We start from the raw sequence: 57,671 nt of genomic DNA, 5'->3' as shown, positions 1-57,671 counted from the left end.
AACGCAGAATGAAAGCACTGTTTTAGGAGGGGTTTTGATGACTTACACGTTAGCAACTAGAATGAAAGCATTCCAATCTTCTATATTTAGTGAATTAGGAGCCTATAAAAAAGAAAAAATTGCAGCAGGTCATAACATGATTGATTTGAGCATCGGAAATCCTGATATGCCGCCCGCTGATTTTGTAAGAGAAACAATGGTACATACAGCGAGTGAGAAAGAGAGCTACGGGTATACATTATCAGGTATTCAAGAATTTCACGAAGCTGTAACTGAATATTACAACAACACTCATAACGTTTTATTAAATGCGGATAAAGAAGTTTTATTATTAATGGGTTCACAAGACGGGCTCGTTCATTTACCTATGGTTTATGCAAATCCAGGTGATATTATATTAGTTCCTGATCCAGGATATACAGCTTATGAAACAGGTATTCAAATGGCTGGTGCAACATCTTACTACATGCCTTTAAAGAAAGAGAATGATTTCTTACCAGACTTAGAAGTCATCCCTGAAGAAATTGCCGATCAAGCGAAGATGATGATTTTAAACTTCCCAGGGAATCCCGTTCCAGCAATGGCTCATGAAGATTTCTTTAAAGAAGTAATCGCATTCGCGAAAAAGCATAATATTATCGTTGTCCATGATTTTGCTTATGCTGAATTTTATTTCGATGGTAATAAGCCAATTAGCTTCCTCTCTGTACATGGTGCTAAAGAAGTTGGTGTAGAAATCAATTCTTTGTCAAAAAGTTATAGTTTAGCAGGTAGCCGTATTGGATATATGATTGGAAACGAAGAAATTGTTCGTGCACTTACTCAATTTAAATCTAATACCGACTACGGTGTATTTTTACCAATTCAAAAAGCGGCATCTGCAGCACTAAGAAATGGCGCTGTATTTTGTGAGAAAAACCGCGATATTTATCAAGAACGGAGAGATACTTTAGTTGATGGATTCCGAACATTTGGCTGGAATGTCGATAAGCCAGCTGGTAGTATGTTTGTCTGGGCTGAAATTCCACAAGGATGGACTTCTCTAGACTTCGCTTATGCATTAATGGATCGTGCGAATGTCGTTGTTACACCTGGTCATGCATTTGGACCTCACGGAGAAGGATTCGTACGTATTGCACTCGTTCAAGATAAAGAAGTGTTGCAACAAGTTGTTGAAAACATTAGAAATAGCGGCATTTTCACTCTTGAAAAAGTAAATGAATTAGTTAAAAATTAGTTCCCACTCCCCTGCTTAAATTTAGCAGGGGTATTATTAATTGGAGGTACTTTCATATGCATATTAAAGACACTCTCCCCCATCGTTATCCATTTTTAATGACTGATAAAGTAACAAATGTAAAACAAGGTGAATCCGTTACAGGATATAAACTCATTACAAATAACGAATGGTTTATAAATGATAGTCAAAAACATATGCCTCATATGTTAATTGTAGAAGCACTTGCTCAGCTTAGTGCATTTGTACATACAAGTGATTCTGAAGGACTAGGATTCCTCTCCTCTTTAGATGGAGTTGAATTCCAAGGAAAAGCATATCCCGGTGATAAACTTGATTTACATTATGAACTAACGCGCAATCGCCGAGGTTTTGTTCTTGGTAAAGGTATTGCAACTGTAAACGACCAGCCTATTGTAACTATAGAAAAACTATTAATATATCAAGCAGATTAAATTGTTCCTTATATCAGTGGGGAATATCTATTCTCAACCAATTAAAAATAAATAGGAAAACATATTACGTAGTTAGGAGCAGGAAAATGGAACGTACTATCGGTATCGATGCTGGAGGCACATTAACGAAAATAGCTTATTTTAACGAAAAAAGGCTATTAACTTTTGAAAAATTTTATTCGCATGAACAACATAAAATAATAGATTGGATTAAAAGCAACAATGGCATAAAACAAATATGTATTACGGGTGGTAAATCGAAACTATTACAGCAACTGCTTACAGGTTCATATAAAATAATAGAGCTAAACGAATTTGAAGCTACTCTTGCAGGTGTCCAATACATATTAAAAGAAGAAAAACATGCTATACGCAATTTTATTTTAACCAATATCGGTACAGGTACTTCTATCCATTACGTTTATAATGAACAATATATTCGCGCTGGTGGAACCGGAGTTGGCGGTGGGACTATTATGGGACTTTCAAAATTGTTAACAAATATAGATCATTTTGAAGATTTAATCCCTCTAACAAAAGTAGGATCTAGAAAAGAACTAGATATTACGGTTGGAGATATTTATGGTGGTATTCTTTCCCCTATCGATAATAACTTAACTGCTAGTAACTTCGGAAAAGCAACCATTACAGAATCAAATAATAGTAGCTCCGATATACTAGCTACTGTACAAGGACTTGTCGGTGAAGTCGTTACTGCATTAAGCCTTCAATTCGCTGAAACAAAAAACATTGAACATATTATTTATATTGGTTCGACTTTATGTAATAACGTACAACTTCAACATATTATTAGTAGCTACACCGAATATCAAAATAAAACACCAATCTTTTTACAAGATGGTGGTAATAGCGGTGCAATTGGTGCATTACTTCATGCTACGAAATAAAAAGCTGACTTTTGTCAGCTTTTTAGAAATGGCACTTCAAATTCAATAATTGATTCCCCGTTCTCTCCAATTCGCTCCACGCTTATTCTATCAATCACACAATTTAACTTCCCATGAAAACTAGCAATCTCCTTCACTACTTCAGCAGCTAATTCGGCACTCTCTTTTCTTCCGACTGTTACATGCGGGATGTACGGAATGTCTTCTTTCAAAAATTGTAATAAAGGTCCTGTATATAGAATATTATGTAGTTCCTCTATTTGTTCTTTCCCCTTTTCAACTAGTAAAAACAAATATTCTCTTTCACTTGTAATTTGATTCTTAAATTCAATTTCTATATTCTGTATCGGTTTTGATACATTTATAATATGTAATTTCAGCTCATCATTTGAAATCGAACTTTCAAATGGGAATACAATTGTAATATGCGGTGGAATTAATCCAAATAAAGGATCATGTTTTTGCCTAATGTCCTCGATTTCGCTAATGAACATGTTGTTTAGAAAAAGTAAAATTGTACGCATTTTTATCCCCTCAACTTTTCCTCATTATAATATGTATCATATTCTATGACAGCCTGCCCTTCAACAACTTGTTTTGCTTACCTGTAAAAATAAAAAAACTTCTCAAATGAGAAGTTTTCATATAGCATGATTATTATTTTCCCGCCAAACTTTCCTAAACTTTATATAACAGGCAATTCTCCAAGGAAAAATATACGATACTGCAACAACGTAAAATAATAAACCAATCGTTTGTTGATCTAAATCAACGATAAATTGTCTTGAACCATATCTTAAAAAGACAAGTGCAATAAAAGTAATTAAAAAAGCTGCACTTTTTTTCGTATAAATATTCCCATCATCTCTTCGTTCATAATTTGTTAATACTATAAGCGGTACAGCAAAAAGTACACCAATGAATACCGCTATAATTACTTGTAATATAGCTGGATGTACGGGACCTAAAAACCATACAATACCTGGTGTTAAAAATAGTAATGGCCATAAAATACGTTTTCCCGATCCCTTTATTGGCTTATGCATGGAGCGATAACGACGCCAAAATATCAGTAGTGCAATGCATAAAAAGACGGTTATTAGTGAGGACGTGTCTCCCATATATTTTCCTTCTCCCTAAAAGAATAATCTATCACTATTTTAAACTGTTCGTTCAAATGATACTTTACGAATAAATATACTACTAGTTATGATATAAAGAATTGTTAATCCAATTGAAATAACAATAAAATAAGGGATATCTATTAAAGATACATCATTTGTAAATAACAATCCTTTTATCCCTACTTCTCCATACAGCACACTATTTGTTGAAAGGAAAAGCGACCCACCAATCATGAGACCAATCCATTGAAATCTTTGCTTAAAAATTACTACTACTTGAAAGAAACATGCTATCGTAACATAAAATAAAAATTGTAAAATAAACTGTTGTATTAATTGCTCTCCAAAGTTAACATTTACTAAGTTATATTTTATATCTTGTAAAAACAGTATTTGAAGGAATGAAAACAATGCGGATTGCAACACAATATAGCAAATCGCTCCGATAAAATATTGTATTCTCGTTATACCAAATAAAACTGCTAAACGAAATAAATCATCTTGAACAATGAAAACACTCCCTACTATAAAAATCATAATTGCAATTGAAGGATTATTGATAATTTCGGGTAAATAACCAACTTTCGCTTCATTTAAATGAGCAGCATATAAAGCTCCTTTTATTAATAAAGCTACAATCCAAAATATTAAAATTGCTTTATAATGAAAATTTATATGTAACCTCAATTGTTTCATTAACATCGTCATTCCACTTCACCACCAGTCATGTGAATAAATAGTTTTTGTAATGTAATTCTATCAATTACTAAACCTTCTTTTTCAAGAGAGTAACAATCTTCATTAGAAAGCTCTTCCCATATAACAGCAATACCTTTATTCCCATAAATTTCTTTATTTATAATTTTTTTATTAATCAAGAACTCCTCCACTTTACCTTTTTGCCCTGAAATAATATGACCTTGTTGCAATAAATCTTCCACTGTTGATTGAACAACAAGTGCACCTTCTTTTATGATAATTACTTCTTCAATAACATGGGTTACTTCTTCTACCAGATGTGTTGATAATATAATTGTTCTGGGATACTCCCCGTAATCTTCTAGTAGTAAACTATAAAATAACTCACGATGTGCTGCGTCTAATCCTGTAGTTGGTTCATCAAAAATAGTAATTGTCGCTCTGCTTGCTAACCCTTTAATAATTCCTACAACTGTTTGCATGCCATGAGATAGTTTATGGTATTTCTCTGTTATATTAAGCTGAAATTTACCCGCCAGTTCTTCAGCAAACTTCTGATCCCAATTTTTATAAAACATGTTACATATCTTAAAAATTTCTTTTACGCTATAACTTAAATGAGACTCTTCTTTTACTCTAACGAAACAAATATTTTGCATCGCTTTACTATTTTCAAAAACATCTTCACCAAATATTGATACACTTCCACTACTTGAAGTAATTTGTCCTGCTAGTAAATTTAATAAAGTCGTTTTCCCTGCTCCGTTCCTTCCAAGCAAACCATATATTTTATGCTCTTCCAATGAAATCGTTACTTCATTTACAGCTATTTTCTTTTTATATTTTTTCGTTATATCTTTCGTTTCAAGTGCAATCATCCCTCTTTCCCCTCCTTCGTAATCTTTTGAATCATATCCATCAATTCATTTTTTGATATTTCTAGTACTTTCGCTTCTTCCCACACTTTAGGTAAATATTCAGTCATAAAAGTATTTTGTCTTTTTTTTAGTACGACTTCTTTCGCTCCCTTTGCAACAAACATTCCGATTCCTCTCTTTTTATATAAAATCCCCTCATCCACTAATACATTCACCCCTTTAGCTGCAGTAGCCGGATTTATTTGTAACATCTTCGCAAATTGATTTGTCGATGGAACTTGTTCTTCTTCAAGCAATATGTCTTTTAAAATATCAGATTCAATCGTTTCTGCAATTTGTATGTATATTAATTTATTTTGTTCTAGAGTCGGCTTCACATTTTCACCACCTTAGGTTCATAGGTTCATTACTTATGTAATTAACCATATCACATAGAATTATTTTTTTCCATAAATTTCTTTTACAAAAAAAGAGAGTCATTCAATTAAGAATGTCTCTCTTTCTAAAAATTCGAAGTTTCAACTCTTGTTCTCAAATTCTTTTCATTTATACCATTTTGACAAAAATTAAACTGTTGTCCCTCAATACATTTTGTACGATCTACTACTTGCCCTAAATGATAGCTTGTATGCTCAACCAAATGTAATAGACTTTGAAGATCAATATACCTTTTTTCTTCCCAGACCTGTATATATGCTTTGCCCCACTCATCAAATATTTCTTCAACAGTTTTTAACAAAGCTTCAGAGCTTATTTGTTTCACTGGAAAATATTCTTCAATTCCATTTTCAAAAACTATATTTGGATCCTTATAACGCCTTGTATTTCTCTGTAAATGTTCACAAATATGTAGTACGATTCCACCAATTGAATTAACAGAGGTCTCTTTTTTCCACAAATCTTCTTCACTAACGAGCCTAATTGCCTGTACTAATTTAGGTAAATAATGATCCTGCATTCTATGATAAGAAATTTTGTATACTAACTCCATCTTCTCCCCTCCATTATTTCAACTGGCTCACTGGATATTTAGCAAATAAAGATTTCCGAAAATCTTTATCTTCCACAAGCATTTTAATTTTTTCTTCATTGCCGTTAAAGAACTTTATAACTTTATTTTTATCCCATATATCTTTTTCTTTTGGAAAATCATCGAATTCCCTATGCAAAATTGATAACATTTCTTCCCTCGTTATCTTAAAGTTTTTATTCTCTACCTGAAACTCATAACTTTTTGCATTTGGCACTAAAATCACTAAATATATAGCATTAAAGAAAAAATTCTTCTTCATCGTATCCTTCTCATCAAACCAATACGTCTCAATCATTTCTTCTGTAAGAGCCCCACTTTCTTTTGTGCCATAGTTCACTTTTATATTTTCATTTTCTAAACTTATACTTTGAACTGTTCCACCACCGGGTAAATGATTAACAATTGCAACCACATCTGAATTATTACCAACGTATGTCCCAGTATATTTCTTAAAATCATCTGACCTAACATCATATATATCTTTTATTCTTTCTCCGTTAGAACAAGCCGCAATGAATAAAAAAATTGTTAGCATAACGATCATGTTATGATGCATATATTTCATTTAGCATCCCCCATTTTTATCGATATTTCGTTAATTACAATATTTACTTTCAAATCCCTTTTTAAATATACGCATTTTAATCAAAATTAAAAATTTTCATTTTTTATGTTTACAATTATCCATTAATTGTATATACTTACTAACGTAAGAAAAAAATTCTAAAAGGAGGTCGAAGGAAATGATGAAATTACAATTACATGCATTAACTTTAGCGTTAACTGCACCTGTGTTTTCTGGACAATTAAATATGAATTCGACCACCCTAATGGAGAATTGAAAATCGTACTTTATTTCATTTAATTCATAAATTCGCCACAGGAGGTCGTATACTTTCCTGTGGCTTTTTCACGCCCAGCCATAGGAGAACTGTATCTTCCTGTGGTTTTTTTGCGCGATTTTTTAGTCTCTTACATTATTTTTCTAAGAAAGGAGCAACATTCAATGACTATTAGCGTATTGTTTTTAAGTATTACGATTCAAAGAAATACAATTTCTAAAGATGAAATTCTTCATAATGAGCAAATTGAAAAAGCTATGAATGATGTTAAGGAGCGCCAAGCACTTTACTGTGATCACCTGTAATTCCTTTTCGAAAGGAGGAATTCATTTATGACTTTTCATATTTTCTTTTTTACGACTGTGCTTCAAAAAAATACTTTATCTGAAACTGAAATCAATCGTAAACAACAGTTAAAACAACTGACTGATAAAATAACTGACATTAAAAGTTCATACTACACTCAAATGTATTAAAAATATATTTTAAAGGGGTCATATATTCATGAAATTTAAAGCATTCTTTTTAACAATCACCATTCAAAAACGTAAGCTTTCACAGAAAGAGATTTTACGTGAGCAACACATCCAAAGCATTATGGACGAAGTAAAAGAGCGCCAATCTTCTTATTACACTCGTCTTTTCTAAATCACTTATAAAGGGGTCATAAATCTAATGAAATTTAAAGCATTCTTTTTAACTATCACTATTCAAAAACGTAAACTTTCACAGAAAGAGATTTTACGTGAGCAACACATTCAAAACATTATGGACGAAGTAAAAGAGCGCCAATCTTCTTATTACACTCGTCTTTTCTAAATCACTTATAAAGGGGTCATTATCCAATGAAATTTAAAGTATTCTTTTTAACCATTACCATTCAAAAAAATACATTTTCCAAGTCTGAAATGTTTCATGAGCGACAAATTAATCAGGCTATGGATCATGTAAAAGAAAGACAAAGTCATTACTGTAGTCATCTGTAATTTCTTATTACACTCGTTTTTTCTAAATCACTTATAAAGGGGCAATTATCTAATGAAATTTAAAGTATTCTTTTTAACCATTACCATTCAAAAAAATACGTTTTCTGAGTCTGAAATGTTTCATGAACGACAAATTAATCAGGCTATAGATCATGTAAAAGAAAGACAAAGTCATTACTGTAGTCATCTGTAATTCCAATTCGAAAGGAGGAATTCACATATGAAGTTTCACCTTTTCTTTTTAACGATTACAATTCAAAAAGAAACAATATCTCAAAATGAATTAAAACAAGAAAGACAATATAAACAAGTTATTGATGAAATTCGAGATCGTAGAAGCAAATACTACACTCACCTTTAATCGTTTAACTATATAGAATTGAAAGGAGTCGATTATGATGTTGATAGCACGCTGTAAGGAAATGATTTGGATAGTTCAGAGGGATTCCACATAGTTTTATAGAGCTTATATCACACAAGTTTATCACTGAATTTGATGTATAAAAAATATATAATAAAATCAAATCAACCCGCTTTTAATTATTTATTTATAAACAAAAGATACACCACTTAAAAAGCGGTGTATCTTTCTCAGGTTTCACTATTTCCGATTACTTCTCTTTGTCTTAAACAATCTCACTAAGTTCGAAACAACAGTTTTTGTTACTGCATAAACTGGTACTGCTAAAATCATTCCGATGATTCCAGCAAAGTTACCTACCCCTAAAATTAGGATAATAATTGTTAATGGGTGAATGTTTAATTTCGAGCTCATAATACGCGGTGAAATAATATTACTTTCAAACTGTTGTACAATTGTTACGATAATAATTACGTATAAGGCTTGCATCGGAGATACGAACAGTCCTACAATAACAGCTGGTGCTGCCCCAATAAATGGCCCTAAGTTAGGAATGATGTTTGTAAATGCTGCAATAATTCCTAAAACGAAAGCGTACGGTAAATCGATAATTAAATAACCGATAAAAGTAAACGCACCTACAAATATACAAACGAGTGCTTGCCCTTGAATATATGCAGATAATGTTTCGTTCGTTTCCTTAATGATACGAAGCCCCTCTTCACGGTAAGACTCAGGTAATAAACTTACCGCTTTTCCCGGAAAGGCATGTCCATCTTTAAACATGTAAAATAAAATGAACGGTACAGTAAATACAACTAATGCAACGTTCGTGATAATACCAAATAAAGCCGTTGCACTCGACGTAATTGTATTTGGTATATCTTTTAAGTATTCAATCGCATTTTTTTCAATTGTTTCAATGGAAACATAGTTTTGTGTAGATAACCATTCAAACAACCTATGATGTGATAATTCTTGTATGTATACTTTCCCCTCTTTTATGTAGCTTGGCATATTTTTTACTAAGTCCATTAGCTGTTGTGAAATCGTAGGAACAACTACTCCAACGCCAACCGCAGTTAATGTTATGATAAAAAGATATAACAGTAATATCGCTAAATTTCTAGGTACTTTTTTATTCTCCAAAAAGATTAATACAGGATTAAATATGAAGTATAAAAAAAGCGCGATTAAGATTGGGAAAAACAATGTTGATATGAAGATACCAATCGGTTGAAATAAAAATGATATTTTTGTGCAAATAAATATGATTCCTACAACCATTAGCACTTCTAATGTCCAAAAGTGCACTTTTGATTTCAAAAAAACGGCCTCCTTTAAACTAGCACTTCTATTCATTGTACCAAAATAAGCATGAATTTCACATAATATTTTCCTTTACAATATTCCAAAATACCGATAAATACACTACAATGAGATTACATACAAATTTGCAGGTAAAGGTGATAAAAATGACACAATGCATCATTTGCAGAAAAGATACGAAAGAACTTAGTGAACAATATGTCATTCCAGAAATATTATGTGGATATTATTTCACAAACTCAATTTGTGATACTTGTCATGAACAAATGACAACAAATATTGATCGTCCTTTAATTAGGCATAAATTGAGTCAATTTAAGATTGAACAAATGAAAAGACAAATTGATTCCCCACTCTATACGAATGAGCACGGTGAGGAACTTGCGGCTGCTGAGACTGATGTTGTCGAAGTAAGCGACGAGATTCTTTATTCTAATGCATTAATTATGAAACTATGTAAAAAGCACGATATTTCCTTACATAATGAAATTTGGAAAGAGGAACGTGTAACGAAAGTAGCGAGTTCTATTCAACGTGAATTACTATTAGATAACCGTAAATATAAAATGAGTGTATTAAAAATGGCTTATACATTCGCTGTACAAGCAGTTGATGGCTACTTTGAAGATCAAGATGCAATTGATATTTCTACCATTCTCTCAAATGCAGATTTCGTGGAACTAAAAGAAAAAAGCATTGTACGTGATTTAAGCAAAAGTTCTTTATGGAATACGCTAAATACAAGTAGTGAAAATCATTACTTTATTTTACTTAGCGATAAAGACGGCCTGTTTTGCTTCATTCGTTTGTTTGACATCTTTGATGTTGTCGTTCATTTATCAGAAAAAAGATTTGACCTTCCATCGCCGATTGTCGGTGTAAATAATGTGAATACGCAGAAATTTTATGTCCAAAGTTTAAAACAGTATATGGATGGGCTGTTTAAAGAAAAAGCACCTACTATATAACAGGAACCAGAACATACGGTCTCCTTTCTTGATGAAAAGACACTGTGTTATAATGAGTATGAAAAGAACAATACAATCACATAAACCAATTATAAATTGTATATAAATAAAAAAGACTAGTGTGCGGCTACACACTAGTCCACGTAACTTAGCAGATTGGATTGTTCATTTATCCTATTTGTTTCTTACAAACAAAACAACCCACATTCTATAAGCATAGGTGGGTTGTTATTTTTTGAGCTTGTCTATTAAAACGACGACGAACGTTAACAATGCAACGAGAAACAGTCCACCTTGCAGTAGCAACGCTATTTCACTCACGTATTATCACCCCCCTCCTACTCGGAGAAGTGATAATTGAACAACCAACCGCACCTTAAGTTACCCTTTAATTTTACCATATTTTCTAATAATTTACGATGAAAACCCGCAAGCGAATAACTTGCGGGTTTTTTATCCCGTATTAACAGGCAGTGAACAAAATAAAGCAATAAATATGTGAAACTTTATTTCTCACTATTTTTTTAATGCATATGCATCAGCAACCATTTCACCAACAATTTTATTTTCTTCTTTCTTCTCGTCTTTCAATAATGGGAATAACAATTCTGCGACCTCATACGCTTCTTCTAAATGCGGATATCCTGATAAAACAAACGTATCAATTCCTAACGATTCATATTCTTTTATCCTTTCTGCTACTGTATGTGGATTGCCTACAAGTGCAGTACCTGCCCCACCTCTTACAAGTCCGATTCCAGCCCATAAATTAGGGCTTATCTCTAACGACTCTCTCGTACCTTTATTTAAATGTGTCATCCTCTTTTGACCAACCGAATCATATCTTGCAAATGTCTTTTGAGCAAGCTCAATTGTTTCATTATCCACATATTGAATTAAACGTTCTGCCTCTTCCCACGCTTCTTCTTCTGTTTCTCTTACAATTACGTGTAATCTAATGCCAAATCGTACTATACGCCCCTTCTCTTCTGCAAGTTTTCTTACTTCTTCTATTTTCTCTTTCACTTGCTCTGGTGGCTCTCCCCACGTTAAATATACATCACTATGTTCAGCTGCTACTTCTTTTCCAGCAGCTGATGATCCTCCGAAATATATAGGAGGATATGGTGTTTGAACTGGCGGGAATACAACTTTACTATCTGTAACTTGAATATGTTTTCCTTCTAAAGAGATCGTTTCACCTTGCAATGTCGATTTCCAAACCTTTAAAAATTCATCCGCTGCTTCATATCTTTCATCATGCTCAAGATATAATCCATCTCCTTGTAGTTCAACTGGATCTCCTCCAGCTACTACATTAATAAGTAGTCTCCCATCTGAAATTCTATCAAATGTAGATGCCATCCTCGCTGCAACTGTAGGTGACATTAGTCCTGGTCTCAATGCTACTAAAAATTTTAGTTTTTCCGTTTCAGCAGCAAGAGCTGAAGCTAACACCCAAGGGTCTTCACATCCTTGACCAGTTGGAAGTAAAACACCCGTATATCCTAAATAATCAGCTGCCGCAGCAACTTGCTTATAATAACCATATTCAGCTGCTCTTCCTCGTTTTGTCGTTCCTAAATATCGACCATCTCCATAAGCCGGAATAAACCATAATAATTCCATACCTTTACACACCCCTTATTTATTTTGAAACGTATACTAACAAATTCTATATAAATTACCCCTAATAATTTATATGTTAATTCCCAGTCTCACCTTTAAAATTATCTCGCCATCTTAAAAACTTCACTTCTAGTAAACGTACTAGAGAGTCAGAAAACTTCCCAACAAATGCAAAGATAATTATGCCGACAAATACGATATCTGTATTTGAAAATTGCCTTGCATCCATAATCATATAACCAATACCTTCTGTAGATCCCATAAGTTCTGCTACTACTAAACTCACCCATGCAACACCTAACGATAACCTTGCTCCTAGTAAAAGGTTAGGCAATGCAGATGGTAAAATTAGTTTCGTAATTAGTTTTCTTTTGCTGAACTCTAACACTCTCGCAACATCAAATAACTTTGAATCCACACCTCTAATACCTAAAAATGCGTTTACGTATAAAGGAAAAAATGCACCATCTGCAATTAATAACACTTTCGATGTTTCACCAAAACCGAACCATAATACGAAAAGCGGCGCAACAGCTAAATGAGGTACAGTTCTTAACATTTGCACAGATGGGTCTAAATATTGCTCACTTCTCGTTGAAAATCCAACAATTGTTCCTAAAATGATTCCTAAGCCCCCACCAATAAAGAAACCAGCCGCAGCCCTGAATACACTAATACTTAAATGGCCGAATAACTCTCCTGTTTTAATAAGCTCTTGGAAAGCTAGAAAAATATCTAATGGTGTTGGTAAAACTGTTTTAGAAACAAGAACGAATACGCCAGCCAACTGCCAAATTATTAATATAATAACCGGTATAGTAATCGCCCTTACTAAAACTTTTACATTTAACTTTCGTACCTTCTTTATGCCATTTTTCTTAATCGTTATACTCGCTGGTTTCATAACAGCTTTCGTATTTTCCACTTTACAAAACCTCTTTTCACTTCGCTTTCAATGCTTTTTCTACGAAAGAATTATCTACAACTTTTCCCGTCTTAATTTCTTTCTTTATAGAACCGATCTTATATTGAAAATCCGCTGTCTTTTGTTGTTCTGCTATTATTTCCTTCGTTACCGGAACTAAAATTGGTTTGTCGTGATTAAACACTTCTTTTACAATCTCTGCATCTATCTTTTTTACAGAAGTGTACACTTTTATTGCTTCATCTAAGTTAGCCTCTTGCCATACACGTGCTTTCTCATAAACTTTGAGGAATTTCTCAACTAATTCTGGATGTTCTTTCGCAAATTTTGTCCTCGTAATTAAAAATTCTGGTGAAGAGACATTTAATGTTTCACCGTCTGCAATCACCTTCGCACCTTTATTTAACGTATGTAATGATATGAAAGGGTCCCAAATCGCCCATGCATCTACTGATCCTGATTCGAATGCAGGCTGCGCTTCATCTGGTTGTAATTGAATGACATTTACATCTTTTACATCAATACCTTCTTTATCAAGCGCTCGATATAATAAATTAAAGGCACTACTTCCTTTTGCTACTGCAATTTTTTTACCTTTTAAATCTTTTACACTCGCAATCTTGCTATCTTTTTGAACGAGAATTCCAGTTCCTTTTCTCGCATAACTTGTATTGGCGATTTCGGTAAATCCAATACCTGCTGCTTGCGCTGAAATGACTGGAGAATTCCCTACTTCACCAAAGTCTAACCGGTTTGATGCGATTGCTTCAAAATAAGGAGGTCCACTTTGGAACTCTGTCCATTTCACTTTAACTCCTTCTTTTTTAAACTCCTCTTCAAACCATCCCTTTTTCTTTGCTAGTAATAGTGGGCTTAATCCTTGCTGTATACCAATTTGTATTGTTACATCTTCTTTCTTACTACTTACTGTACTTTTTTCACATCCTAATAAAAATACTGATATAGCTAAAGCAAAAGAAAGAATTTTAAATTTTTTATACATATAAAATCACCCTTTTCCTATATACTTGTTTGAATCAACCCTCCATATTCAAACTGCTGTAATACTTTCGTTCGAAGTTGTTGGAACGATTGAGAAGTTTTATTTCGCGGATAAGGCAAATTATTTTCAATCACTTTATGTATTTTCCCTGGTTTTGCACTCATAATGATAATTCGGTTTGAAAGATATATCGCTTCATCTATATCATGTGTAACGAATATCATTGTTGTTTTCTTCTGCTCCCAAATATTCAGCAATACTTCTTGTAAATGACTTCGAGTAAAAGCATCCAGCGCTCCAAAAGGTTCATCAAGTAATAATACATTCGGATCTCTTAATAACGCTCTCGCTATCGCAACACGTTGTGACATCCCGCCTGAAATTTCTTTCGGATACGATTTTTCAAAGCCATCTAACCGAACGATTTCAACCCATTCTCTCACCTTATCTTTCACATATTTATCTTTTAACGACAAATCTGCCGCTATATTTTCTTCAACTGTTAACCATGGAAAAAGCCTATGCTCTTGAAAAATAAAACCTTGTTTCTTGCTCGTTTTTAAGATAGGCTCCCCGTCAATAATAACTTCACCTTCAAAATCATTATCTAGACCTGCAACAATTTTTAGTAATGTACTTTTTCCGCACCCACTCGGACCAATTACTGTAACAAAATCCCCTTTCTCTAATTGAAAATTAATATTCTCTAGCACTTGAACCGTACCAGTTTGTTTCAAAAAATATTTTGATACCCCATCAATTGAAACAGTCATTTCTTCCCCTCCTTAAAATGATTCATATAAATGAACAGATTCAGTATTTGTGCAATAAAAAAACCAAAGGCATTTTATCTGTTGATAAAATGCCTTTGGTTTCTCCAATCAGCAATACGTTATGGAATTAAGTACATATTATACAAATATTTCCGATAAGTCAACTAGGTTTTATTAAAACATACATATGATTTGTTTGAACATTTTACTTTTGTTTATTTAAACGATATCGTTTACTTACTATTTTTTCTGATCTTTAATCCACTGTAACCAATAAGAAAACTCACACGCTAAATGCATTTGATGGGATTTAATTAGACTATTAGGACAAAGGGCTGGGAACTCAACAACTAGACTTACTTCTATCCCTGTATCAGTATCTTTAAATTGATGTCGAACTCCACCAATAGTAGTACCATCTTTCATACGTGCAACACCTGTTGATTGGTATTGATAAGATTTATCTCTTGGTGTTTTCAATCCAGTTTCGTCACCAAAAACAATGAAAAATTGAACTGGAAACGGAGAATTACCAGTAGTTTCGATAACCTCTAATTCATTTTCCCCAAAGGGTCTTAGTACATAGTGATCAGGACAAGCAGATAAATTCACTTTGTTATTTTCACGTGATTGTTCAAGCATCAAACTATCAATTCCATGTATAGCTACTTCTGCTGTAATCCCGTCTAAATAAATACTAGTTTTCGAAATTTTTCGTCTATCACCAGATAAAAGAGTACAGATACGCATACCTATTGCACTTAATCTAAGTTTTGATTTCAACTTTTCGTACATTTCATTGTATGTATATCGCAACTTTATTTCCGTTAGCTGTTTTATCATGACGTCTGTATCATTTATTTCAAGCTCTTTATGTCCTAATGTATATAATACTTTTTTTATCCGTTCTCTTTTCCATTTTATAAGTTGCTCTTGTGAGATATTATTTCCATTGATAATAATTTTCATAAACTTTCTCCTTCCTTTTGATTGTATCGTAGTGTAGTTAATACTAAATTAACCATTTCATGTTTTGTATCTAGATTCAATTTTACTTCTGAATGAGCAATACTGCTAAGACCGTATAGAATAAACCCAGAAGCTAATAATGAGTTATCAGTATAAAAAACCCCTATGTTTACTCCCTCTTCAATTACTTGTCTAATTAACGGTTGCATACGTGTGAATAATTTCTGTTCCAGTTGAAAATGTTGTTCCGTCTGAAACGAGCTCACATTTTTATAGGGTGCTAACTTTTCAATAAATGTCCAAAATATATCTAGTGAATCTTTCATCTTTTGCATGACAGACCGTTCATTTGAAACAAGTATTTCTTCAATTAACTCCATATTTTTCACAATACAGTCATTTAAAACTTCATCAACAAAATTCTCTTTAGACTTGAAGTAATAATAAAATAAGCCCGTTGCTACACCTGCATGATTCACAACATCTTTTATGCCAAATCCTTTCATACCATTTTTCATATATAGTTCAAAACCAATATCCATTAACTCTTGGCGTCTTACATCTGGTTCTTTTGATATTCTTTTCATACGTCATCTCCTACAATGTTTTCACCACGACTGAATCTGATTCAATCATAAAAGACTGAACTTGATTCAGTCAATATTATTTCATAAATTTTAAATCCATTTAATAACTAAGCAACAAAATTTCTACCAAAAAAAGTAATCTCAAGAAATATGCTACTAACCTTAGATTTATCAAAAAAGTTAGACCATATAACTTGAGACTACTCATTTCCATTCAAAATATTTATGTAATTAAATTTTAGTTCTTCTGCACCCTGGCTGTCTCCAAAACTATTTGTGGAAGCTCTTTTTGAATGATTTCTTTCAGTCCATAAAGAGCTTTCTTCACATAACCACCTTCGAAATTCCCTAATGATTCTGGTAATTCATCCTCATCTAATATGAAGTATTCTCCATTAGGAAGTACCATAATATCGATGATTAAATCTTCGAAGGAAACCACTTCGTCTTTTATTTGTGTATTTTTTACGATATTAAAATAGGAACCTAAATACTTCCCTTTTATATCTCTCCATACGTATAAATTGTACGGACGATCTTTCCAATAATATGCGATTGTATAACTTCCTTTTGGGATTGTTAACTTAGTATCTTTTGCAGTCATTGTAAATGAATACTGCACCTCGTGAAATAAAACGATACTTTGTGATTGCTTTTCAAGTAATAAACAATTGTGATCTACTATTGTTGAGTTATACCGGATTTTTCTTTCTATAATTTCACTTTTCGATGTAAGTAACTTATTCATTATTTTGTTTCCCCTTATACTAGTTCTATCCTCAATTATATCCACTTATCTAACGATAAAGAAGTATATAGTTTTTTATATAATGATTTATACAAGTACACAAGAAAAACTCCTTCTTATTTAGAAAGAGTTTTTCACTATCCATGTTTCATATTTTTTCACTTCTAACGGAAGCTTATTTGTTTTTATGTAACTAACAGCACTATTACTCATGTTTTAACTTTTCCTTAACCGCATCATAAAATTTTCGTTCTTCATCAACATTTAAGTGCACACGACTTACTGTTTTAGAAAATCCATATAACAACTGTGCTTTCACTGGCTCTTTTAATGTTATTTCAAAAGTAGCAGGTTCTTTTATGAACTCCATAACAGTTGCATCCAATACCTGTTTCCCTTCTTTTGCCGTTAGCAATTCATCACCCTTGTAGAACGCAATATTATCAATTTGTGTAAATGGTATAACAATTTTCTTTCCTAATCCAATTTGAATGATTACTTGTTCTTCTGTTACGTTAAGTGGATTTTTACGCATCGCTTGTATTTCAGCTATAAAATAAATCATCGCGTATACATTTAAAATAAGTAAAATCCATGCTATTACTGGATTCCACTGGTGTAGCAAATAATGAAAACCAATACTTTCTATTAAGGTCGCATGGATGATCATGATATATACACCTATTGCACCAGTCTTTTTGTGATATGAGTATACGTATTCACCTTCTGGTACTTTTTCACGCCACGATAAAAATGCATAATAGATTAACTTACACTCCGTTACAATGATATCTATTAATTTATTTCTTTTCATAGTAGCGTCAAACGCAGCATCAATTGCATAAGAAAATGAAGAGTACTCACTTTTATATTCTTTATATTTTTTTATTATGGTAGGAAGCTTTCTAACAATTTTATATAGAATGAATAACTCTAAACATACAAAAGCAATTTCTCCTGCAATTATAATATAAGAAACGTATGAAAAATCTTGTAAATAGTCACTTGGAATAATAAATCTTGCAAAAATATAACCAGCTATTACAACAGGAACTATATACGTTAACGAGTACCTTTTTCGAATAATGAAGAAATACGTGATGATTGGAATGACAAACATGCAATCTAATAATGACCCAAGTACAACTTCTTTCGGCGCAGCTGGTACTATTGGAAGAGCATACAATAAATAGTTTGATAGCATAATTAAAGAGACGAGTCCAATCCAAATACCTTTTCGCCTTCGCGATAGTGTAACATTCATACGTTCACTCCTTTATTTAAAAACCTCATTTAAGTGGTCTTTATAAAATGAAATGGCACGTTCAAATTCTTTTACTTCCTCTACTTTCACGACAGTTTCAAGTAATAATTTCATCGCTGACTCGTGATCGTTTACGTTATATTTTGCTAATGATAAAAATACTTTCATCGGATCGTTCTCTGGGAATTTTTTCACCCCAGCTTCTAATACTGTAATTGCCTTTTCATATTCCCCTATACAACGATATGTACTTCCTAGACCAATATAAGCACCGCAAAGGGATTCGCCATCAAGTCCATTTGCGATTGCCTGCTCATAATACGGAACTGCTTCTGTTTCTAGCCCCATTACATCATGTATCCACGCACACTGATACAGTACTTCTGCATCCTTTGTAAAGTTTGTTAATCCTATAAGCATCTCTTTAGACTGCGCATATTTCTTTTCGTTTCTAAGTTTAATAGCTTGCTTTAATAAATGTTCCATAGAATCCACTCCTCACCAATTATTCTGTGTATAGCTCTTGATTGATATACGCTTCACATTCGTGTAAAAGTAAAATTCCCACCAATTAAAGTTTCGCTTACTTATTACTATGCGGATTCATTCTTATCTAAAAACTTAATTTTAAAAAGCAGTGACACGATTACATAATACTTCTAAGCTTTTGACAATTTCTTTCGCCGTTTCATCTTTTCCATTACACAACTTCCCTTTACCATCCTGTCCAATTACATAATGTACAGCTCCACGCGAATATAAAGAATGTGGTGAATTTGCAATCATTACATTCGCCCTTGCTTCTTTCATTCTATTTTTCGCTCTTGCAAACAGTTCTTCTTCATTTAAATCACTTTCAAGTTTAAAACCAACAAGTACTGTTTCTGGGTCCCATTCTTTTATTTGTTTTAATACTTTTGGAGCCTTTTGAAAGTGAATAATCGGTGCTATATCACTTGAAATTTTTCCGTCCATATTAAGAACATTACCATCTTGATCACAAATTTTCTCCACAATCCAATCTGATCCAGCCGCTGCCATAATAACCGCATCAACCTTTTCATGTGTGACGATACTTTTCATTTTATCTTGTAAATCAACAATTCCTTCAAATGGATGTAATTCTAACCCTCTATGTACATCGCTCGGTTTCTCCGCAAAATAACCGTGCAAATATATAACATGTGCCCCTTTAGCTATAAGTTCTTCTGCGATTATCCTTCCGATTGTACCTTTAGCCATATTCGTATGCCCGCGTACTTGATCCCATTTTTCTAGACAACCACCGCTCGTAATTAATACCTTTTTCCCCTTCATTGTAACCATCCCTTACTAATTTTTCTTACGAAACCATTCTGTTCCAAAGTCAACTATATCACGCTGTTTCATTAGACGACACGTTGCATTCCCTATCTTCCCGTTTTTTACAGTTCCTTTTCGCTCAAACTCCACACCAATTTCTACAAACTTCTCAGATTCGTAATCCATTTCAACAAACTCTTTCCACACTCTTTCACCGTTTTCTATAATAGGTGCTCCTACTTGTATTAACTCACATGCACCAGTACGCACCTCGGATAAATGAACAGACGTATTTGAATCATATCCAACACCAATTAATAATACGTACCCGTCTAAATCGTATATTTTTCTTAATGGAGATTCTTCTCCAAAGCTCATTGATAATGAATGGTTCATTGTTATTTCTACTGCATGTTTTCCCCATGCAGCAAAACTTCCTAACGGATGATTACTACGTACTACATTCGGATATGTACGAAAACATTCAACTATTTCACCCATTCCCCTTGTTGGGGTTATACGTGAATCAAATGCAGGGACGTTATCTCGGATAATTTGCCACCAGTCTTCCGGTACAGGTGGTCTTGACCAATGTTTCGGATCAGACAAATCCGAAGATTGCGTTGGCATTATTATCGTTCCTTCTTCCGTAACAACTTTCATTAATGCTTCTACTACAGCAACCGCACCACCAGATATCCATCCGATAGAACTTAGTGATGAATGAACGATAATTGTCATTCCTTTTTCGATTCCTAATGCTTTTAAATCTTTTGTTATTGTTTCGATTGTATTTGGAAATTGTGTGCTTGCTACTATTTCATTCATTTTCATATTGGTTCCCTCACTAGCCACGTAAATTTAAACTTTTATATAAATATATTATCATATTTTTCTTAATTTTTAACTTAATCATATTCATTACTACAAAAATATGTATATGGGTGTACTGAAGCCTCAAAACTCTATTAAAATCGTAGATAATGATGAGCGAGAGTTTTTTCAAATGAAGAAAAATGTAAATCTTATTTTTTCAAGCTATACTCCATATGCATATTTTTATACTATTTTTCCAAATAACAATGAAATCTTTCGATTCCCGTATATTTTTCTCCTAAACTTTTAACTTGAAAACCAATTCTTTTATAAAATTCTACCGCCCCATCATCTGTCTCTGCTTCTATATAAGTCAATTGATATATCCTTACCACTTCTTTAATCATTTGCAGTGCAATTCCTTTTTGACGATAATCTGAATCCACTGCTATATGGCATACTCGTGCTTTAGTTGCTCCGATTACTTCAATACCTATACAAGCTTTTTCTTCATATTTGTACAAAGTCCCTTTATTCATTTGGTAAAATAATACTGCCTTCTTTAAGCTTATTTCATTTGGACCGACGGCATATTGTAGCACATTTAATATTGAATCTTTTTCAATTTGTTCAACACGCTGTAAATTCATATTTTCATCCCTTTCTATGAAAAAAGACTAGCTCTTAATAAAAAGAGCTAATCTCATTACGCCGTTATTTTTTCTTCTTTTTTTACAACGACAGCCACATAACTATGAAGTACCATTCCAATAATAACGAGACTCATACCAATCCAAGATAATGATGACGGAATTGGTGCAGATAACCAGATCAGCTCTCCTACTAGCGCAAATAAAACTTCACCAGACTGCGTCGCTTCCACTGTTGCTAGTTTTTGTGGATCATCTTTCACAAGATCTGTTGCAAAGAAAAATAATATTGTCGCGATTAACCCAGAACTAACTGCTACAATAAAACATTGAAGAACTTGGTTACTTGACGGTAATCCGCCAGTTGATACTTCGTAACCAGATAATAAAAACCAAAATGGTAAACTTGCTAATGTCATACCGAGTACTCGCTGAAATACATCTAATTCCCCTTTACAAACTTGCATCATTTTTCGATTTCCAAGAGGATACGCAAATGCTGCAATAAGTACAGGAACTACACATAAAACGGTTTCACGAATACCTAATGAAGAAGCATGTTCTACTTGCATGAGAACAACACCGAATAAAATAATGCCCGACATAACTAATTCCTTCATCGGAAGTTTTTTATGTAGTGGATCCACCGCAAAAAATGGTGTTAACAAAATCCCTGCAACGATTGTAATTTGCCATGTTGATGCAACGAGCCAACCTGGTCCGAACGCTCCAGCAAAACTAAGCGGTGCATAAAAGAGACCAAATCCAACGATACTCCATACTAACCATTCTTTCGGATTGTTTTTCATATATTGAAAGAGTTGCTTTAAGTTCCCTCTATACATAACAATAAGTAATAGCATTGGAACCATAAAATAATACCGTAATGATGCACTCCAAATCCAGCTTCCACCTTCTAAGTCCATTGCCCGGTTTAAAACAAAAGTAAAGGCAAAGAAAAATGATGCCAGTATCCCTATAACAATTGCTTTCATTGTAAAACCCCTTGTATTTAATTTTTAATCTCTACAACATATATTTTAGTATACGCGATGAAAAATCTACATACAAACTTACATTTCACTTTCCATTCACTTGCAATGAAAAAGATAATAATACATTCATTCATTTATTATACTTAATATAAAAACATTAAACAGAAATAATTTTAAAAATAAGTTACTTCTATGAATGTGATAACACTGAAAATATACAGAGCCTCTATACAATCTATTTTATTTGTACTTTCTTTCGGAGTTGTTTTCCTTCTAATAAGTGTTTTATCTTTAATGGAAGAATTTGATTTACTAGGAATTATTTCAATATTTTTCTCCTTATGGCTACTAAAGTATGCCCTAACCTTATGGAAAACACGTGCAAACGATATAGGTTCCTATTGGGATGATGAAGGAATTGTAGTAGATTTGCATGGGAATAAAGTGTATTGGTATGAAATCAAGGATATTACATACCAAAATTTTCAAGGGTCAAAATCTACCTTAATCTCGACCCATTATACTCACCATGAAAATATACGAATCCGCCATAAAAGATGGCTACCAACTATTGCACATTCAATTTACTGGTTTTCTATTGAAAAACCAAAAGATTATCATAAAAATTTAATGATAGCTTGGGAAGAAAAGCAAACAAATAAAAATAAACGCCTCCTTTAATTATTATTTAGGGGCGTTTGTTCATTCAAAAATTAAAGAATATGTAGTTTATATTCTCTATATAATTTCCTCAATCGACTTATATGTGCTTGATGATACCGATTATGATCTGCTATATGCCAAATTCCCCATCTTATAGTCGTATTTTCCCCTTTTTCATATAAAACTTCCTCTCTTAAAAGAACAACACCATATGTTCATCATCACTATACACACCATTCATTTTTATAGCCCTTTTTTCAATTCCGTACGTTTTAAATCCCATTGATTCATATAATCGTTTGGCTGGTTCGTTCGTTGACACAACCCCTAAGTTCAATTGCTCTAGCTTCATCTCTTTTGCCCTTTCAATTGCTTTACGTATTAAATCACGTGCAAGACCACTTCTTCGATTTTCAGTATCTACATACATTGCAACGATATGCCCTTTATGCTTATATGCGTCCTTTTCTTCTGTTAATAAAGTAACAACCCAAACTAAACCATTTTCATTATTAAAAGCACCAAATGTAAAACTACTGTTGGATGAAAGATTACTAGCAACGCGTTCAAGAGGGTTTTCTTGACGTACTGCTTCTTCATAAGTCGTTACAAATGCTTCTGGATTTACTTGTAGTGCTTGTAAACGTAACTCCCAATATTGTTTTGCATCCGCTTTTGTAAGTAATCGAATCATTTTATCTTCCCCTTTTTAATTGACATAATATTTTTATAGGTTATTATTTTTTGATTCATACTCTTCTTTTAATATACTGTAACGATAGCGATGAATGAACTTTCCCTGTCTCAATCGATCATTTCTCATTAACCCTTCGCATACAAATCCGGCATTTTCATAGCTCTTTTTAGCTTGTGTATTATCTTCATCTACACGTAACCAAATTTTCTCCAATTCAAACTGGGAAAAACCTATTTGTAGCATGCTGTTTAGAGCTGCCATTCCAAATCCTTTCCCCCAATAGTCTTTATTTCCAATCGCAATTCCTAGTTCTGCATTTTTATTTGTTTTATCAAAATTTTTAAGGTCTACCCATCCAATATGTATACCTTTCTCAGTAACGATCGCCCTTTGTTCATAACCATTTTTTCGGCTTATACAAGCTTCAATTCAGATTCTCGTATCTCCACGAGTGAACGGAGGATATTGGTCTGGTACGACTAAATGCTTTGTTACATCGCTATCTAACGACCATTGATAGCGATCTTCTACATCATCTAGTGTCAATTCTCTTAATTGAACATATGGTACATTCATTTTTCTCTCCCCTTTTTATTTACCAATAGAAAATCCTTCGAACACTCTTCCACCATACTGTTCTAACGTCATTTCTATAAAATGAATTAATTCATTTTTCTCTCCCGTTTTATAAAAATGATCAAAAGCCGCTACAAATTTGTTTGCATATTGCTCATCATATCTTCTTAGCACTCTAATAAACCATTTTGAACTCCCAAGCCACCTACCATTTACTCTTAATACATATTCATGTACTAAATCCGCTAATAAATTAGCGATAAACAATTCTTCTTCTCTTTTTGTTGCACCAATAAAGTCATCTAAAGTATCCGTAATAAAATATCGCTTCTGCTTAATCGTTTCTTCGGTCCATTTAGCTGGTCCTTTATGTAGTAAATCATTCGCTTCTTTTTTTAATTTCTCAACAATTTCCTTTTCCCCTTTTAATGCAACCCCTTCTGAAACTAATTGTGGTAACGACGGTCTCCCTCGATCACAATCCATTTTGAAAAAGGTTTTATATGTTGTAAAATTATGAACAAACACCTCAACAGGCCATCCATTACTATAGAAAGATTCTCTATAACAAGAAGTTAAACTTTGGTCAACTATTACAATATCAAGGTCAGATGTTTTCGTCGCTTCTCCTCGTGCAACGCTTCCACCGAGTAAAGCTACATCACAATTCGGAAATTGTGATGTAATTATGCTTTGTGCTGCTTCAATTGGTTTCATAGCCGTTCCTCTTTTCTTATTTCACTTTCTTTTTTTGAGCTCTTTCTCTCGCTTTTTTTATATAGCTTTCTGCATCTGGTGTTTTACATGATGTTGCACCGTGATCAACCTCTACTTTTCCAATTTCACGTGCAATTTCAATCGCTTGTCGCTCTAAGTCTTCATTACGAATTCCTATTGCGATTAAAGCACTATTCATCGCTTCTTTTTTTCTATTTTTTTCATTATGTATATTTTCTTTAATCTCTTCTAAGTATGGAGAGAAGAAATCATCATGTAACGCTTTATTTTTAATCGATATATTTGCTAATAAAGACCAGCCAGCTCTTCCAATCCATTCATCATTAGACTTTGTCCACTCTTCCATTCTTTCTTTTGCAATTGGCGAAGTACATATAGATGTCATAAAAACATCCATTAAACAGTAATAATCAACATCCTGAACCCAACTATTAAGCTGTTCTGCTGTTATATTCTTCGGGTCTAAAATATAAGTTGCTAATATCATTGCGTCCATATTTTTCGTTTCCCACAATTCAACTGCTAAATCGTGATCTTTTTTTATTTTCTTTTTTAACAATTTTAAATTTGCAAAACTAACTCCGAATAGTGGCTCTTTCGCTCCGTGGTTTTTATACGTTTTACGATTTTGTTCTGTTCCATATTCCTCTAGTTGCTGCATTACTTCCTCAAGTAACATATACCCACCTCTTTACCTTTTATGTTGACTGTATATATGTATGTACGATATATTCTACATTACTTTTCGGTTTTCCTATATTTATTTTTAAAATACGGTATGTGAAATTTCTAAACATTGCACAGCTACACCATTAAAAAACTGTACATGTTAAACATACAGTTTTTTAATGGTATCAATTTTGCGTAGAATAAGATATAAACTACAATAGAACTTTTAATGGTCCTCTCTATCATTTGGTCTATTCCCTATTTTCAACTAAATTTTTTACATCTGACCACTCTTCTATTGATCCTGCGTCCGGAAAAACTGTAACTACATTAAAATTCGCACCTTTTTCTTTCCCAATTTGTTTAGCTGCTAATAAATTCGCTGCCGCAGAAGTTCCTATTTTTATACCAGTATCTTTGTAAAAACGTGCCATTTCATACAGGGTATCTTCATATGAATAAGTCCATTGTTTTTCTATCAAATTTTCTTCCTGTTCTATGAAATGTTGTTTCCTTCCTAAGCCGAACCCACCTGATCCAGCATATTTCTTTAAATCATTTGGTGGTTGTTCCGAACCATAAGGCAATTCAGCAGGCATTACTAAATGTAGTTCAACATTTTTTGTATAATTCTTTATTGCTGTATAGACTCCCATTAGAGTTCCACCAGTACCAGCAGATGCTACCCATGCATGTATTGGTTTTCCAATCATTTGTGCAATAATTTCTCGCCCTGTACCTTCTATATGACTTACTAGATTTGCATTATTATAATGTTGGAATAAAAAGTATAATTCTGGATTTTGTTTACTAATCTCTACTGTTTTCTCAATTACTGCGTAGAACCCTTTACATTTATCAACTAAGATTACGTTAGCACCATAACGATCAAGTTCATTTAATAGAGATTTACCGGTTCCAGAACTTAAAACTAACGTGCATTGAATCCCTAAATAATTACAAATACACCCAATTGACCTCGCTAAGCTTCCACCACTATACTCTAAAATATTTTGTTTTTTGTCCGCTTCTTGTAAATATTTATTAATCATTCCAAGTGCTGCCCTATCCTTAATCGATCCTGTAGGATTGTGCCATTCACATTTAGCATAGATAGAAAGGTCCTTCGTTTCTTCGCATTTTAATTTCATGAGAGGTGTATTTCCAACATGTTTAGAAAACTCTTCAAAATAGTTTACTATCATACTTTTATACCTCCTTCATAAATTATGTTTATTACATTTGTTCTCAGCCAAAATACTTTCTACATTTTAATAACTCTCTCAATAAGATCTTCTTATATAAAAATCCCTACAAACACTGTAGGGATTTATGTCTAAATCATTTTGTTACACTCTATTTCATATGAAAATAGTTTCCTTATTCAGATGCATTCATAAGCACAATTCTCCAACCATCTGGATCCTCTATTGTGGTTCCTTTCTCTATCCAATACGGGTTTTCTGGTTCCACCTCATGATAGCCCATATTACTTAATCGATTCACTATCTTTTCAATTTCATCTTTATTAGGCATATAAAAAACTAGTAAATTATCTTTTGTCGGTGCCGGACATGGACTTCCATTAACATGTGTAGTAAACTCCAAATGATACTCTTCATCTGGTAAGCCAAACATAACCCCATCATATCCTTCATGATTGTGAAATTCCCCTATACGTTTTAAACCTAATCCTGTTTCATAAAAACTTATCACTTCTTCAAATTTATCTGTTGGTCTTGCAATTCTAAATTGAACCCAATTCTTCATGCAAATCTCCTCCTTTTCATTTTCCAAAGCTTTATAGTAATTAGTATAGGTTACATATATTCCCTTTAACATCCCTCATTAGTGTGAACTTCCTAAGTTGAAAGACCTATTAGTTAATAAACAATAGGACTTTAGTATAAAATTCATATAAAATTAGTTATATAAATGTAGAGATGAATTACAAGCTATTACGTATGAAATAGTTCTCCTTGCAGGGCCTTTATATACCGATCAGCAGATCTTTGTACAGCTTTATTCGCATCTTCCACCACACCATGAAATGCATTATATAGTCGACTAAATTGGATATCTTTTACCTTCTCTGCCATATCTCTAACTTTATTCGCTGGTAATGGAATGAGATTGGGATAACTATACATAAAACTTACCCATTTTCGATCCGAAACTACTTGTATAATATCACCTGATAACAAAATGCCTTTCCCTTCATTACCGTCTTTCCAATGTATAACAGTTCCGCCCTTAAAATGGCCTCCTAAGCGATGCAATGCAAGTTCTTCCGATAATATCAGATGCTCCCCAGACCAAAATTTAATTTGCTTACTCGGACGAACCACCCACTCTTTATCATCTTCATGAATATAAATAGGTACATTGAATGTTTCCGCCCATTTAACTTGTGTAGAGTAATAATGTGGATGAGAAAGTGCTATTGCTTGAATACCACCTAAATCATATATACGTTGTATCGTTTTATCATCTAAATAACTAATGCAATCCCACATAACATTTAGAGTTTTACTTTGTATTAAAAATGCTGTTTGTCCAATCGCAAATTTAGGTTTAGTAGTAATGCTATACAAACCGCTTTCTTCTTTTATTATTTCGTTTTTGTATAAATTGCTATTTTGCATCGTTTCTAATGTTGTCCATGACTGCCCAATTGGATTAACATATTGTCTTTCCTCATTACAAATTTTACAGCGAGAAGGTGCTTCTTCATTTTCGGGATACTGTACTCCACATGTAGTGCAAATATAATTATCCATATTCCCACTCCTTTTTTCATGTAATTGTTTCTTTACCAATATTTTAATAAAAAGCAAAAATATTCGAATCAATAATTGGAATGAAAATGAAATGATACGAAAGTATGATTAGTCTCCTTTCGTTTTAAGACTTTAGCCTAAGTACTATATTTTTCATTTCTTCTTTCTGTGAAAGTTGCATATCGTTTTTAATAGAAATTCCAAGTAAATTAAACTTTTACCCATTAAATAAGTGAATACATCTTTTCAAAATAAATGAACCTATTCATAGATTTCGTCACACCTTTGACATAGTTGCACTAAGCGATACACATTAGAGGTATAGTATATTTAAAGTAACGATAAAAGAATATTCAATAATTTTATCTTCCTTATCGTTACTAGATTCAATTCGTAACAAATAAAGGAGAGGTTTTAATGGAAATCGTTATTATGCTCTATGATGGAATTACTGCATTAGATGCTATTGGTCCATACGAAGTATTTGCTGCAGAAAGCAACAACAACATAAAATTTGTTGCTAAAACGAAGGGATTAATAAAATTAGATTCGAAAATGGGCTATTTACATGCTGATTACAATTTTAATGAAATTACTTCAGCAGATATTCTTATTATTCCCGGATGTCGTCCACCAAACTTTACACAACTTATGAAGGATGAAGAAACTCTTAATTGGATTCTCCAAATACATAAAACGACAAAGTGGACTACAACTGTATGTACGGGCTCCTTAATCTTAGGTGCTACTGGTCTACTAAATGGTGTTAATGCTACTAGTCATTGGAGCTGTTTTAACTTACTTCGTTCTCTCGGAGCTATTCCAACTGAAGAGAGATTCGTGCGCCATGAAAAAATTATAACAGCTGCTGGTGTATCTGCAGGTATTGATATGGCCCTTCAGTTAATAGCTTGGGAATTTGGAGATGAAAAAAGCAAAGCAGTTCAACTCATGTTAGAATACGACCCTCAGCCTCCCTTTGATACAGGTTCTCCTAAAAAAGCGCATGCATCCTTATTAGAAGATTTAAATTTGATGATTGAAAGTTTAAATAATAAAGTTTAAATTCATCCTATTTTTCAAAACTGCAATTGATATAAAATCTTGCATACTTTTGAGTAAACTTTTTTACACTTGTAAAAAAGTTTTTTTGCATTTCCCTACCTATAATTGCTAATATAGTAGAGTAGAACTTTTATAGAGAGAAGGAAAATTATGCACAATGGAATTCGAATGACAACTTTAGTAAAAAGGGCTATGTTAGTTTGTGCGGGGGTATTATTCACATACGAAGCGGCTTTGGGATCAGTACATACTGCTCTAGCTAGTACAGAGGATGAAGCAAAATCTGTTCAACTTGTAAGTGAGATTCAAACATCTCTTGCTCCGAAAGAAGCTCCTAAACATTATAACGGGCAAGTTAGAAAAGTCGCTTATTTAACATTTGATGATGGTCCTGGAAAATACACAGCTGAGCTTTTAGATATGTTAAAGAAAGAAAATGCAAAAGCAACATTCTTCCTAATTGGTTCAAACGTAAAAGCTTTCCCTGATCTTGTAAAACGCGAAGATGCTGAAGGCCACTACGTTGGGATGCACAGTATGACTCATAACTACAAGAAACTTTACACAGAAGGTCATTACGTAGATGAAATGAAGGAAGACCAAGGCTTAATCGCTGGTGTTTTAGGTAAATCACCAGTATTAACTCGTCCATCTTACGGCTCTATGCCAGGATTAAACGAAGCTCTTCGCAACAAAGTTGTAGAAAATGGCTTAAAAGTTTGGGATTGGACAATTGATTCTTTAGACTGGAAATACAACAAAATGCAAGTTGATGCTGCATCTGCTAAAATTGTAGAGAACGTGTTACATGGTGCTACAAATCCAACAGAAGTTATCCTTATGCATGATATTCATCCACAATCAGTAAAAGCAGTACCTGGAATTATTAAAGGACTGAAAGAAAAAGGATATGAATTAGAAGCATATAATGAGAACGAACATTTCCCATTAAACTTCTGGCATGATAATCGTATGTAATGAAAAGACTTGATTCCCTTTAGCTGGGAATCAAGTCTTTTTGTCGTTTTGGGAATTACTCTTCGTATATTCGACTCAAATTCCCCCTTCTCTAATATCAATAAAAATTCAAAATCACATGTTATACTAAAATTTAGTTTAAATAAGTAGGTGCCATATGATCGTATATACAGTACAAACTGAAGAAGCTTGGAAACAATTTAAGAAACTTGGTTATTTAGAAGGTAATAAAGAATTCATCGATCCAGACGATTTATATTCATATGACTGGATGGTGCGCGTTGCTAAAACAAGATTGCCTCATTACGAAGGTAACTATCCTATTTGGGTCTGGGAAGCAAATAATTACCCAAATCGAAATCATAAAGCTTGGGGTAGAACAAATTCAAAAATGGTAATTTTAACACTAGATGTACCGAAAGAATGGGTACTATGGAGCTATTTTGACTATTGGTGCTGTGCTATGACTGATGGATCAATATATTTACATACAAAAAATAAGTGTACTTTAGATGAATGGTATACATATATGGATAAAAAATACGAGATAATATTTGATTTCGATTATTTATTATCTCATCCTGATTGGTGTCTAGATAAAGAGGATTCGTTAGAAAAACAAGGTGTTATCGGCAACATTCCCCTTTCCTTCGTAAAAAAAGTAAGGCGTTTTCGCGCTAAGGAAGATACATCTATTAATGAAATCAGAAGTGATAACTGGGATAGTAGAAAAGAAAACCGTATTAAAAAGATGAATCGAAAATTAAGAAAAAGAATCGAAAAACAAAAAAGATTGCAAAAGCGACTTATACGAAATTAAAACAGATTTATCAAAATATAGTAAGAAATTATGGATTGAATATAAAATTTCAACCCTTTTTATATTATCAACACTTTAGCACATATTAACCATAAGGAGTGATATGTATATGGAGTTTCTCTCATCTGAATATTTGTCTGCCTTGCTTGCCATCATTGTAATCGATTTAGTGTTAGCCGGAGATAATGCCATCGTAATTGGATTAGCAGCAAGAAGATTACCGAAAGACCAACAAAAAAAAGTTATTATATGGGGTACTGTCGGGGCAATCGCTATTAGAGCCCTCGCTACCTTAGTTGTCGTTTGGTTATTAAAAATACCTGGTTTACTCCTAATTGGCGGTATACTTCTTATATGGATCGCTTACAAGTTGATTGCTGAGGGCAAAAATCATGATATTAAAGCCGAAGAAGGATTTTGGTCTGCTATTAAAACCATTATTATCGCTGATGCGTTAATGGGCATTGATAATGTACTCGCTGTTGCAGGAGCTGCCCATGGTAACTTTTCTTTAGTAATCATTGGTCTATTAGTTTCTATTCCTGTAGTCGTATGGGGCAGTACATTGATTTTAAAATGGGTGGATCGTTTTCCTGTCATCATTACGATTGGAGCAGCGGTTTTAGCTTATACTGCTGCAAAAATGATTGTAGATGAGAAATGGTTTGCTGGATTTTTTGAAAGTAACCCTTTCATTAAATGGACATTTATCATTATTATCATCGTCGGTGTAGTTTTCTTCGGAAAAGCAAAACAAAAAGCAACAGCTAGTTCTGTCTAATAATGATGGTATATTTACAAATAAAAAGCGCTATTCATATGAATAGCGCTTTTTATTATTTAGCTTCCCCTTCCGGAGTCGTTTTTACCTTCGTTTTGTTTTTATCACGATTGTTATAGTTATACTTCGAACGATCTACTGGAGTGAATCCTTCCGGTGTGTAGAATCGTAATAAGTCACCATTTACGACTTGGTCAGAGTATTTTAGTGAGTTTTGAACCATTTGTTCATTTTTCTTTATTTCATCTGTAAATTCTACAGGTTTTCCAGTTGTTGTATCATAGTATTTGCCGTTTAGTGCAGTAACAGTTGGGCTTACGTAGTTACCGTTACGGAACGCAACGACTTGTTTATGCTCTGGTGATAATAAATCTGAACCGAATTGAACATAGTTTTTCGTATCTGTACCTAGTAAGTGTAATAACGTAGGAAGAACGTCAATTTCACCGCCATATTGATGTTGTACGCCACCTTTCACTCCTGGTACACGAACGATTAAAGGTACACGTTGTAACTGTGCATTTTCAAATGAGTTCATTTCTTTACCCATTACTTTTGACATTGCTGCGTTATGATTATCTGAAATACCGTAATGGTCTCCGTACATAACGATAATTGAGTTATCATATAAACCAGATTGTTTCAAGTAATCGATGAAGCCTTTTACAGATTCATCTAAATAGCGTGCTGTTTGGAAGTACGTATCTACTGATGAATCACCTGTTGTTGCTGGTTCAATCGTTGCTTCTGCCTTATCAATTGGATAAGGGAAATGGTTCGATAACGTAATAAACTTCGTATAGAAAGGTTGTTTCAATGTTTGTAATAACGGAATAGATTCATTAAAGAACGGTTTATCTTTTAATCCGTAGTTTACTACGTCTTTTTCATTCATATCGTAGTATGACGCATCAAAGAATTTATTAAAACCAAATGATTTATAAATATCGTCACGGTTCCAGAATGTTTTGTAGTTACCGTGGAATACTGCTGATGTGTATCCTTGTTGTCCTAAAATAGCTGGTGCTGATTGATACGTATTATGAGATTTCGTTGTAAAGACAGAACCTTGCGGTAAACCAAACATTGAATTCTCTAACATAAACTCCGCATCAGATGTTTTCCCTTGTCCTGTCTGATGGAAGAAGTTATCAAAGTATAGTGTATTCGCATCTTTTGTAAATGAGTTTAAGAACGGTGTAACTTCTTGACCATTTAATTTGTAATCAATTAAGAAGTTTTGGAATGACTCTAAATGAATATAAATTACGTTCATTCCCTTTCCTTTACCGAAATACTCAGGATTTGGACTTGCATAAGTTGATGTTAAATAATTTCGTACTTCTGTCATATTATCGCCATCAGCTAATGCTCGTTCTGTCGATGCTTTCGCACTTTGAATTCCATCATAAATTGTGTAGTTGTATGCCCCTAAATATTTCACAATATAATTACGGTCAAACGTTCTTGTTAATAATTCAGGACGGTCAGACTCTGCAAGACCTAAGTTAACACTGAATAATAAAATACCTGCTACAAATACTAGAGATAATTTATGCTTCGCAACACGAATTGGTTTTGGATTTGCAAATTTTGTTGCGACTAACACAATTAATATAATCGTGTCTAAAAAGTATAGTGGATCATAAAGATGTAGCAACGCAAGAATACTACCACCTAAATCTCCAAAGTTATTCGTTTGTGTTAATGTCGGGAACGTAATAAAGTCACTGAAAAAGCGATAGTATACTACGTTTGCGTATAAAAGAATCGACAATAACAAGTTGATAACGATTAACCAAATATAAGATCGTTTCCCTTTTGCAAATAATGCAAGTCCTAAAAATAGAACTGCTGAACTAAGCGGGTTGAAAAACAGCAAGAATTTTTGGATTGTGTTTGAAATTCCTAAATTAAATTCCGTTACATACGCGGCATATGTTTTGAGCCAAAATAAAATAACGGCAAACAGAAAGAATCCAAAATGATTGCTTAACACACTTTTGCTCTTTAATAAGAACTGTTTCATTTCTCCACCTCTTTTAATCATCCAAGGCTTATTTTTTATAAGTCTGTCTCTCTATTCAAATTTTCTTCTTCAAATAGATTATCTTTATTTAACTATATGAAGAATATTAGTAATTATAATTTGAAGCTAGTATTTATTCAACTATTTCTTTTTAAACATTTTGACCTTGGTTTCTATTTAACAAAATAAATTTGTAACATTTCCTGTTTTCTCCCAAGATTCATCCACTAATTATGACATCCCATACTATATACCTTTATAAACTCATTCGCAAACTATTCTATCTCCAATTTTGGTACATATTTCACATGACAAAATAATGTTATTTAATTATATCGCTCATCTTACATTTCCCTACTTCAACTAAATCTTAAATTCATTACATCTCTTCCATACATGAAAAACCCTCATGTTCACTAATGTTATATTTGAATAATTATTCATTTACCCTACCAGTGGTGTTATGTTTTCTCGACAAAAAAACTCGCTCTAAAAAGAGCGAGTTTTTTCATGATATATTATTGACCTTTGTACATTGCATCTACTTGTTTTTGAAGTTCTTCATTTTCTAAGTACTCATCGTAAGTTGCCTCTTTATCGATTACACCGTTTGGTGTTACTTCGATAATGCGGTTTGCAATTGTTTGTACGAACTGATGGTCATGAGATGTGAATAACATTGTACCTTTGAAAGCAATTAAACCGTTGTTTAATGCAGTGATAGACTCAAGGTCTAAGTGGTTCGTTGGATCGTCAAGTGTGATTACGTTCGCACCACTTAACATCATTTTAGATAACATACAACGAACTTTTTCGCCTCCAGATAATACAGAAACGTTCTTCTTAACTTCTTCACCTGAGAATAACATACGGCCTAAGAAACCACGTAAGAAGCTTTCTGACTCATCTTGTGGAGAGAATTGGCGTAACCAATCAACTAAGTTATAGTCACTGTTCTCAAAGTATTTAGAGTTATCTCTTGGGAAGTAAGATTGAGATGTTGTAACACCCCATTTGAATGAACCGCTATCTGGCTCCATTTCACCCATAAGGATTTTAAATAATGTTGTCATCGCGATATCGTTACGACCGATAAATGCAACTTTATCACCTTTATTTAAAGTGAAGTACACATTATCTAACACTTTTTCGCCATCAATTGTTTTAGAAAGGCCTTCAACAGTTAATAAGTCATTTCCTATTTCACGCTCAGGTGTGAAGCCAACGAATGGGTAACGACGTGATGATGGTCTAATATCATCTAATGTAATTTTATCTAATAATTTTTTACGAGAAGTTGCTTGTTTCGCTTTAGATGCGTTTGAGCTAAAGCGTGCAATGAAGTTTTGTAACTCTTTTACTTTCTCTTCTTTTTTCTTATTAGCATCTTGTGTTAATTTTAAAGCTAATTGGCTTGACTCATACCAGAAGTCATAGTTACCAACATAAAGTTGAATTTTACCGAAATCAAGATCAGCCATGTGCGTACATACTTTGTTTAAGAAGTGACGGTCATGGGATACAACGATTACTGTATTTTCAAAGTTCATTAAGAAGTTTTCTAACCATTGAATCGCTTTTAAGTCCAAGTGGTTGGTAGGCTCATCTAGTAATAGAATATCAGGTTTACCGAATAATGCTTGAGCAAGTAATACTTTTACTTTCTCTGCACCAGTCAATTCTGATAATTTTTTGTCATGAAGATCTTCACCAATACCAAGACCTTTTAGAAGGATTGCAGCTTCTGACTCAGCTTCCCAACCGTTAAGCTCAGCGAACTCACCTTCAAGTTCTGCAGCACGCATTCCATCTTCATCACTAAAGTCTTCTTTCATGTAAATAGCATTTTTCTCTTGCATTACTTTGTAAAGTTGCGTGTGACCCATAATTACTGTTTCTAATACTGGGAACTCTTCATATTCGAAGTGGTTCTGTTTTAATACTGCTAGACGCTCACCTGGCGTAATATGTATATCACCTGTTGATGGTTCAATTTCTCCAGATAAAATCTTTAGAAATGTTGATTTACCAGCACCGTTTGCTCCGATTAAACCGTAGCAGTTACCTGGCGTGAATTTTATGTTAACATCTTCAAATAATTTGCGATCCGCGAAACGCAAACTAACGTTACTTACTGTAATCATTTGTGTCCTCCTACTAATACCGCTTATTTCAGCGTTTTCTCACCGATTGTCTTAAAAAATCGCATATTACGACTCAATTATTGTAGACTATAGCTATTATATAGTAGAAGCTGGATGAATAGCAACGGTTGATTACCTTTCTATAATGAAATCGGATAGTTTTTATCCATTCCCCTAGCTATTGTATGTATATCATTGACCTCTTTCTCATATAACCATTCACTTCTCATTCTGTAATACATTGGATTCATTTTTCATTCAAAATTTTATATATAGAAAAACTGTAGAGAAATCATCCCCTACAGTCTTCACTTATTTCGTATTTATTATCTTTTCTTTATAACTCTTCAATTTACTCGTTAACCCCATTAAAGCAGGTAACAATATCGGCATCACGATTAAAGCTAATAGTAATAGTGCAACGCCAACAACTGATGCTACTTGTATAAGTGTTAATACACCTGAAGGGATTAATGCTGCAAATGTCCCTACTAAAATTAGCGCCGCCGATAATACAACTCCTCCTATATGACGAGATGCAGTTATAATTTTCGTTACCGAATCCCCTTCTACCTCGTTATAGCGCATCATTACGAAAATACTATAATCCACTCCTAAAGCGACAATCATAATGAAGCTAAAGAATGGAACATTCCAGCTTAATGACTCTACATGTAATACATGTGCACTAATTTGTTCGCTTATACCAAGCGATGCAAAGTACGCTAATAGTAATGAGCCAATAATAAATATTGTATTTAATAATGAACGTGTAATTACAAGTAATACAATCGCAATTCCAATTAACATAATCGTAGCTGTACGTAAGAAATCTTGCCCCGTTACTTCTTTTAAATCAACGTTTCTAGCTGTTGTTCCGCCAATTGCTGTTTTCGCATCCTTTAATTCCGTTCCCTTTACAGTGCCCTCGATTGTTTTATTGATTTCTTGAATAATCGGCATTGCTTCTTTTGAATACGGATTTACATCTAAAATGATGGTCATTTTAGCAATCTTTCTATCTTGTGACATGTACGTGTTCAATGCTTTTTGGAAATCGTCTCCCTCTAACACTTCTTTTGGAATATAAAACTTCTCAGAGCTTTTCGATTCATTGAGCTCCCCTAAATATTTCTGCGCGTCATGCAGGCCATTGCTTACTTTTCCAAGCCCTTCTGTACTTTTAGATAAACCAGATTGTAATTGCCCCATCTTTTCCTGCAGGTCTTTAAGGCCCGTTAAAAGTTGCCCTTGCCCATCGTTTATTTTCGTTAATCCAGATTGTAACTCAGCTGATTTATTCGCAATTTGTTTTGAACCTGCAGAACCTTCATTTAATCCATTTTTAAGATCCGCTGCTCCCTTTTGTAACTTATTAATTCCATTGTTCATTTCTTTTAAGCCGTTATCCACTTTCAGTAACGATTGATTCGCTTCTTTAAATGAACTCATCGCTGCTTTATGCTGCGTTGCTAATTGATTTAATTCTTTTGAAAGTACATTTAATTGTTTTTGAGCTTCTTTAGCAATCCCTATCGTTTGTTGTATGTTTGAATCATTCGCTAGTTCTGGTTTCGTTTGAACGAAATTGGTCATTAACATTTCAATTTGTTCATATCCCTTTTTCGCACCATCAATTGCTTGAGAAATGCTTCCGAAGTACTGATCGTAAGAGCTTAAACCTTTTTCTAACTGTGCATAGCCAGCATGCAGCTGCGACGTTGCATTAGATAGAACATTTATATTTTCGTTTACTGAAGCTAAGCCACTCTCAATTTGCTGTGCCCCTTGTGCACCGTCGTTTATGCCATTTGATAATTGATGTAAAGCTGTTCCTAATGCTGATACCCCGTTTTTCGCCTCGTTCGTTCCATCAATTAATTTTTGAACATTCGCAAGACTATTTGAATCATTACTTCCCATTTTATTTTTCGCATCCGTTAATCCATCATTAATTTCCTTTATGCCACCATCGGCATCTCCTAATCCTGTATTCAATTCTCCCGCTTGCTTATTTAAATATAATTCTTTTATCTTCTCACCAGTTGGACGTGTTGGTGCATATACTTCTGATACACCTTTAACTTTCAAAATTTTATCAGTTAATTCGTCTAAAATTTGTAGAGAAGTTCCTTCATCCAGCTTTTTATCAGATTGAATGACTAATGTACTCGGTGAAGAGAAACCAGGCGGAAAATGATCCTCTATTACGTTAATACCCATCTTTGATTCATACTTATTATCTACTTCAAATAAATCATTGTAATTTAGTGTATTAGAGTATTTTAATATGAAAGGAATCGATATTACAAATACGATGATTAAAGCGACAAATGGCCTTACTACTGAGTTTTTCGCAAAGAATCCCCATAAGCGACTATCCTCATGACCTTTAAATGTTTTAACTGGATAAAACATTCCTTTTCCTAAAAGCACCATGAAAAATGGATTTAAAGTCGTTAATACGAGTAGTAATACTAAAACACCAATTGCTACCGCTGAAGTAGATTGATATAATTTAAAATTTGCTAACGCAAGTGATGCAAAACCAATTAGCACCGCTATACCGCTATATAATACGGTTTTACCTGCCGATTTAAATGTTTCTTTCGTGGCCCAAAATGCATTTTCTTGTTTACTTAATTCTTCTTTAAACCTCGTATATAATAAAATATTATAATCTGTTCCTACTCCAAAGAGGACGACGACTACGAACACTTGTGTAAAGTTTGAAAATGGGAAATTAAATTGATCTACAAGCTGAGCAATAATCCCCATTGAAACTAAATACGACACACCGACTGTAAGAAGAGAAACAATCGGAACAACTGGTGAACGAAATACGAGGATTAATACTACAAGAATGAAAATGATTGAAATAACTTCTGTCTTTTTCACTCCCTCTTGAGAGGATTTAAGAAAATCACCCGCTATTAAGTCACTTCCTGTTAAATACGTTTTTACTCCTTTCGTTTGCACCTTTTCATGCAGATTATTTGAAACCCTTGATATTTCACCATGTTTTTTATCTATCGATATTTGCGTTAAAATAGTCGTATTATCTTTAGAAACTAATTGTTTCTCCAAGTCTTTATTATCTAAATGCGAAACAACTTCCTTAATTCCTAATTGCACTTTTTCATTTTGCAGGGCGTTGATCGTTTTTGTTATTTCCTTCTTTTGTTCATCTGTTAAAGCTGCCTTATTGCCACTATTAAAAACGGCTATAATTTCATACTTTTCAACCCCTTCTTTATCCATCTCTTTAATCATCTTGTCAGCAATGCTGCTTTGTTCTGTATTAGGGATTGTAATTTTCCCTTTTTCCTTCACTAATTTATCCATATTAGGCATCGTTACGACCATTGTAATAGTAATAACTATCCATAATAGAAAAGATAAACTTCTCCAACTTTTTAACTTGCTCATTTGAATCATCTCCCATTATAAAATCCACATGTGGAATGAATATTCATTCCTAATCTTTTGGAAACACTTTCCGGAATGAACGTTCATTCCTATCATTCTATTAATTTATTAATTAACTTTATTAAACTAGGTGAATCGGAATGAATATTCATTCCTTTAGTTATAAAGAGTTATCATCTCCTGTTATTCTTTTTCATACCTCTCTCGGAATGAATGTTCATTCCTATCCTTATAACGCTATAGAATCAAATGATTCTAATAGCATTCCAACAACTTTCTTCCAATTCCTTTACCAATTCATCTGTATATTCTAACTGCCCTGTTTCCATTACTTTAATTAATTTTTCAATTGGTTGATATACAATAATAATTAAAGCAATTGGTGGTAATGGACGAAGCAAACCTTTTTCGATTCCATCTTCAATCAAGTTCATGAAGAAACCCATGAAGTCCTCGAATATTTCATTGCTATGTTCATCTAGAAAATAACTATCACAGTGAGAATTTGTAAAAAGAAAAGCATCTGCATTTTGTCTCGCAAATTCAAATAAACGGTTGTATGTATGGCTAAACTGTTCACGAATATTTGCATCGACCGGGAAATCATTTTTTATTAATTCTGATAGTTGTAAAACACTTTTCGTAAATAAAGAATTAACAAGCGCTTCTTTATTTTCAAAATAACGGTAGATCGTACCTGCGCCTACTTTTGCTTTTTCAGCAATCATCGGAATTGTTGTACCATCATAACCTCGTTCTGCAAAAAGTTGTATTGCAGCATCAAAAATATCCTCTTGTTTGTTTTTAGCCATTTTTCCACCTCAATTTCCAGGAATGAAAATTCATTCCGTTTTTAATTATAAATTACATGAATTAAAAGTCAAGTGCGTGACAAAGTATAGCTGTGATTTTTTATCCTCTATTTGTGAATGAAATTATATGAACGACTTTCTGGATATATTGGCACAACTCTAATTATATCAGCGATTTTCATGATATATTGACTTACCGAAAGAAATTCACAATATAAGAGGAAGCTATCCCGAAATTCCACTTAGGATAGCCCACCTTCATACATATAAATTAAAAGAAATCATAAATAAATGGCTTACGCACTGGTACTAGATTCTCAATTGACCGTATTGCCTCGTCACTTCCACTAATTAATTCAAGTTCATTTAGTTCTAATGGGCGTTTATAACCAAACATTATTGCCGATAGTGCATTTATATCCAGTTTTATTCCTTTTTCCGTTGTTTCTTCTACAATTGTTATTTCATGATTTGCAAGTCTCACTGTTACGTTATTCCACGGAGCAAATGCGTCTGTAATGTGTAGGATCACTTCTTGCTGTACATTGTTCCAATTCAACTCATATTGTTTTAAGAACTGCTCTACATCTACAATTCTTCCCATAAAATATGGTTTTATTTCTGTCTTCACGCGTGGCTCTTGCAATGAATATAACAACGGTTCGTTTTCACTTACTGTCATTTCAAGTTCTTTAATCATAGAATCATGCTGGCAAATAAAGTTCCACAGACCATTTCGTGCTTCATTATGTAGTGGTACAAATTCTTCTACTGTCATTTTATAGTTTTCTATTTTGTATAACATGTAACCTGCTGCCTTTTTATTTTCATCATAGTAAATCGCTAATGTTAAATCATCATAAACCGCTTGTAACCACCAGTTCTTCTCTCGAACTAGCATACCTGAAAAACGTTCTGCAAATACTTCATAGAGCTTTTCGACCTCTTCTGGATGCTTTTCTTTATTGAAACGTTTCACAGTGCCATTTACTTGTTTTTTCATCACTAAATCGCTCTTAGTCATATGACATATGACTAAATTCGCACAAAGTTCCCAGCCGTATTTACGGTAAAATGAAACCGCAAATGGATGTAACATAGAGACTGTATAGCCATCTTTTTTCATTATTTGAAGTGAATGTTGAAGTAGCTCTTTTACATACCCACTTCTTCTATACTCAGGATACGTCGCTACCCCTGCAACGCCACCCATTTTAAATTTTTCTTTACCTATGTAAATATGAAACGGAATAAGATGTAGTTTTGCTGCTAAGTCTTCCCCTTCCATAATGCCGTATATTTCATGACTTTCCTTCATCTTTGTAAGTTGCTGCTGTAATCGTTCCTCATCTACTTTATATTGAAAAGCGTATTCTGATAAACGTAATGCTTCTCTGAACTTATCTTCTTTTAATTGTATGACATTCATATAATTCTCCTCCATTCCCTGTTTGAATTGTATCACAATTCTTTCTATTATAGTTCGGTAAGTGAAATTAGAAAGACGTTTTAACAAAAAAAGCAGATACATCACGTATCTGCTTTCCATCCTTATTATTTAGCTAACTTTTGAAGTTCATCAAAGAATGTAGGATATGATACACCTACTGCTTCTGCATCTTCAATAATTGTTTTTCCTTCTGCCAGGCAGCCAGCAATCGCAAGCATCATTCCGATGCGATGATCACCATAACTATTTACTGTATTGCCTTTTAGAGCTGATTTTCCGTAAATGATCATGCCGTCATCAGTTGCTTCTATGCGAGCTCCTAGTTTCGTTAACTCAGCAACGACTGTATCAATACGATTTGTTTCTTTTACTTTTAATTCGTGTGCATCTTTAATTACTGTAATTCCTTCCGCTTGCGTTGCCGCTAATGCGATTACAGGAATCTCATCGATTAATCTAGGGATAATATCTCCGCCAATTTCAATTCCTTTTAATGAAGATGTTTCAATTGTAATATTTGCAGCTGGTTCTGATGCCCCTTCGTTAATTAGATCTACAGTGAACGTAGCACCCATTTTCTCTAAAACATCAATAATACCTGTACGAGTTGGATTCATTCCTACATTTTGTAATACTAGTTTACTATTTGGGATGATTGCACCTGCTACTAAGAAAAATGCTGCTGATGATACGTCACCTGGCACTTGAATGTCTGTTGCTGTTAATTTTTGTCCACCTGACAGCTTCACTGTTTTCCCTTCGCGAGTTACTTTAACACCAAATGCTTCAAGCATTCTTTCCGTATGGTCGCGGGAAATATGTGGTTCTGTAACAGCTGTTACACCTTCTGCACGAAGACCTGCAAGTAAAATAGCTGACTTTACTTGTGCACTTGCAACAGGAGAAATATATTCAATTGCTTTTAAATCTCCGCCACGTATTGTTAGCGGTGTAAATGTTCCTTCTTCTCTGCCGTCAATGTTTGCACCCATTTGTTTTAATGGGTTTGTTACACGCTTCATCGGTCTTTTTGCGATAGACTCATCACCTTGTACGCAAGAGAAAAATGGTGTGTTAGCTAATATACCTGACATTAATCGAATTGTTGTACCAGAATTACCAACATCTAATACAACTTTCGGTTCTTGTAAACCTTCTAATCCTTTACCAACTACAGTAACTTCATCACCGTTTTGCGTAATTTCTACTCCCATTTCTTTAAAACATGAAATAGTACTTAAACAGTCTGCACCGGGCAAGAAACCTTTAATTGTTGTTTTCCCTTCTGCAATCGAACCGAACATAACAGCACGGTGTGAAATGGATTTATCACCTGGGATTGTAATATTGCCATTCAATCCGTTATTAACAGGTTGTATTGTTCTTTCTTTCACGTTTTTCACCTTCTCATTTAAATTGTTTCATAAGTTTGGTATTCTTCTTCTCCAAGCGCTAGCTTCGCTTTCATACGATCTTCTTCCCTTTGGAAACTAATACGTAATACCCCAAGCAGTCCTTCACGCGCTTCTAATATTTGCAAGTTCGTAATACTAATTTCCTCGCGCGCTAAAATACTCGTAATATGAGCCAATGCCCCCACCTTATCTAATACATCAACGTATAAGTCGTGATAGGCAGGAATTGCACCACTCTTTCTTACTGGTAAAGAATCACGGTATTCCTTCGCATCTGCAAAATAGTTTTGAATCTCGCCTGCATCTCCGGTAGAAACTGTCTTATATAAACCTTCCATTTCAGAGATCCACTCTTTTAATAATACCATTAAATGCTCTCGATTTTGCTTTACAATATCACTCCACATTTTCGGACTACTAGATGCGATACGTGTAATGTCTTTGAAACCTCCAGCAGCGAGTTGATGAATGAGCGGATTATCTCCTGCATGTTTCTCAACTTGCTTTACTAAACCTGCTGCGATAAGATGCGGGAAATGACTAACAATCCCTGTTACATAATCATGTTCTTCTGTATTTAAAACAAGAAAATGAGATCCTGTTCCTTTTAACCATACTTTAAGGTCTTCCACTTGTTCATTTGGTACATGATTCATCGGTGTTAAAATGTAAAATGCATTTTCAAATAAATGCGCCTTTGCGCTTTCAACTCCCGTTTTATGAGAACCCGCCATCGGATGTCCCCCAATGAAAGAAACTTCCTTTGAAAATAAAGCTTCCGCTTCGTTCATAATAGACCCTTTTGTACTACCAACATCAGTCACTATAACATCTTCTCGTAAACGGAATGACGCAAGTTTGTGTAATAGCTTCTTCGTTTCTTCAACTGGAGAAGCAAAAACAATTAAATGTGCCTCTTCACATGCATGTTGTAAATCAACTGCTACTTCATCTACTACGTGTAATTCTTTTGCACGCTCTACTTGCTCTTTAAATATATCGTAACCTGTTATCGTTACATCGTGCTCTTTCTTAATCGCTAATGCGAGAGAGCCTCCTATTAAACCTGTTCCAATTAATACTACCTTTTTACGCATTTGCCTCATCTCGAGACTTACTTTTTTTGTTTTCAAAGTGTTGTTTTAACACTGAAATCACTCCTTCATTTTGCTCCCTTGTTCCAACTGTAATACGGACACCATTTGGGAATGGACGAATAATAAACCCTGCATGTGCACAAGCTTCATAAATCTCTCCTGCATTCTCAACTGGCAAGAAGATGAAATTTGTTTGTGATGGATAAAATGGAATTTCATTTTCCTTACAAAAGCTTTCGTATTGTTGTAATCCCTCTGTATTCACACGAACTATTTCTTCAATAAACTCGTTATCACCAAAAGCAATCGTAGCTGCTTTTTGCGCTAATGAAGATACGTTAAATGGTAAACGTACGACATTTAATTTCTCAATTAGCTCTTCCTGTCCGATCGCATATCCAACGCGGAAAGAAGCTAATCCGTATGCTTTAGAAAACGTTCTAAGTACAAGAATGTTTTTATGTTTTTCTAAAAGCGGTAATGTCTCAGGGAAATCTTTTGCTGTTACGTATTCATAGTACGCTTCATCAATGACAATTAACGTATTTTCACTAATGCCTTCAATAAATTGAGTTAATTTTTGCTCATTCACATATGTGCCCGTCGGGTTGTTCGGATTACAAATCCATACGATTTTCGTATTATTATTTACCGCTGACAAAATTTCGTCTAAATCGTATACACCATTATTTAAAGGAATTTCTTTCACTTCACAGCCTTCAATAATCGCATGATGACGGTATTGCGGGAATGTTGCACCTGCTGTTACAATGTTATCTCCCGCTCGTAATACGGCGCGGCTTATTATTTGAATGATTTCATCTAAACCACTACCACAAAGTACTTGTTCCATTTGCACATGCAACTTATCCGCGATTGTTTGACGGAGCGTCGTAGCACCTCCGTCAGGATATAAAGCATGTTCCAACCAAGATTTTTGCAACTCTTCTAAAACTCTCGGTGAACAACCGAATGGATTTTCATTCGATGCTAATTTCACAAACGAATGATCTCCGTACACTTCTTTCATTTGTTCTGGTGATTTACCTGGTTTATATGGTTGTAATGATGATAGTTGATCTTTTACTTGCACGTTAAACCCACCTTTTTATTAAAATTCTTTTGCGTAGTTATTGTGTTGCATAATGTTTTGTTTTAATAATTCCATACGATCTTTTCCGAATTGTTCGACTAGTACATCTGCAAGTTCCCATGCTACAACAGATTCAGCTACTACACCCGCTGCTGGCACTGCGCAACTATCAGATCTTTCAATACTCGCTTGGAATGCTTCCTTCGTATCAATATCAACACTTGCTAACGGTTTGTATAATGTAGGAATTGGCTTCATAACGCCTCTTACGACAATTGGCATACCTGTTGTCATACCGCCTTCTAAACCACCGGCATTATTCGTTTTTCTCGTGTATCCTTTTTCTTCATCCCACAGAATTTCATCATGCACTTTACTTCCTGGTTGTCTTGCCGCTTCAAAACCTAAGCCAATTTCAGCACCTTTAAATGCATTTATACTCATAATTGCACCAGCAAGTTTTGCATCTAATTTACGATCGTAATGAACGTAACTACCAACGCCAATTGGCATACCTTCTGCAATAACTTCCACAATACCACCGATTGAATCTCCGCTACTTTTTGCGTTGTCAATCGCATCCATCATTTCTTGCTCTACTTCTTTATCTAAACATCGAACTGGTGAGTTTTCAGTTATCGTTTGAATTTCTTCAATCGGTAAGTTTGAAATATGTTTTGCTTTTACTCCACCAATTTCAAGAACATGTCCTGCAATTTTTACGCCTAATTCGCTTAAAATTTGTTTTGCAACTGCACCAGCAGCTACACGAACTGTCGTTTCTCTTGCAGATGAGCGCTCTAATACGTTTCTTATATCACGATGACCATATTTAATTGCTCCATTTAAATCCGCATGTCCTGGACGTGGTTTTGTAATTGTACGTTTCATGTCCTTACTTTCTTTTTCAGAAATTGGCTCAGCACCCATTACTTTCGTCCAATGTTTGAAATCATCATTTTTTACGATTAACGTAATCGGTGATCCAAGTGTCATCCCGTGACGAACACCACTTACAATTTCAACTGTATCTGTTTCAATTTGCATGCGTCTTCCGCGTCCATGACCTTTTTGTCTTCTTAATAATTCTTTATTAATATGTTCCGCCGTAAGTGTCAAACCTGCTGGTACACCTTCTAAAATAACTGTTAACTGCGGTCCATGTGATTCTCCAGCTGTAATGTATCTCATTTCTCTTGCCCCTTTACTATTTTTTTGTACAAAAAAGTCCCTACTGAGCGCTCAGTAGGGACGATGTTTATCGCGGTACCACCCTAGTTGTAGACAACTGTCGTCTACCTCTCTTCTTCTTTAACGATCGTTTGACCGTCTTCCCCTCCATAAGTTGTCGAGAAAGATGCTCCAAGGCTGTAATTCATGCTTACCTTTGTACTGATTCACACCAGCCATCAGCTCTCTTTAACAGTGAGATAAGCACTACTGTTTCCTCTTCAACGCATATATGATATGGAATTAAGATAATTTATTTTTGAAACCTTTTAACTCATCCATGAATCTATGGAATTCTGGAATGTCCATTTGTTGTGCAGAATCTGACAATGCAACTGCTGGATCTGGATGAACTTCAGCCATTACTGCATCTGCGCCAATTGCAAGTGCCGCTTTCGCTGTTGGTAATAATAAATCTCTGCGTCCAGTTGAATGTGTTACATCAACGATAACTGGTAAATGTGTTTCTTTCTTTAAAATTGGTACTGCAGAAATGTCTAATGTGTTACGTGTTGCTCTTTCGTATGTGCGGATACCACGCTCACAAAGAATAATTTGATCGTTACCTTGCGCAATGATGTATTCCGCTGCATTAATGAACTCATCAATTGTTGCTGCTAATCCACGTTTTAATAATACTGGTTTGTTAACTTTACCTACAGCTCGTAATAAATCGAAGTTTTGCATGTTACGTGCGCCAACTTGAATTACATCAACGTAGTCTAATGCCATTTCAACATCGTTCGGATTTAAAATTTCACTAATAATTGCTAAGTCGAACTCGTCTGCTACTTGGCGTAAAATTTGTAGTCCTTCTACTCCTAAACCTTGGAAATCGTATGGAGATGTTCTCGGTTTGAATGCACCACCGCGCATTAATTTTAAGCCTTGGTCTTTCATCGCTTGCCCTACTTGACGAACTTGCTCTAAGCTTTCTACTGCACAAGGTCCCATGATGAACGTTTGTGTTCCGTTTCCAATCAATTCACCTTTTACATCAACGATTGTATTTTCTTGTTTCTTTTTACGTGATACTAGTAACGCTTTACGGTTATCATCTTCTTGTAACTCTAAGCTTGCTTTGAAAATCGTTTTGAAAATATGTTGAACTGTTGATGTTTCGAATGGTCCTTCGTTATGCTCTGCGATCATATCAAGTACTTCACGCTCACGTACTGGATCAAAGCGTTTCGTACCTTGTACTTGCTTTTGTTCTCCAATTTTTTGAACGATTTCACCACGTTTGTTTAAAAGGTGTAATAGTTGTAAGTTAATTTCATCTACCTGTTTACGTAATTGATCTAATTCATGATTTGCCATTTGGAAATCCTCCTCTAATGTTTTAAAAGTATAGTAAGAGAATAAAAGATTCTCTATTTTCTGAACTGGTTAATTATACAAATTTATAGTGGAATCGATACCTCTTCTTATTTTAAACTAATAATTCGTACAAAGACATGAACTACTAGTTAAAAAGCCACTTTTTTGTACAAAAAAGCCCTACTGATCCAATCAGTAGGGACGATATTTATCGCGGTACCACCCTAATTGTAGACTTCTTTCGTCTACCTCTCTTCATTGTTAACGATCATCTGACCGTCTTTCCCTTCATAAAGACAATACTATCTTTACTACGAAAAAGATGCTCCAGGACTGTAATTCGCTCTTGTTTTTGTACTGGTTCGCACCAACCACCAGCTCTCTGTTACAGGGAAACAACAACTACTGCTTTTCCTTTCAATGCATGACTATTTTATTTTCAAGTTGGACCACTAAAATACAAAAAGTCCCTACTGAATAAATCAGTAGGGACGATATTTATCGCGGTACCACCCTAGTTGTAGACTAACTTTCTGTCTACCTCTCTTCACTGTTAACGATCAATTGACCGCTTTTTCCTCATAAAGACAAACTATCTTTATTACGAAAAAGATGCTCCAAGACTGTAATTCATGATTATCCCTGTACTGGTTCACACCAACCACCAGCTCTCTGTTACAGTAAGACTAACCACTACTGTGATCTCTTCATTGCACTTTGTTTATTCAAATGTTTTTGAAATTGAATAAGTATGATTCGTATTATAGAACGCTTTTCAAAACACTGTCAACAACTTTTTATATATTTTTTAAAATTCCACTTTCGTCCTATAATTCTTCTTGTAAATCACCCATTACAATTCCTATGCGAATTATTTCATTTTCTAGTAAATGTAAAACATATTCCTCTACTCCATACTGAACTAATAATTCTTTTATTTTTATGATTTCTTTTTCAAATAAAACGGCTTCTTGACATGTTTGTAGTAAAATAAAAAACACATTTGCAAACATTTCTTTATGCGCTTTCATACTTTCTTTCTTATGAAGCATTTCAATCAATAACTGCTTCATTTCCTCACCTGTACATTTACCATTTACACTTGAAAATGCACGAGACATAATACATAATCCTTTTTCTAATATTTCATCCATGTATAAAATAATACGTAAAAGCATTACATATTCTCTCGCTGTTATCTCACCCATTTTTGGTCGTTCTCGCAAAAATACACTGAGCCAAGCTGTCCAAAATTTTTGTTGTTCTTTTACACTTAATGTTTTGACGTAATAGCATAAAAACTGCATAAATTTAATTTTATTTTCTTCATTTTCTAATACGAGTAAAGGGTATAACCAATCTGTTTTTTGCTCCCAATATAGTACACATTTAATAAATACAAAGCTAAGCCACTTCAAGAAAGCTTCCCTCGTATGCGGATGTAATACTTCCAAATGTTCTATCGCATACTTAATAAAACGCTTCATTTCTGTAAATAAAGGTAAATTTATTTGCGTGTAACATAAACCAGCCCATGCATATTCCGTAATTTCATTTTGTTTTTTTAAATCTAAGTATGGTAACAAATATTTTCGGCACCATTGCTTTTCAATATGATATAGAAATGTAATATCTGCTATTAAACGAGCAAACATAAAGTTTGTTCGTACTGAATTAACTCTTACTTGTTCTTCAAATAAAAATAAATATTCATATACATTACGATCGTATAAATGATCATATGATAACAACTTTAATAATACAGCCGTCATTTTTCCAACAGGATGCTGAATTGATTCATTGTAAAAATCTTGTTTTCCAAGCTTAAAATCCGTATCACTCTTCATAACTTGAGGAAACACTGAAAAAGCAAAGCGTTTTACAACACGTATACTATTCTCTTCTAACTCTTCTAGTCGATTACTAATTTCATATAGAAAACTACTAATTAACCAATGAAAAGCAGTATTTCTAACAAATTTCTGCAATAACGGAATAATTTTTTGGATTTGATCATTTGTCAATCCTCTGTTATTTCGCCATTCTCTAATACAAACAAACCATACTTCATTACTTATTTCTTGCACTCCTACTAATTGATATGCGAATGAAATACTCCACTCTGTATTCAATTTACATGCTTTTGATAACATCTCTAAAAAATGGCGTTGTTCAAAAACACCATCTTGCGAAAATTGCCGAACTTGCTTCATAATTTCAACATCTTTCAGCTGCAATAATCCGTCAGCTGTTACATTACAAGTAATGCTTTGCGCTGTATCCTCTTTCTTTTGTACACTGTATTGTTCAGAATGAAAATGAGGATGCTTTTGCTTCATTAACTCATACCCATTTGCCGTAGATGGACTATTTGAATCACACTTAAATAATAAGTCTAATACGAGACATGCATCAAATACTCTCTCTTCTGTAAGACGCTTTATTACAGTTCGAGTGACTTCTTCTTTTGTTTTTTCCAAACAATTTGCATAATGACTTTTTAAAAGTTGGAAAACTTCGTGTTTATAAGTGAAATCTAAAAGAAGTCCTTCATGTAACAACCATTTCATTTTGTCATCTACACGAACAAAAATATTTTTATTCATCGCATCAATTGCAATTCGCTTTTGAAGTACACTATTCGCTTCTATCATTTCTGTAATATAATAATCCGCTTTTTTCTCATTGTTTTCACATAAATAAGTTAGACACTCTTTTACAATTTGTATTAAAAATGCAAGATCATTTTGATGAAACTCTTTTTCTACATCTTCCGTATTTCTTTTTTTCAGTGCCGTTTGTCTTAATGACAACATTCTCAATTTTTCTAATCCAATCATCATAATTGGAACAGCATAATAGGCGATATATGGCCTCATCTTTTCATTCCAAATTTGCTCCACATGAGAAACTGTTGATACTGGTAAGCGACTCGATTCCTCGAGTTCTATTGCTTCTTGCGTATCATTTCCCCATTTTCTTACACGTTTCAACTTCAGCTTTCCGTCTAAAATAAAAGTTAGTAACAATAACGCAATTTCCTTATGCTCAGGAAAAGAACATTTTTGCAGTAACTTAGAAATCTTTTCTATAGAGCTACTATCTTTTTCAGCAGTTTCTAATAAAAGGAGTGTCCACCTGGCAAACAACAATGGGTCCATCTTACTCTTCTTTTCGTTTAAGTAGTTACAAATTGTTCTCCATAATAACGGTGATATTTTAGAATAGTTTTTATAAATTAATTGAAATAATTCTATCTGATGACTAAAAAGAAATTGTTCCACTAACCATTCTGCAAGTAATTCATCTACTTCATTATAGTTTGGCGTAAGCATAAACAAATTTTGTAATTTACCTTCTGCTTCTAACCATTCGACCCATTCATAATCGTGAGCAAATTCCACAAAGTAACGAACTGTTTCAATTTTTTTAATTGATTGCTTTATGTATGATAATTGTTCCTGTTCTACTGACGGGGGAACCGTTACAATATCCCGAATACGCATTCTTTTCGTAATATAATTATCACCCATTAATTCCGCCCAGCGTTTTACCGCTTTTACGAGGGATTGATGATTATTCACTTTATTCGGATACACAATCGGTCTTATCCCCAAATGTTCCCAGTGGTACGTATTTTCTCCTTGTGCGACGAAAGCAAATCGTCTTGTACTTGGTGGTAAACCAGTTGCTAAATATTTCATTACTGGGTCATTATGACTATATCCAACGAATAAAACGGTGTAATTTGAGAATAGATCGACTAAAAATCTTCTCGCCCACCCTTCCGTTAAGTAAGCCCTTCCAAAATCACCGTCTGTTAAAATTAAAGCCTCTTTCTCCTGTTCTACATTACCATGTATATAAGCAAGACCTTTAAAAGCTCTCCCAGTCGGTAAAGCTGGAGCGTAATAAACATTGATATCTCTATTTATTTCTTTAATTGCAGTTGTAAAATGTTGATCAAAATTTGTTGTTACAATGCGGATATCTGTATCTAAAGGAAATAACCTTGGAATTGCATAATGTAATGGATTCGGTTTTGATTTCTCTATATGAACAAGATCTCTTGCGACTTGATGTACATCTTTTGTTTTCGCAATTTTACCAAGATAATAATCATGTGGTTCTGTTATTTCACGCTTTTCGACATATAACGTTTTTGCAATTTCATCAACTAAATCATCAAAATTTGGTAAGTTTGATTTCCCTTTCATAGAAACTCCCGCTCCAACAAATAACACTAACTTTCCTTGCTCAATGTGATCAATTAACTCATCTGGAATTTCTACTTCTGAAGTAATCCACATCCTGGATTCCCCCTTACCTAAAAATGTCATACACTCTCATTTTACTATAACATTTTTTCGTTATTTTTATAATATTTAGACTAAATTCCGAACATGAAAAAGTTTTATGTAAATAAATCCGTTACAATGTATGAACTCCAGAATTTATTGCAAAACTATGTATAAATCGGAGGTGTAAATTTTGAATGATTTCACAGTAGTGCTTATCAAGTTTATATCGTGCATTATCGCATTTAGCATTGGGCTTGCTTTATTTTTCCCTGCAACGTTTGTTCAAATTATTTCATTCAGTCTCTTTGTTACAATCGTATCCTACATGTTCGTTGATAAAATTATTTTAAATCGAATTGGCAATACTGGTGCCATTATGTCGGATTTCTTATTAACATATTTAAGCGTATGGATTTTCGGTAATATTTTATTAGACAACTATATGCAAATTGCATGGGGCAGTATCCTTTCTGCCATCGTCTTCACTTTATCTGAAGTAATCGTTCATCGCTTCTCTAACTCTCATACAAGGCACAACAATGATAACATTCGTATTAATCGCCGCTTTGCATATGGTACGGAGTTTGCTGAAGAACAAAATATATTGGATAAAGACAAGAAAAAGTAACATTTTAATACAGGAGCACCCTTTTTAATTATGTGGTGCTCCTTTTTTGTATATTTTTATTATGATACGTGAAATTATATAAACGATTATTTCAAAATATCGACTTACCAACAATATTTGACGCTATTTTTCTAATAAAAAAACTGCCTCTTATTTAGAGGCAGCCACTTTCAAGTCTTTTAATGCAACAACATCCGCAAACGCTCCCAATACTGCGTTATGATGTTTCACAATATCTTCAGCACGTAACACTTCTGCATCAAATGTACTATGCGCATCACTAACTAACGTTACTTTATATCCTTCACTACATGCTCTGCGCGTTGTCGTATCTACACAATACTCTGTTTGCATTCCCGAAAGAATAACGTGTTCAATTCCTTTCTCTTGTAACACTTCGCTTAAGTTTGTCTTATGGAATGAATCTGGCGTCGTCTTTTCAACAATATCATCCCCTTCTTGCGGAGCGATTGTTGCATGGATTTGCCATCCATCCGTACCTTTTTCTAACGGATGGTCTTTAGGACCGTTATGTTGGACATAAATAACTGGAATATCATTTGAACGACATTCCCCAATAAGCTCTTGCAATGTTTGTAAAAACTTTCCCCCATTATGTACTGGCATTCCAGCTGTATACATACCGGCTTGCACATCAATTACGATTAATGCTTTTTTCATTTCACACAGCTCCCTTCGTTTATATAAGCCATTGCATATTCATTATAATTGTTTGTATTCCATCATCCAACAATCTTCTAGTTCCCCCTCATGCAGCTCATGTTCCTTTAAAATCTTTACTTTTTTAAATCCGCATTTTTCATAACACTTTATCGCTCGTTCATTATTTACTTTCGGATCCATTGCGATTGCTTCTGCTCCCATTTCACCCATAATGTATGTAATTGCTGCCTGAACGAGTTTTTGTCCAATTCCTTTTCCCCAATAGACTGGTTCACCGATAAATTGATCCATTCCCCATACATTTTGTGATTCTTTATAGCCATATATCGCTTTCCACTCTGAATCAACTGGGTACATTTGTATGTAACCAATCGGAACGGTATCAAATTCTATTAAACATCTATTTTCATTACTGTTTGGATTATGCATAAAATGATCAAGCACCTTTTCTACAGATTGCGGATTATCTCGCCCTTCGTAATACCGCAGGACTGCTGGGTCCGTTAACCATTTAGAAATGATAGCTGCATCATTTTCCATTACGTATCTAATCAATAAACCTTCTTTTTGAAAAAGCATATTATACCTCTATTATTCCTTTATATTTTTTCTTGATGTTACATCTTTCATTGCACCTACTAATGCATATGGTAGTAATGTAATCGCAAAAAATGCTGTAAATACGTTAAATTGCGGGATTGTATAGAGTGTGAACCATTCAGTGAAAAATTGAGAATTTAATATTCTATTAAAAAACTCTCCGCCTGGCCTAAAGTTTGGTGCCCACGCAGTTATTTCACACAAAATAAACAGTAACTGAACAATAAAAAATGCCCCTAGATAACGAAACCAAGTCCGTTTCCATATAGGTTGTGCATTTTTTAATATATCCCCCATCTAACCCCCTCCTTAAATATCCATCATATTGATTATACACTTTCTCCACGTTATTTGTTAAAATTTTCTATATAATCAATACTGTTGGGGGAATGCATTATGTCTAATCATATACTTACATCCACTTTAATCATTCTTAGAGGAAACTCCGCAAGTGGTAAAACAACGATCGCAAAGCAACTACAAGAACATTTCGGACAAGGTACACTTTTAGTCTCTCAAGACGTCGTGCGTAGAGATATGTTAAGAGTACACGACACGATGGGGAACTTATCTCATGATCTACTATTTGAAATTACGAAGTACGGAAAAGGAAAATGTAAGTTTGTTATTTTAGAAGGTATTTTAAACAATCGTAGATACGGTGATATGTTGAAAGAATTAATTCGTTATTTTGATGGAAATGCATATACATATTACTTTGATTTATTACTCGAGGAAACCATTAGACGACATAACACAAGGGACAAACGACATGAATTTGGTGAATATTCCCTTCAAAAATGGTATAATCCGCACGATACAATTGAAGTTGCTAGTGAAACTATTTTTACAGATAATTTTACACAAAAAGATATATTTGATGCGATTCTTAACGATGTTGCGATACAAAAACAAGACTAATATAATATGTTAGTCTTGTTATGTACTTTGTGTTTCCGTTTTTATAATTGAACAATCTTTACATAAATAAAAATAGATATTCATTTCCCCAAACTGGAAATCAACTACTGAAATAAGTTCACGTTCCTCGATATCTTGTGTAATTGTAGCAGCATACTTCATCTCTTTAGAACAAGTTGGACACGCCAAATCCTCTGGAAGATCATCATATAATGGTGCCCCTAACAATCTACATACATATTCCGAACCGAACAAGTCGAAAGCTTCCCAGTACCTATCTTCATCTGTAGGTATATCTTCATTTTTCATATTTATAAGCTTTACCGTTGTTTTTGGTAATGAAACTGGTAACTTATCTTCCTCTTCCATTATCCATTCTTCTGTATTTTGCTGCTGTATGATTTGAACTGTTTTACCTCCATCACTTAACTGAAAATATTGCGGTTCCCACACCATCGCGCAGTTCAAGCATGAAACGAATGGTAAAATATTTAGTTCACTACTTTTAAGTTCAGCAAGTCTCTCATCTTTTAAATCAAAACAGAGAATTTGGTGCATCTTCTCACCGCATAACTTACATACTGGCAAATTGCAATCTTGACCGCCAAAGTAATGATTATATGAACCTCTTCCTTCAATTACTCTATACCCTTTCCGCTCATTACAATGTGCGCCATATAATTCTATTGTCATATTCTATCCTCGCCTTTTATAAGAATGATTCACAAAATGATAATAATTAAGACTAAAAAACATCGTCTTCCTGAATAGTTTCCATAATAAATTCTTTTAAACTCGGAGATATTTCTTCCATTTCGTCATCCGCGTGATACCAAATATATATTTTATCATCCATTTTTCCATTATTTATTTTAAAGCACAATTTATCCCCTGAACCATCGTCACTAATTATGATAAGATTTTCTGGTATAGACTCATCTCTCATGTCAATGTTTTTTCTAACAATATCATCCAAAGTTTTCGTTACATTTCTATTATCTTTAATCGGATATAGTATCCATTCCCCTATTTCAGCATTATTAACTAATTTAATAAGATCCCTATATTGATTTGGGAAAGCAGCACCTAGCTTTTCTTCCGTTTCTTTTATTTGCAACTCCAATACACCTTGTTTCTTTGTTTCAATATATTCTCTTACTTCTTTCATGAAATACACCTATCCTTTGAACTTAATTACACTATTATGAGTGAAAGTGTTTAGTAAACGATTTGATCCGATTTATATATTTCATTATACGTTAACCCTTCGTTTTCAACATACTATTCTTCTCTACTTCTCAATAACCTTCTGTTCTACTTCCTTACCTCATTCTTAATAGTTTTTCTAAACATGAGACAATTTTTATGTTTTATTACAGGTTTATTAATAAGTCATTTAAAAATCCTATTATACTTCCACTAAAAAAATAAAAGCCAGCCTCAATAAAGAGAACTGACTTCTATTTGGATCATTATAGTTACTATAAAATTTTTACTTTAACAGTTTTTCTTCCCCAATTCATAGCTTTACTTTTTGACCCCATTAATACATCAATACGATTACCTTTAATTGCGCTTCCAGTATCACCAGCGATAGCTTCTCCATAACCTTCTACCCATACTTTAGATCCTAATGGGATTACTTTCGGGTCAACTGCGATAATTCTCATATTCGGATTTGCCGTTAAATCATGCCCCATCGCAGTTAAAACGCGTCCACCATATGTACCATTTTCACTTGGATCAGCAGTATACGCTGTCGCTACTACCGTTAATTCACGTTTAGCAGACTGTATGTTGTTTTTTGATACTTCTTTCGCTCTCTCTTCTTCTTTAGCTTTTGCTATTTCTCTTGCTCTTTCTTCTTCCTTGGCTTTTGCTATTTCTCTTGCTTTTTCTTCTTCTTTAGCTTTAGCTTTTGCTATTTCTCTTGCTCTCTCTTCTTCTTTAGCTTTTGCTATTTCTTTTGCTTTTGCTATTTCTTTTGCTTTCTCTTCTTCTTTAGCTCTTGCTATTTCTCTTGCTTTCTCTTCTTCTTTAGCTTTTGCTATTTCTTGCGCTTTTTCTTCTTCTTTAGCTTTTACTTCTTCTTTAGCTTTTACTTCTTCTTTAGGCTTTACCATTTCTTGCGCTTTCGGTTCTTCTTTAACTTTTACTTCTTCTTTGACTTTTGCCTCTTCTTTAGGCTTTACTATTTCTTGCGCTTTCGGTTCTTCTTTAACTTTTACTTCTTCTTTGACTTTTGCCTCTTCTTTAGGCTTTACTATTTC

At 33.8% G+C, this 57,671-nt stretch carries 63 protein-coding genes, 2 pseudogenes and 3 other annotated features; of the genes and pseudogenes, 18 read left to right on the top strand and 47 right to left on the bottom strand.

Annotated elements, in window-relative coordinates; genetic code table 11:
• The first annotated feature begins 37 nt into the window (after window positions 1–37).
• From MRP26_RS14970 to coaW, 3 genes are all read left to right on the top strand, one after another.
• Window positions 38–1,237, top strand: coding sequence for an LL-diaminopimelate aminotransferase (locus MRP26_RS14970; protein ID WP_000222696.1), 1,200 nt, complete (start codon window positions 38–40; stop codon window positions 1,235–1,237).
• Window positions 1,238–1,293: 56 nt separating this feature from the next.
• Complete coding sequence (locus MRP26_RS14965; RefSeq protein ID WP_065484095.1) at window positions 1,294–1,692, top strand: 3-hydroxyacyl-ACP dehydratase FabZ family protein; 399 nt, start codon at window positions 1,294–1,296, stop codon at window positions 1,690–1,692.
• Window positions 1,693–1,778: 86 nt separating this feature from the next.
• Window positions 1,779–2,600 (top strand): type II pantothenate kinase, encoded by an 822-nt coding sequence (gene coaW, locus MRP26_RS14960; protein WP_242806248.1) that lies wholly within the window; start codon window positions 1,779–1,781, stop codon window positions 2,598–2,600.
• Window positions 2,601–2,614: 14 nt separating this feature from the next.
• Here coaW and MRP26_RS14955 read toward each other — a convergent pair whose 3' ends face one another.
• The 7 genes from MRP26_RS14955 to MRP26_RS14925 form a co-directional block, all read right to left on the bottom strand.
• The gene (locus MRP26_RS14955; RefSeq protein ID WP_069355794.1) at window positions 2,615–3,124 is read right to left on the bottom strand and encodes a 2'-5' RNA ligase family protein; all 510 of its coding nucleotides are present in this window, start codon (window positions 3,122–3,124) and stop codon (window positions 2,615–2,617) included.
• A gap of 117 nt (window positions 3,125–3,241) precedes the next feature.
• Window positions 3,242–3,721 (bottom strand): CcdC family protein, encoded by a 480-nt coding sequence (locus MRP26_RS14950; RefSeq protein WP_000502963.1) that lies wholly within the window; start codon window positions 3,719–3,721, stop codon window positions 3,242–3,244.
• Window positions 3,722–3,760: 39 nt separating this feature from the next.
• Window positions 3,761–4,432, bottom strand: a complete 672-nt coding sequence (locus MRP26_RS14945) for a DUF4052 domain-containing protein (protein WP_197242595.1) — start codon at window positions 4,430–4,432, stop codon at window positions 3,761–3,763.
• Complete coding sequence (locus MRP26_RS14940; RefSeq protein WP_242806246.1) at window positions 4,429–5,301, bottom strand: ABC transporter ATP-binding protein; 873 nt, start codon at window positions 5,299–5,301, stop codon at window positions 4,429–4,431. Before MRP26_RS14940 ends, MRP26_RS14945 begins: the two co-directional genes overlap by 4 nt.
• Window positions 5,298–5,678 carry a GntR family transcriptional regulator gene (locus MRP26_RS14935; protein ID WP_053564185.1) on the bottom strand — a complete coding sequence of 127 codons (381 nt, stop codon included), beginning with the start codon at window positions 5,676–5,678 and terminating at the stop codon, window positions 5,298–5,300. The genes MRP26_RS14940 and MRP26_RS14935 overlap by 4 nt, the downstream gene beginning before the upstream one ends.
• 125 nt (window positions 5,679–5,803) lie before the next feature.
• On the bottom strand, window positions 5,804–6,292 hold the full coding sequence (locus tag MRP26_RS14930) for a DinB family protein (RefSeq protein WP_197242597.1): 489 nt from the start codon (window positions 6,290–6,292) through the stop codon (window positions 5,804–5,806).
• A 13-nt stretch (window positions 6,293–6,305) separates the two neighbouring features.
• Window positions 6,306–6,899: a DUF4825 domain-containing protein gene (locus MRP26_RS14925; protein WP_197242598.1), complete on the bottom strand. Its 594-nt coding sequence runs from the start codon at window positions 6,897–6,899 to the stop codon at window positions 6,306–6,308.
• Between the two features lie 441 nt (window positions 6,900–7,340).
• On the opposite strand from MRP26_RS14925, the gene MRP26_RS14920 reads away from it, so the two are divergent.
• Genes MRP26_RS14920 through MRP26_RS14890 form a run of 7 tightly spaced genes read left to right on the top strand, consistent with a single transcriptional unit; the run spans window position 7,341 to window position 8,523 of the window.
• Window positions 7,341–7,481 carry a YrzI family small protein gene (locus MRP26_RS14920; RefSeq protein WP_000156193.1) on the top strand — a complete coding sequence of 47 codons (141 nt, stop codon included), beginning with the start codon at window positions 7,341–7,343 and terminating at the stop codon, window positions 7,479–7,481.
• 27 nt (window positions 7,482–7,508) lie between these two features.
• Window positions 7,509–7,652, top strand: coding sequence for a YrzI family small protein (locus tag MRP26_RS14915; protein ID WP_000142729.1), 144 nt, complete (start codon window positions 7,509–7,511; stop codon window positions 7,650–7,652).
• A gap of 28 nt (window positions 7,653–7,680) precedes the next feature.
• Window positions 7,681–7,824 carry a YrzI family small protein gene (locus MRP26_RS14910; RefSeq protein WP_000668965.1) on the top strand — a complete coding sequence of 48 codons (144 nt, stop codon included), beginning with the start codon at window positions 7,681–7,683 and terminating at the stop codon, window positions 7,822–7,824.
• Between the two features lie 27 nt (window positions 7,825–7,851).
• Window positions 7,852–7,995, top strand: coding sequence for a YrzI family small protein (locus tag MRP26_RS14905; RefSeq protein ID WP_000668963.1), 144 nt, complete (start codon window positions 7,852–7,854; stop codon window positions 7,993–7,995).
• 26 nt (window positions 7,996–8,021) lie between these two features.
• Window positions 8,022–8,162, top strand: a complete 141-nt coding sequence (locus MRP26_RS14900) for a YrzI family small protein (RefSeq protein WP_000669810.1) — start codon at window positions 8,022–8,024, stop codon at window positions 8,160–8,162.
• A 52-nt stretch (window positions 8,163–8,214) separates the two neighbouring features.
• Window positions 8,215–8,355, top strand: coding sequence for a YrzI family small protein (locus MRP26_RS14895; RefSeq protein WP_090977759.1), 141 nt, complete (start codon window positions 8,215–8,217; stop codon window positions 8,353–8,355).
• A 27-nt stretch (window positions 8,356–8,382) separates the two neighbouring features.
• Entirely contained in the window at window positions 8,383–8,523 is a 141-nt protein-coding gene (locus MRP26_RS14890) for a YrzI family small protein (RefSeq protein ID WP_000668497.1), read from the top strand.
• A gap of 240 nt (window positions 8,524–8,763) precedes the next feature.
• Here MRP26_RS14890 and MRP26_RS14885 read toward each other — a convergent pair whose 3' ends face one another.
• Window positions 8,764–9,849, bottom strand: a complete 1,086-nt coding sequence (locus MRP26_RS14885; protein ID WP_000837894.1) for an AI-2E family transporter — start codon at window positions 9,847–9,849, stop codon at window positions 8,764–8,766.
• Between the two features lie 149 nt (window positions 9,850–9,998).
• Here MRP26_RS14885 and MRP26_RS14880 point away from each other — a divergent pair, with 149 nt between their 5' ends.
• Window positions 9,999–10,820, top strand: a complete 822-nt coding sequence (locus tag MRP26_RS14880) for an HNH endonuclease (protein ID WP_000189714.1) — start codon at window positions 9,999–10,001, stop codon at window positions 10,818–10,820.
• Window positions 10,821–11,048: 228 nt separating this feature from the next.
• Here MRP26_RS14880 and MRP26_RS14875 read toward each other — a convergent pair whose 3' ends face one another.
• From MRP26_RS14875 to MRP26_RS14810, 14 genes are all read right to left on the bottom strand, one after another.
• Window positions 11,049–11,141, bottom strand: a complete 93-nt coding sequence (locus MRP26_RS14875) for a putative holin-like toxin (RefSeq protein WP_001289320.1) — start codon at window positions 11,139–11,141, stop codon at window positions 11,049–11,051.
• Between the two features lie 195 nt (window positions 11,142–11,336).
• Window positions 11,337–12,449, bottom strand: a complete 1,113-nt coding sequence (gene ssuD / locus MRP26_RS14870) for an FMNH2-dependent alkanesulfonate monooxygenase (protein ID WP_242806244.1) — start codon at window positions 12,447–12,449, stop codon at window positions 11,337–11,339.
• Window positions 12,450–12,525: 76 nt separating this feature from the next.
• Window positions 12,526–13,374, bottom strand: coding sequence for an ABC transporter permease (locus MRP26_RS14865; RefSeq protein WP_075719658.1), 849 nt, complete (start codon window positions 13,372–13,374; stop codon window positions 12,526–12,528).
• 16 nt (window positions 13,375–13,390) lie between these two features.
• Window positions 13,391–14,377, bottom strand: coding sequence for an aliphatic sulfonate ABC transporter substrate-binding protein (locus MRP26_RS14860; RefSeq protein WP_242806243.1), 987 nt, complete (start codon window positions 14,375–14,377; stop codon window positions 13,391–13,393).
• A gap of 17 nt (window positions 14,378–14,394) precedes the next feature.
• Window positions 14,395–15,150, bottom strand: a complete 756-nt coding sequence (locus MRP26_RS14855; protein WP_000218578.1) for an ABC transporter ATP-binding protein — start codon at window positions 15,148–15,150, stop codon at window positions 14,395–14,397.
• 240 nt (window positions 15,151–15,390) lie between these two features.
• Window positions 15,391–16,119, bottom strand: coding sequence for a hypothetical protein (locus tag MRP26_RS14850; protein ID WP_078401536.1), 729 nt, complete (start codon window positions 16,117–16,119; stop codon window positions 15,391–15,393).
• Complete coding sequence (locus MRP26_RS14845) at window positions 16,116–16,706, bottom strand: TetR/AcrR family transcriptional regulator (protein WP_000822622.1); 591 nt, start codon at window positions 16,704–16,706, stop codon at window positions 16,116–16,118. Before MRP26_RS14845 ends, MRP26_RS14850 begins: the two co-directional genes overlap by 4 nt.
• A 238-nt stretch (window positions 16,707–16,944) precedes the next feature.
• On the bottom strand, window positions 16,945–17,454 hold the full coding sequence (locus MRP26_RS14840; RefSeq protein ID WP_001037889.1) for a ribonuclease FAU-1 family protein: 510 nt from the start codon (window positions 17,452–17,454) through the stop codon (window positions 16,945–16,947).
• A gap of 205 nt (window positions 17,455–17,659) precedes the next feature.
• On the bottom strand, window positions 17,660–18,718 hold the full coding sequence (locus MRP26_RS14835) for a hypothetical protein (RefSeq protein ID WP_069355799.1): 1,059 nt from the start codon (window positions 18,716–18,718) through the stop codon (window positions 17,660–17,662).
• A 12-nt stretch (window positions 18,719–18,730) separates the two neighbouring features.
• Window positions 18,731–19,204: a tetratricopeptide repeat protein gene (locus MRP26_RS14830; protein WP_000400637.1), complete on the bottom strand. Its 474-nt coding sequence runs from the start codon at window positions 19,202–19,204 to the stop codon at window positions 18,731–18,733.
• 141 nt (window positions 19,205–19,345) lie between these two features.
• Complete coding sequence (locus MRP26_RS14825; protein WP_098127898.1) at window positions 19,346–20,035, bottom strand: phosphopantothenoylcysteine decarboxylase domain-containing protein; 690 nt, start codon at window positions 20,033–20,035, stop codon at window positions 19,346–19,348.
• A gap of 15 nt (window positions 20,036–20,050) precedes the next feature.
• Window positions 20,051–20,854 (bottom strand): AAC(3) family N-acetyltransferase, encoded by an 804-nt coding sequence (locus tag MRP26_RS14820; RefSeq protein WP_000783341.1) that lies wholly within the window; start codon window positions 20,852–20,854, stop codon window positions 20,051–20,053.
• A gap of 230 nt (window positions 20,855–21,084) precedes the next feature.
• On the bottom strand, window positions 21,085–21,486 hold the full coding sequence (locus MRP26_RS14815) for a GNAT family N-acetyltransferase (RefSeq protein ID WP_088024654.1): 402 nt from the start codon (window positions 21,484–21,486) through the stop codon (window positions 21,085–21,087).
• Window positions 21,487–21,542: 56 nt separating this feature from the next.
• Window positions 21,543–22,481 (bottom strand): DMT family transporter, encoded by a 939-nt coding sequence (locus MRP26_RS14810; protein WP_242806241.1) that lies wholly within the window; start codon window positions 22,479–22,481, stop codon window positions 21,543–21,545.
• A gap of 294 nt (window positions 22,482–22,775) precedes the next feature.
• Here MRP26_RS14810 and MRP26_RS14805 point away from each other — a divergent pair, with 294 nt between their 5' ends.
• Window positions 22,776–23,162: a hypothetical protein gene (locus tag MRP26_RS14805; RefSeq protein ID WP_000390805.1), complete on the top strand. Its 387-nt coding sequence runs from the start codon at window positions 22,776–22,778 to the stop codon at window positions 23,160–23,162.
• A gap of 32 nt (window positions 23,163–23,194) precedes the next feature.
• Here MRP26_RS14805 and MRP26_RS14800 read toward each other — a convergent pair.
• The 8 genes and pseudogenes from MRP26_RS14800 to MRP26_RS14765 form a co-directional block, all read right to left on the bottom strand.
• Window positions 23,195–23,341, bottom strand: a pseudogene (locus MRP26_RS14800) (DinB family protein); the annotation flags it as partial.
• The gene (locus MRP26_RS14795) at window positions 23,338–23,838 is read right to left on the bottom strand and encodes a GNAT family N-acetyltransferase (protein ID WP_242806240.1); all 501 of its coding nucleotides are present in this window, start codon (window positions 23,836–23,838) and stop codon (window positions 23,338–23,340) included. The gene MRP26_RS14795 and the pseudogene MRP26_RS14800, both read right to left, overlap by 4 nt.
• A 33-nt stretch (window positions 23,839–23,871) precedes the next feature.
• Window positions 23,872–24,417 (bottom strand): annotated as a pseudogene (locus MRP26_RS14790) (GNAT family N-acetyltransferase).
• A gap of 15 nt (window positions 24,418–24,432) precedes the next feature.
• Window positions 24,433–25,134 (bottom strand): nucleotidyltransferase domain-containing protein, encoded by a 702-nt coding sequence (locus MRP26_RS14785; RefSeq protein WP_000802433.1) that lies wholly within the window; start codon window positions 25,132–25,134, stop codon window positions 24,433–24,435.
• A gap of 16 nt (window positions 25,135–25,150) precedes the next feature.
• Window positions 25,151–25,834, bottom strand: a complete 684-nt coding sequence (locus tag MRP26_RS14780) for a DNA alkylation repair protein (RefSeq protein WP_200458242.1) — start codon at window positions 25,832–25,834, stop codon at window positions 25,151–25,153.
• Between the two features lie 241 nt (window positions 25,835–26,075).
• On the bottom strand, window positions 26,076–27,029 hold the full coding sequence (locus MRP26_RS14775; RefSeq protein WP_242806239.1) for a PLP-dependent cysteine synthase family protein: 954 nt from the start codon (window positions 27,027–27,029) through the stop codon (window positions 26,076–26,078).
• A gap of 175 nt (window positions 27,030–27,204) precedes the next feature.
• Window positions 27,205–27,594 (bottom strand): VOC family protein, encoded by a 390-nt coding sequence (locus MRP26_RS14770; protein WP_000800670.1) that lies wholly within the window; start codon window positions 27,592–27,594, stop codon window positions 27,205–27,207.
• A 188-nt stretch (window positions 27,595–27,782) separates the two neighbouring features.
• A complete protein-coding gene (locus MRP26_RS14765) occupies window positions 27,783–28,604 on the bottom strand; it encodes an MBL fold metallo-hydrolase (RefSeq protein WP_242806238.1) in 822 nt (273 codons plus the stop codon).
• Between the two features lie 417 nt (window positions 28,605–29,021).
• Between MRP26_RS14765 and MRP26_RS14760 the strand changes: the two genes are divergently transcribed.
• The 4 genes from MRP26_RS14760 (at window position 29,022) to MRP26_RS14745 (ending at window position 32,248) form a co-directional block, all read left to right on the top strand.
• Window positions 29,022–29,669, top strand: coding sequence for a DJ-1/PfpI family protein (locus MRP26_RS14760; RefSeq protein ID WP_000407025.1), 648 nt, complete (start codon window positions 29,022–29,024; stop codon window positions 29,667–29,669).
• Between the two features lie 150 nt (window positions 29,670–29,819).
• Entirely contained in the window at window positions 29,820–30,647 is an 828-nt protein-coding gene (locus MRP26_RS14755) for a peptidoglycan-N-acetylglucosamine deacetylase (protein WP_000551449.1), read from the top strand.
• Window positions 30,648–30,804: 157 nt separating this feature from the next.
• Window positions 30,805–31,467: a DUF3841 domain-containing protein gene (locus MRP26_RS14750; protein ID WP_000637700.1), complete on the top strand. Its 663-nt coding sequence runs from the start codon at window positions 30,805–30,807 to the stop codon at window positions 31,465–31,467.
• 109 nt (window positions 31,468–31,576) lie between these two features.
• On the top strand, window positions 31,577–32,248 hold the full coding sequence (locus MRP26_RS14745; protein WP_053564170.1) for a TerC family protein: 672 nt from the start codon (window positions 31,577–31,579) through the stop codon (window positions 32,246–32,248).
• 55 nt (window positions 32,249–32,303) lie between these two features.
• Here MRP26_RS14745 and ltaS read toward each other — a convergent pair whose 3' ends face one another.
• From ltaS to MRP26_RS14690, 11 genes are all read right to left on the bottom strand, one after another.
• Entirely contained in the window at window positions 32,304–34,277 is a 1,974-nt protein-coding gene (gene ltaS / locus MRP26_RS14740; RefSeq protein WP_000808748.1) for a lipoteichoic acid synthase, read from the bottom strand.
• 518 nt (window positions 34,278–34,795) lie between these two features.
• On the bottom strand, window positions 34,796–36,421 hold the full coding sequence (locus tag MRP26_RS14735) for an ABC-F family ATP-binding cassette domain-containing protein (RefSeq protein WP_000633860.1): 1,626 nt from the start codon (window positions 36,419–36,421) through the stop codon (window positions 34,796–34,798).
• 312 nt (window positions 36,422–36,733) lie between these two features.
• A complete protein-coding gene (locus tag MRP26_RS14730) occupies window positions 36,734–39,850 on the bottom strand; it encodes an MMPL family transporter (RefSeq protein WP_242806237.1) in 3,117 nt (1,038 codons plus the stop codon).
• Window positions 39,851–40,095: 245 nt separating this feature from the next.
• Window positions 40,096–40,662: a TetR/AcrR family transcriptional regulator gene (locus MRP26_RS14725; protein ID WP_001107290.1), complete on the bottom strand. Its 567-nt coding sequence runs from the start codon at window positions 40,660–40,662 to the stop codon at window positions 40,096–40,098.
• A 271-nt stretch (window positions 40,663–40,933) separates the two neighbouring features.
• Window positions 40,934–42,091, bottom strand: coding sequence for a GNAT family N-acetyltransferase (locus tag MRP26_RS14720; RefSeq protein ID WP_142340482.1), 1,158 nt, complete (start codon window positions 42,089–42,091; stop codon window positions 40,934–40,936).
• 125 nt (window positions 42,092–42,216) lie between these two features.
• Window positions 42,217–43,506: a 3-phosphoshikimate 1-carboxyvinyltransferase gene (gene aroA, locus MRP26_RS14715; protein ID WP_242806236.1), complete on the bottom strand. Its 1,290-nt coding sequence runs from the start codon at window positions 43,504–43,506 to the stop codon at window positions 42,217–42,219.
• Window positions 43,507–43,523: 17 nt separating this feature from the next.
• Entirely contained in the window at window positions 43,524–44,624 is a 1,101-nt protein-coding gene (gene tyrA, locus MRP26_RS14710; RefSeq protein ID WP_053564165.1) for a prephenate dehydrogenase, read from the bottom strand.
• The gene (hisC, locus tag MRP26_RS14705) at window positions 44,617–45,717 is read right to left on the bottom strand and encodes a histidinol-phosphate transaminase (RefSeq protein WP_053564164.1); all 1,101 of its coding nucleotides are present in this window, start codon (window positions 45,715–45,717) and stop codon (window positions 44,617–44,619) included. Before hisC ends, tyrA begins: the two co-directional genes overlap by 8 nt.
• Before the next feature lie 18 nt (window positions 45,718–45,735).
• Window positions 45,736–46,908, bottom strand: a complete 1,173-nt coding sequence (gene aroC, locus MRP26_RS14700) for a chorismate synthase (protein ID WP_088022196.1) — start codon at window positions 46,906–46,908, stop codon at window positions 45,736–45,738.
• Window positions 46,909–46,961: 53 nt separating this feature from the next.
• Window positions 46,962–47,181: a binding site (T-box leader), on the bottom strand.
• 9 nt (window positions 47,182–47,190) lie between these two features.
• Window positions 47,191–48,267 (bottom strand): bifunctional 3-deoxy-7-phosphoheptulonate synthase/chorismate mutase, encoded by a 1,077-nt coding sequence (locus MRP26_RS14695; protein WP_001273575.1) that lies wholly within the window; start codon window positions 48,265–48,267, stop codon window positions 47,191–47,193.
• 194 nt (window positions 48,268–48,461) lie between these two features.
• Window positions 48,462–48,697: a binding site (T-box leader), on the bottom strand.
• A gap of 54 nt (window positions 48,698–48,751) precedes the next feature.
• Window positions 48,752–48,987: a binding site (T-box leader), on the bottom strand.
• Between the two features lie 107 nt (window positions 48,988–49,094).
• On the bottom strand, window positions 49,095–52,577 hold the full coding sequence (locus tag MRP26_RS14690; RefSeq protein WP_242806233.1) for a DUF4020 domain-containing protein: 3,483 nt from the start codon (window positions 52,575–52,577) through the stop codon (window positions 49,095–49,097).
• A gap of 181 nt (window positions 52,578–52,758) precedes the next feature.
• Here MRP26_RS14690 and MRP26_RS14685 point away from each other — a divergent pair, with 181 nt between their 5' ends.
• The gene (locus MRP26_RS14685; RefSeq protein WP_000997702.1) at window positions 52,759–53,196 is read left to right on the top strand and encodes a YndM family protein; all 438 of its coding nucleotides are present in this window, start codon (window positions 52,759–52,761) and stop codon (window positions 53,194–53,196) included.
• 150 nt (window positions 53,197–53,346) lie between these two features.
• Here MRP26_RS14685 and MRP26_RS14680 read toward each other — a convergent pair whose 3' ends face one another.
• The 3 genes from MRP26_RS14680 to MRP26_RS14670 are packed head-to-tail and all read right to left on the bottom strand — an operon-like array spanning window position 53,347 to window position 54,777.
• Window positions 53,347–53,877, bottom strand: coding sequence for a cysteine hydrolase family protein (locus MRP26_RS14680; RefSeq protein ID WP_242806232.1), 531 nt, complete (start codon window positions 53,875–53,877; stop codon window positions 53,347–53,349).
• Window positions 53,878–53,919: 42 nt separating this feature from the next.
• Window positions 53,920–54,459: a GNAT family N-acetyltransferase gene (locus tag MRP26_RS14675; protein ID WP_000898784.1), complete on the bottom strand. Its 540-nt coding sequence runs from the start codon at window positions 54,457–54,459 to the stop codon at window positions 53,920–53,922.
• Window positions 54,460–54,471: 12 nt separating this feature from the next.
• The gene (locus MRP26_RS14670) at window positions 54,472–54,777 is read right to left on the bottom strand and encodes a YfzA family protein (protein ID WP_000502339.1); all 306 of its coding nucleotides are present in this window, start codon (window positions 54,775–54,777) and stop codon (window positions 54,472–54,474) included.
• Window positions 54,778–54,876: 99 nt separating this feature from the next.
• On the opposite strand from MRP26_RS14670, the gene MRP26_RS14665 reads away from it, so the two are divergent.
• Window positions 54,877–55,401 (top strand): kinase, encoded by a 525-nt coding sequence (locus MRP26_RS14665; protein WP_242806231.1) that lies wholly within the window; start codon window positions 54,877–54,879, stop codon window positions 55,399–55,401.
• A gap of 18 nt (window positions 55,402–55,419) precedes the next feature.
• Here MRP26_RS14665 and MRP26_RS14660 read toward each other — a convergent pair whose 3' ends face one another.
• The 3 genes from MRP26_RS14660 to MRP26_RS14650 form a co-directional block, all read right to left on the bottom strand.
• Window positions 55,420–56,094 (bottom strand): hypothetical protein, encoded by a 675-nt coding sequence (locus MRP26_RS14660; RefSeq protein WP_142947118.1) that lies wholly within the window; start codon window positions 56,092–56,094, stop codon window positions 55,420–55,422.
• 52 nt (window positions 56,095–56,146) lie between these two features.
• On the bottom strand, window positions 56,147–56,569 hold the full coding sequence (locus MRP26_RS14655; protein WP_197242609.1) for an SMI1/KNR4 family protein: 423 nt from the start codon (window positions 56,567–56,569) through the stop codon (window positions 56,147–56,149).
• A 313-nt stretch (window positions 56,570–56,882) separates the two neighbouring features.
• On the bottom strand, window positions 56,883–57,671 hold a 789-nt coding region (locus tag MRP26_RS14650), incomplete at its 5' end, for a 3D domain-containing protein (protein ID WP_194792744.1).

The sequence above is a fragment of the Bacillus sp. CCB-MMP212 genome (assembly GCF_022748145.1).
In the GTDB taxonomy this organism is placed as follows: domain Bacteria; phylum Bacillota; class Bacilli; order Bacillales; family Bacillaceae_G; genus Bacillus_A; species Bacillus_A cereus.
This window is presented reverse-complemented; position numbering and strand designations above follow the sequence as displayed.

Excerpts from the sequence above, each read along its gene's own strand:
- MRP26_RS14970 (WP_000222696.1), top strand. The coding sequence starts at position 38 with ATGACTTACACGTTAGCAACTAGAATGAAAGCATTCCAATCTTCTATA.
- MRP26_RS14965 (WP_065484095.1), top strand. The coding sequence starts at position 1,294 with ATGCATATTAAAGACACTCTCCCCCATCGTTATCCATTTTTAATGACT.
- coaW (WP_242806248.1), top strand. The coding sequence starts at position 1,779 with ATGGAACGTACTATCGGTATCGATGCTGGAGGCACATTAACGAAAATA.
- MRP26_RS14955 (WP_069355794.1), bottom strand. The coding sequence starts at position 3,124 with ATGCGTACAATTTTACTTTTTCTAAACAACATGTTCATTAGCGAAATC.
- MRP26_RS14950 (WP_000502963.1), bottom strand. The coding sequence starts at position 3,721 with ATGGGAGACACGTCCTCACTAATAACCGTCTTTTTATGCATTGCACTA.
- MRP26_RS14945 (WP_197242595.1), bottom strand. The coding sequence starts at position 4,432 with ATGACGATGTTAATGAAACAATTGAGGTTACATATAAATTTTCATTAT.
- MRP26_RS14940 (WP_242806246.1), bottom strand. The coding sequence starts at position 5,301 with ATGATTGCACTTGAAACGAAAGATATAACGAAAAAATATAAAAAGAAA.
- MRP26_RS14930 (WP_197242597.1), bottom strand. The coding sequence starts at position 6,292 with ATGGAGTTAGTATACAAAATTTCTTATCATAGAATGCAGGATCATTAT.
- MRP26_RS14925 (WP_197242598.1), bottom strand. The coding sequence starts at position 6,899 with ATGAAATATATGCATCATAACATGATCGTTATGCTAACAATTTTTTTA.
- MRP26_RS14920 (WP_000156193.1), top strand. The coding sequence starts at position 7,341 with ATGACTATTAGCGTATTGTTTTTAAGTATTACGATTCAAAGAAATACA.
- MRP26_RS14915 (WP_000142729.1), top strand. The coding sequence starts at position 7,509 with ATGACTTTTCATATTTTCTTTTTTACGACTGTGCTTCAAAAAAATACT.
- MRP26_RS14910 (WP_000668965.1), top strand. The coding sequence starts at position 7,681 with ATGAAATTTAAAGCATTCTTTTTAACAATCACCATTCAAAAACGTAAG.
- MRP26_RS14905 (WP_000668963.1), top strand. The coding sequence starts at position 7,852 with ATGAAATTTAAAGCATTCTTTTTAACTATCACTATTCAAAAACGTAAA.
- MRP26_RS14900 (WP_000669810.1), top strand. The coding sequence starts at position 8,022 with ATGAAATTTAAAGTATTCTTTTTAACCATTACCATTCAAAAAAATACA.
- MRP26_RS14895 (WP_090977759.1), top strand. The coding sequence starts at position 8,215 with ATGAAATTTAAAGTATTCTTTTTAACCATTACCATTCAAAAAAATACG.
- MRP26_RS14890 (WP_000668497.1), top strand. The coding sequence starts at position 8,383 with ATGAAGTTTCACCTTTTCTTTTTAACGATTACAATTCAAAAAGAAACA.
- MRP26_RS14880 (WP_000189714.1), top strand. The coding sequence starts at position 9,999 with ATGACACAATGCATCATTTGCAGAAAAGATACGAAAGAACTTAGTGAA.
- ssuD (WP_242806244.1), bottom strand. The coding sequence starts at position 12,449 with ATGGAATTATTATGGTTTATTCCGGCTTATGGAGATGGTCGATATTTA.
- MRP26_RS14860 (WP_242806243.1), bottom strand. The coding sequence starts at position 14,377 with ATGTATAAAAAATTTAAAATTCTTTCTTTTGCTTTAGCTATATCAGTA.
- MRP26_RS14855 (WP_000218578.1), bottom strand. The coding sequence starts at position 15,150 with ATGACTGTTTCAATTGATGGGGTATCAAAATATTTTTTGAAACAAACT.
- MRP26_RS14850 (WP_078401536.1), bottom strand. The coding sequence starts at position 16,119 with ATGAAAATTATTATCAATGGAAATAATATCTCACAAGAGCAACTTATA.
- MRP26_RS14845 (WP_000822622.1), bottom strand. The coding sequence starts at position 16,706 with ATGAAAAGAATATCAAAAGAACCAGATGTAAGACGCCAAGAGTTAATG.
- MRP26_RS14840 (WP_001037889.1), bottom strand. The coding sequence starts at position 17,454 with ATGAATAAGTTACTTACATCGAAAAGTGAAATTATAGAAAGAAAAATC.
- MRP26_RS14835 (WP_069355799.1), bottom strand. The coding sequence starts at position 18,718 with ATGAATGTTACACTATCGCGAAGGCGAAAAGGTATTTGGATTGGACTC.
- MRP26_RS14830 (WP_000400637.1), bottom strand. The coding sequence starts at position 19,204 with ATGGAACATTTATTAAAGCAAGCTATTAAACTTAGAAACGAAAAGAAA.
- MRP26_RS14825 (WP_098127898.1), bottom strand. The coding sequence starts at position 20,035 with ATGAAGGGGAAAAAGGTATTAATTACGAGCGGTGGTTGTCTAGAAAAA.
- MRP26_RS14820 (WP_000783341.1), bottom strand. The coding sequence starts at position 20,854 with ATGAAAATGAATGAAATAGTAGCAAGCACACAATTTCCAAATACAATC.
- MRP26_RS14815 (WP_088024654.1), bottom strand. The coding sequence starts at position 21,486 with ATGAATTTACAGCGTGTTGAACAAATTGAAAAAGATTCAATATTAAAT.
- MRP26_RS14810 (WP_242806241.1), bottom strand. The coding sequence starts at position 22,481 with ATGAAAGCAATTGTTATAGGGATACTGGCATCATTTTTCTTTGCCTTT.
- MRP26_RS14805 (WP_000390805.1), top strand. The coding sequence starts at position 22,776 with ATGGAAGAATTTGATTTACTAGGAATTATTTCAATATTTTTCTCCTTA.
- MRP26_RS14795 (WP_242806240.1), bottom strand. The coding sequence starts at position 23,838 with ATGATTCGATTACTTACAAAAGCGGATGCAAAACAATATTGGGAGTTA.
- MRP26_RS14785 (WP_000802433.1), bottom strand. The coding sequence starts at position 25,134 with ATGAAACCAATTGAAGCAGCACAAAGCATAATTACATCACAATTTCCG.
- MRP26_RS14780 (WP_200458242.1), bottom strand. The coding sequence starts at position 25,834 with ATGTTACTTGAGGAAGTAATGCAGCAACTAGAGGAATATGGAACAGAA.
- MRP26_RS14775 (WP_242806239.1), bottom strand. The coding sequence starts at position 27,029 with ATGATAGTAAACTATTTTGAAGAGTTTTCTAAACATGTTGGAAATACA.
- MRP26_RS14770 (WP_000800670.1), bottom strand. The coding sequence starts at position 27,594 with ATGAAGAATTGGGTTCAATTTAGAATTGCAAGACCAACAGATAAATTT.
- MRP26_RS14765 (WP_242806238.1), bottom strand. The coding sequence starts at position 28,604 with ATGGATAATTATATTTGCACTACATGTGGAGTACAGTATCCCGAAAAT.
- MRP26_RS14760 (WP_000407025.1), top strand. The coding sequence starts at position 29,022 with ATGGAAATCGTTATTATGCTCTATGATGGAATTACTGCATTAGATGCT.
- MRP26_RS14755 (WP_000551449.1), top strand. The coding sequence starts at position 29,820 with ATGCACAATGGAATTCGAATGACAACTTTAGTAAAAAGGGCTATGTTA.
- MRP26_RS14750 (WP_000637700.1), top strand. The coding sequence starts at position 30,805 with ATGATCGTATATACAGTACAAACTGAAGAAGCTTGGAAACAATTTAAG.
- MRP26_RS14745 (WP_053564170.1), top strand. The coding sequence starts at position 31,577 with ATGGAGTTTCTCTCATCTGAATATTTGTCTGCCTTGCTTGCCATCATT.
- ltaS (WP_000808748.1), bottom strand. The coding sequence starts at position 34,277 with ATGAAACAGTTCTTATTAAAGAGCAAAAGTGTGTTAAGCAATCATTTT.
- MRP26_RS14735 (WP_000633860.1), bottom strand. The coding sequence starts at position 36,421 with ATGATTACAGTAAGTAACGTTAGTTTGCGTTTCGCGGATCGCAAATTA.
- MRP26_RS14730 (WP_242806237.1), bottom strand. The coding sequence starts at position 39,850 with ATGAGCAAGTTAAAAAGTTGGAGAAGTTTATCTTTTCTATTATGGATA.
- MRP26_RS14725 (WP_001107290.1), bottom strand. The coding sequence starts at position 40,662 with ATGGCTAAAAACAAACAAGAGGATATTTTTGATGCTGCAATACAACTT.
- MRP26_RS14720 (WP_142340482.1), bottom strand. The coding sequence starts at position 42,091 with ATGAATGTCATACAATTAAAAGAAGATAAGTTCAGAGAAGCATTACGT.
- tyrA (WP_053564165.1), bottom strand. The coding sequence starts at position 44,624 with ATGCGTAAAAAGGTAGTATTAATTGGAACAGGTTTAATAGGAGGCTCT.
- aroC (WP_088022196.1), bottom strand. The coding sequence starts at position 46,908 with ATGAGATACATTACAGCTGGAGAATCACATGGACCGCAGTTAACAGTT.
- MRP26_RS14695 (WP_001273575.1), bottom strand. The coding sequence starts at position 48,267 with ATGGCAAATCATGAATTAGATCAATTACGTAAACAGGTAGATGAAATT.
- MRP26_RS14690 (WP_242806233.1), bottom strand. The coding sequence starts at position 52,577 with ATGTGGATTACTTCAGAAGTAGAAATTCCAGATGAGTTAATTGATCAC.
- MRP26_RS14680 (WP_242806232.1), bottom strand. The coding sequence starts at position 53,877 with ATGAAAAAAGCATTAATCGTAATTGATGTGCAAGCCGGTATGTATACA.
- MRP26_RS14675 (WP_000898784.1), bottom strand. The coding sequence starts at position 54,459 with ATGCTTTTTCAAAAAGAAGGTTTATTGATTAGATACGTAATGGAAAAT.
- MRP26_RS14670 (WP_000502339.1), bottom strand. The coding sequence starts at position 54,777 with ATGGGGGATATATTAAAAAATGCACAACCTATATGGAAACGGACTTGG.
- MRP26_RS14665 (WP_242806231.1), top strand. The coding sequence starts at position 54,877 with ATGTCTAATCATATACTTACATCCACTTTAATCATTCTTAGAGGAAAC.
- MRP26_RS14660 (WP_142947118.1), bottom strand. The coding sequence starts at position 56,094 with ATGACAATAGAATTATATGGCGCACATTGTAATGAGCGGAAAGGGTAT.
- MRP26_RS14655 (WP_197242609.1), bottom strand. The coding sequence starts at position 56,569 with ATGAAAGAAGTAAGAGAATATATTGAAACAAAGAAACAAGGTGTATTG.